The organism is Agrobacterium tumefaciens, from assembly GCA_025559845.1.
Taxonomy (GTDB): Bacteria; Pseudomonadota; Alphaproteobacteria; order Rhizobiales; family Rhizobiaceae; genus Agrobacterium.
Window position 1 is genome coordinate 1 of sequence record CP048471.1, and the last position, 57671, is coordinate 57671.

The window sequence follows — 57671 nt, forward strand, 5'->3', positions numbered from 1 at the left end:
TAACACCGTCACCGATGTCCTCCGAGGTGAGAAACCGAGTGAACGATGCGGTCGCCGACCTTTGTTGCCAAAAGCGGCACAGCGACGGCTCCGGGGGCTCCAAGCCTTAAACTGCTGAAGACCCGCCCCAGAACGAAGGTAGCGGCGGCAGTGGCGAATACCCGAAGCCATGGGTGGCGTTCCGGGGCAGGGGACGCTCGCCGCCGGACTGATATTGCTTCAACACGTCGTCGCAGCTCGTCGACGTCTCTCTGCAGCTCTTCGATTGCCAAGTGGAATTCGCTCTCGTCCTTCAGCGGTGGATGGTCCGCAGCAGAATCGTCATCAAGTTCGGCAAGACGCTCGCGAAGTTCGGCCGGGTCTTTGAAGCCGCGCGTTTTGATGTTGGTCATAAGATTACCTCGTAGGTGGACAGGGACGAATTCGCAGGCTTATTGGAAAATCATCTCTCGCTCAGAACGGACCGACTGGAGTCTGCTGACCAACTCACCGGTCTTTCTGATCGTCGCGCAATGGACAACGCTTCAGCATCTTTTCGATCGATTTCCTGTCGCCGCCGAACCGATCCAAAATCTCCGCGGCTTTCTGCAAGCTCAATGCATAAACAGACTGCAGTTTCTCGATCGTGTATGGCTCTGGATTTGCGGTTTTCACTTGAGCCTCCTTTCAAGGAGTAAAATGCACGGTCCCGATTTCGGGTTCCATTGCCGCAGATGATCCACGATGTTTTGTCGGAAGGGTCACAAGTGGCGATCTTGCCTCATCGCGACGCTTACTTAAAATAGGTCTGGGAGGATCGTCTGTGTCCAGACTGTTTGCGATCACGAAGACCATGCCGGAAATCGTCGAACACTTTTGTGTCGATGTTGCCTCCGCATTGAACGTGCCCAGTGAAACTGTGGAAGCTGCCGATGGCCTGATCGTATTCGAGAAGGATGGTCTGCGACATCTCAAGGCGATCCCCTGGGGGTTCCCACGCAAGACACGGGAGGGTCCGCCAAGCAGGCTCGGCCTTGTCGCGGACCTGACAAACCCGATGTGGGAGCGAATGGTTGTCGAACCTCGGTACCGTTGCCTGATCCCGCTTACCCATTTTGCCGAGCCCGACGGTGCGAAAGGGTCAAAAACGAGAACATGGTTCTCGCTCCATCGTCAGCCACTGATGGCCTGGGCAGGCTTCTGCCGGAACACTCCGGAGTTCGGGCCTGTCTTCGCCGGTATGACCGGAGAGGCAAACGACAAGGTGCGGCCGCTGAACGACCGCATGCCTGTCCTGTTGAGGCCTGAAGAGTACGATCGATGGCTCCATGGGGATATCACCGACGTGATATGGTTCCAGTTCCGCGATCCGCCGCCTTCAGAGGAGTTTGAAGCACTTTATACGCGCGATCGCTGGCAGAGCGGAACGCCGACTGACAAAGCCATGCTTCGGCGCGTTAGCGACACATAGTCTAGCAAGAAGTTGGGGAGGCCATGTATGTGTAACTTGTACACCGTCCGCAAATCTGCTGCCGAGGTTGCCGCACATTTTCGCGTGCCGAACCCGATGCAATCGAATGCGCCCGATGAGGTTTATCCGGGAACACCCGGGATGGTGGTTACGGAGGCTGATGGTGTCCGTGAGCTGCGGTCGATGACATGGGGCTTCCCTTTGAGGCTGAGAGGGATGAAACCTGAAGCGAAGCCAAAACCCGTCAACAACATTGCCGATCTGTCAAAACCGATGTGGGTTGGACTTGCTCGCAAACCGCAGTGGCGCTGCCTGATACCCGTTACCGCCTTTGCAGAGGCAGAAGGTCCAAAGGGTGCCAGGACACGCACCTGGTTCAGCCTGACCGATCAGCCGGTCTTTGCCTGGGCGGGGCTTTGGCGCGTCAGTGACGAGTGGGGTCCTGTCTACTCCGGGGTGATGACTGCTGCGAACGAATTCGTATCGCCCGTGCATGACCGAATGCCAGTCTTACTTCTACAGGAGGAACAAGAGCGTTGGTTGCACGGAAGTTACGACGAAGCATTATCGCTCCAGTCGCGTGTCTTTCCGAACCATTTAATGGCCGTTGCGCGTACGTCGGAGCTCTGGGTGAATCGGAAGGGATCGACGGACCTGGAAGAACCTCTTCTCATTTGATGCGCCCCGTAAATTCTCTGATCTTGCGTAGCTCTAGCCGCATAAAAGCAGCTGTCCTTTACCCGAGGCTCGATGCCAGCAATAAAAACTCGATGCCTATATCCCATCGACATATTCCTCTGCCTTATCCCTTTCTCAAGGGGCATTTGCAGAGACAAGAGAGGCAAGACGTAGAACAGGGCGCGCACGTGACTCCATGCAGGGAACGGCAAGCTGACGATTGAGCTTTCTCACCCAACCTCGCCGAGGTTTAGGCAACGTTCTCCGTATACGAGAACTCCAAACCGACAATTATCTGAGGACATCCGAGAAAAATGATGGCACGCGCTTCAGGGACGGACTGCCACTGCCTACATCTCTGATATGGATCTATCGTCGCGGATCTTATGCCAAACAGAAATCTCCCTCTCCTTTGAAAGAAGCTCGGGAAGTGCGGAATTCCATTCATGCCGATAAGGCCGTGCAAGCTGCACATTGAGGACATCGTCGTGGCTGACCCAGGTCTCGTGCAGCAGAAAGATGTTACTGTGTTCGGGATCAACATGCAGTGCACCGTCTATGAACATGGTCTCGTTTCGCATGGAGTCGAGTAAGGTGTTCAGCAAGGTGAGAAAGCGTGCGCTCTCATCGGGCTTTACATTGAACTTTATTAAATATGTTACGCTCATCGGGACGTATCCTTTTCAGGGTGCAGGAGGGCATCGCGGGTTTCTTGGTCGGCCGGATAAAAACACTCCATCGCCAGTTCCGAAACCGTGACGCTCGTCGCGGTACTGAAGACGGTGGTGGTGGAGATAAACCGCATCACCCTATCGCTTCCTGGCATCCGCAGTTCAAGAGGAACGGCAAGCATGGGATCCGTTGAGATATTGGGGTGTGGCCGTTGATTGTTCTTCGCAGAGAGTGCGATGAGTTCTGAACGGAGTTCAGACAGGAATGGATCACCCGATCCGTCAAACTGCTGTTGTAACCTCTCTAAAACGTGGTGACGCCATTCCACCAGGTTGACGATCCTTGGTGCGAGCCCCTGCGGATGAAAGCTTATCCGCAGCACATTGAGGGGAGGGGCGAGCAAGGCTGGATCAATCTCCTGGAAAAGTTGGGCCGCCGCCGCATTGGCCTGTACCAGTGTCCAGTGACGATCAATTGTAATCGCAGGAAAGGGCAGGTGGCCGTCGAGGACAGTTTGAACTGTCGTCCGGATGGTCGCCATTTCCGGCGCATCATAGGACGGTTCCTCGTAAGCTGGCGCGTAACCCGCAGACAACATCAACCGATTGGAGGCTCGAAGTGGCATGGCAAGTTGCTCGGCGAGCTTCGCCAGCAGATCGCGGCTTGGAGACGCGCGACCGCTCTCGACAAAGCTCAGATGCCTCGCCGAGATCTCCGCCAAAAGTGCAAGGTCAAGCTGGCTCATGCGGCGTCTCGAACGCCATTCGCGCAAAACATCCCCAACGTTCATTTCGTTTGCCTCTGATCGGTTCATGTCCCGAGAATAGCAAAGATAGAACGCGATGCGATTACCTCCGAGGTAATTGTCTCAAGTCTGATCGCGGCACAAATTGAGGCATTGCTAGCCGAAAGGAACACCACGATGCCTGATCATGACATCATCGCAAACGCGTATGTCGCTCTCTGGAATGAGGCCGATGAAGCGGCGCGTTTGCAAACTCTCAAGAAGGAATGGACGTCGGACGCTGTCTACACCGACCCCCTGATGCGTGCCGAAGGCTTGGAAAACGTTTCAAAGATGATAGGCGCTGTGCAAAGTCGTTTTCCCAAGCATCGCTTTCAACTGTTTGGGGTACCTGACGGATATGGCTCCGTTGTTCGTTTCTCCTGGAACCTTCTGACTGCGGACGATCAACACGTAGTCCGTGGGACGGATATTGCCCAGCTCGACGAAAACAGGCGTATTCGAGGCGTCATCGGGTTCATTGAAAATGTGATTTAACCAACTACAGCGGATCGGTGACGCGGTTGAAACCTAAGTACAAAGAAGACGGACATACATCTACTTCTTTGGAACTGAGCAGGTTTGGTCTCATTATGCGCGTCGCCTTTCCTTTACGGCCAAGCGCGTTCTGTTTTACGTTTGTTGTGGTCGGGGAGGATGGATATGACGATTGTTGCGTTGGTGACGGGAGCTAGTCGTGGAATTGGAAGGGGCGTCGCATTGGCGCTGCTCGGGGAGGGGGCGACCGTACACGTGAGTGCGAGGACGTTCACCGAGTCCGAAGCGCATGTGCATCCACAAGGTGGGGGGTCTCTCGAAAGTCTTGCCGAAGAGGCATCGGTTCTTCCTGGAAATCTCTTTATTCACCGCTGTGATCATTCTGATGACCAGGAGACTATTGCGCTGATCGGCGATGTTGTCCGGCAACATGGTGGTATAGATATCCTCGTCAACAACGCTTGGCCCGGCTACGAGCGCATGGTGGATGGAACGAAATTCACCTGGTGCCAGCCTTTCTGGGAACAGCCGCTCTGGCGCTGGAACGCCATGATCGATGTGGGGGTCCGCTCAGCTTTTATCGCGACGAGCGCAGCCGCACCCTCGATGATTGAAAGAAGGCAAGGCCTAATCGTCAACATCTCGTTCTGGGCTGCAGAGCTTTACGAGGGCAATGTGATATACGGTGTTGCGAAGGCTGCGGCGAACAAGCTTGCTGCAGATTTTGCGCACGATTTGAAGCCCTACGGTGTCTCAGCGGTGGCGCTCTACCCTAGCCTTGTCCGGACTGAAGCGGTCCTGCGTGCTGCTGAATTCCTGGACCTCTCGAATTCTGAATCGCCCCAGTTTATTGGGCGTGTCATTGCGGCACTATGGAAGGACAGCAACCTTGCTGAAAAGTCAGGCAACGTTCTAGTGGCAGCAGCATTGGCACAGGATTACGGCATTACCGACGTCGATGGGCAACGACCAATTCCGTTGATGCGAGAAAACTTCAGGAAATGAGAGCGTCAATTGAACATATTATCCGAACGCATGGTCGTCGAAATCGACCAATACGCAGCGTTTTCAGCAGCAACTTGGACACGCAAACCCGAGCAAATTTGTCCTTGAGTTTTCTGAAGGCTGCTGTCGATAGCGCGCAGTGTATGGAGCGCGGAAACTGCTCCCGCGTTCGTCAAAATGCTGGTCATTTTTGCTAGTCTTAAAGTTGTAATTATGTCCTCCATAGGCAACTAGAGTTGCGGTGCTAAAGCGGAAATGTGCTTCACTTACAGTTAACTCACGGAGGAGCTTGCGACACCGCTTACGTTGGGGTGGAAGCCTGCTTCACGGGCAGGCATCCAATATCAATATGAAGTTTCGGCTATGATAAAGACACCTCCAGGCTGATCGGCACTGCAGTCAGAGCCTTTGAGACCGGGCACCCCTCCTTTGCCTTGTTGGCGAGTTCAGTGAACACGGCTTGATCGGCATTCGGAACCTCACCGCGAAGGCTCAAGGCGATTGAAGTGATCTCAAAACCGTCGCCGACTTTGTCAAGGGACACCACGGCTGTTGTATCGAGACTGGTTGCAGTCAATCCGGCTTCTCCGAGTATTTTTGAAAGGGCCATGGTGAAGCACGCAGCGTGGGCTGCACCTATCAACTCTTCCGGGTTCGTTCCCTTTGAGCCTTCAAAACGAGTGTTGAAACCGTAAGGATGCGAGCTAAGAGCGCCGCTCTGCGTCGATATTTCGCCTTTTCCGTCTTTGATGCCGCCCGTCCAGTGGGCCGAACCGTTCTTTTGTATCGCCATGATAATAGTTCCTGAGTTTGAGTGGATAGTAATCGCCGGGTGGCGGGCGGGAAGGTTTGATAGCTTTTATTTTGAATATCGACCTAGAGACCCTAAGGCGGATGAGAGATGCCTACTCGTAAGCTCGCGACCTTGATCTCTGGCAATTTCAAGGGCGTTTTCGATGTAGAGCATCAAGGGGTCGGGAGGTTGATCTTTGCTGTCGACGTTAAGAATAACCGAGCCGCTGTAGTAAGAAGGTATGCCCTCTGCGTCGCGAAAACATGTCCCAATGCTGGTCAGGGACTTAATTGTCATGCTGACGCTTTTTATGCCGTAGTGTAACGGAGCTGGCTCATCACCCAGAAGAACAGGATGAATTTGTTCGGCCAGTGGGCCCCGGTCGTCGAGTAGAACGAGTTCCAGTATCCTTTCCACCGGAACGCCCTTGGCAATCTCTTCGGGTGCGATTTCATAGATCTGCGCGAACACACTGTCGCCAAACACCAAGTTCCTAGGGACGTCCCAAGTGAAAAACCCGACAGGTGACGGAACATCGTCTTGTGATGAGAACAATGACGTGGTGTGCATGTCTGAAACAACGCAAAACGTCATCTTAGGTTTCAACTTCATTCACCAAATTAGCGCTGAAATTGCCCATGCTCTACGGATCGTTCGTGAAAGCGGGCGCAACCGCACTGACGCTTACCCACCACTATTTTGCTTGATACCCTTCTTTGAAAGCGATCGCTTTGGGTCGTTTGAATGCTCGAGATCAGCTGTTTGCTCTCTACGGCGCGAAACCCTCTCCATTTTTTCTGCTGCCCTCTTGGCCGCATCAAATGCTTTCGATTTTCCGGGTGAATACTTCTCTTCTCCCAAGCTTTTCTGACCGCGGTATCGGATTTCGATGTTGCCAGGAACGCAGCCTAGCGACCGGTTGATTGGCGCGAGATTAGCAGGCTTGATTGCTGTTGGTTGCTTGCCTCGGCACTAGCTATCCTCGATCAATATCCACGCTTCAGGAACGAGCCAAGTATTTTGAGCGCTATTTGTCATGCTGAGTTCGTGTTGAGCGCTATTTTATTACGCACAACTCTTCGGGCGACCGAAGCGGATTTGCTCTGCGATTGAGAGTTATTCCAGAACAACAGTCGATGACGTTTACGTGATTTAACGTCTGCTCTGCGCGCGTTGCAAAAATACTACATCATTTTTTGCCGAAAGGAATATTAATGATCCCTCATGTAAGGGAGTTCTAGGACTATGAAAAAGTTCGTATCGACTATCGCATTCGTGCTGGCAGCATCCACCGCTATGGCGGCCGACGCTGTTTTGGACGTTCCCCCAGCACCGGTCGCGGACGTTGCTCCTGCGTTTAGCTGGACCGGCTTTACGGCTGGTGTTCAGGGTGGCTATGGCTGGAACAACAATGATGTTTCGGTTGGCGGTATTGCAGGTGAAACTTCTGCAGATTTTGACGGCGCGATTGCTGGCGGCTTCGTTGGCTTCAACTACGATCTCGGCAATAGCTGGGTAGTTGGTATTGAAGCTGACTTCGAAAAGAACTGGGGCGATGACTCCGCCACGCTCTTTGGAACGTCACTCGATTATGGTTTCGATTGGCAGGGTTCGGTTCGTGGCCGCGTCGGCTATGCGTTTGATCGCGCTCTTATCTACGGTACAGCTGGCTGGGCCTATGCCCGCGGTTATGCGGAAGTTCCTGGCGTGATCGAAGAGAAGGAAACCTTCAACGGTTACACACTCGGTGTTGGTCTTGATTACGCATTTACCGAGATGGTCTTCGGTCGTCTTGAGTACCGTTACACCGACTTTGGTGACAAGGACTTCAATCTTGGCGGTGCCACGCTCAACTCCGACGTTGACCAGCACGCCATTCGCGTTGGTCTCGGCGTGAAGTTCTAAAATTCAGGATTTTTGGACAAGCAGGAAGCCCGGTTTCAAAGCCGGGCTTTTTGTTTATTTGCCTCCGGGCAATGTGACATGCTGCGCTGGTTCGGCTGGACGCTGCTGCCAAAAAATATAGGCAAAAAGACGCCCGACAAACGCATTACCCACAGTCTGCACGTCGCCTCGATCTGAAATCAAGTGCCGCAAACTTGTCGTATACCGGACGGCCTGCCAAGTTCGCGCCATAAACTTCCTGAAGTTCTTTGTCGCCTATGCCGCCCGTATCAAAGGTCGTGGAGTTGCTGCAGGACGTCGACGCCAGTTTCCGGCCCGTTGCACATAGATCGGGATTAGTGGCTTCGGCGGCATTTCAGAATGCCGACTGCTACAGGGTGGAATTCTTGACATCTAACCGCGGCTCGGACGACTACATGGCGCGCGGGGCAGAAAGCGACCATAGTGCTGCTGAACGACATCGGGCGTTCGGGGAGGACCGTAAAATTCAACCATGCGTTTTTTGCTCACGGGGCCCGTCACAATTCTATTCCACTTGGTAACTAAGCCATTCTGCGACATTTCCTTCAAAGCGGATTTTGCTTGCTAATTTGTGGCTTATGATCTGAGAATCTGATGGCATCGAGGTAGGTGGACCTCCAGATCTATCCGACATGCGAAACGTTTAGCGTGAGGGGTAGTGCAAACGCAATTTGATTACTGCGGCACGGCAAGCCCCAATTGACTCACATTCGAGTTCACAATCATCGTATATTTTTGCTCACTCCAATGTCTTCAACACGATGTACGGGGAAAAGAGATGAACTCTAGTCCTGAGGCGGAAGTAGCAAGATATAGTCGGGCGGCTAGGATGCTACATTGGATCGTGGCGCTACTTGTTTTCGTGACGTGGCCAATGGGTCTGATGATCGAGTTCGCCAAAGATGAGGTGAAGCTCGATTTTTATCTCGTGCATGAAAGCGTTGGCTTTCTTGTATTCTGGTTCATGCTGCTCAGGATTGGAGCGAAGTTTTATCAGTCCGCTCCTGCTTTAGCCGGGACGACGTTGGAGCGCATGGCGGCGCACACGGTTCATGGGCTGATCTACATCTTTCTGATCATCATGCCCGTCTCCGGCTTTTTAGCCACCAACGCACACGGTTTTCCGTTGCAATGGTTCGGGGTGATCCCGATCTGGAGCCCGCTTGGGAAATCGCCGGAGATCGCACCAACATTTTCAATGATTCACGAGTGGAGCGCGTGGATCGTTTTGGGCCTGTTCGCGTTACATATGCTGGCAGTGATTTTCCATCATCTGATCCGCCGAGATGCCACGCTTTACCGAATTCTTTAGACAGGGACGCCAATGCGCAACCTCAATGTAACGGACAGGCTTTGGACGAGGCTCCTTTCGATCAGCGAAGGGAAAGACGCACTTCGGAGAAGGGAGGCCGATCCGGCATTCTCGCTTTATGGCCCAATCGCTTCGGCAAAGGACCGGTTTGTCCTTGCGCAGGTTGGCCAGTCTCTTGACGGCCGTGTCGCAACCCCAAGCGGGGATGCTCGCGACATTTCCGGACCAGACGGGCTTGTGCACCTTCACCGTTGCCGCGCCCTTGTTGATGCGGTCATTGTTGGTATCGGAACCGTGAGGAATGACAATCCACGACTTTCAGTGCGGGAAGTGAAAGGCCCAAGTCCTGTCAGGGTGGTTATCGACTGTCGAAGCGAACTGACCGGGACAGAGGGCATGTTTCATGATGGCGGAGCGCCGGTTATCATTTTTCAGGGCGACGACGCACTGAAGTTGGATTATCCCGCCGACGTCATCAGGCTGAAACGAGGTCCTTGTGGCTTGGCTCCTCAGGAGATCCTTGACTGTCTCGCCGAGCGAGGATTAAAGCGCGTCCTTGTCGAGGGTGGCGCAAAAACAATCGCCCGTTTCATCGACGCCAACCTCGTCGATCATCTCCACGTCGCCATTTCACCTTTGATCATCGGGTCCGGGCCGTGCGGCATATCCTTGACGCCGATTGCGAAACTCTGCAACGCGCACCGCCCTACGGCTGAAATATACGCGCTTGGGAGCGACGTGCTTTTCGACTGCAGCCTGAAAACGGACACTCCTTCAATTGCGGGGAAGAGCAAGAAAATCCGTGTGCCCGACGATGCAGAGGCTGCCATCCATGCCAATTTTTAAACCACGAAAGTCTAGCCAATCCTTGAACGAGGCCTCATCGACGTTGCCGATTTCCAAGATTGGCCGTTGAAGCCCCGCCAGAAATTCTCTCTGCAGTTCGGCTGATGATGGGCCAAGGCGCCAGGCGCTGTCGGCGGTAATGACTGTGAAACCAGATGTTTTGCATAGAGTGGAGAGATACGCTGTCGCATCTGGTCCAAGGGCCGGACCGAACCCCTTGTCTGATCGCTGATGCCGATTGAAGTCTTCAACCACCTGCTCGTCCAGCGGATGCGTGATTGACCATTTCATAACGCCATCATAGTTGAGAGCCGCATATAGTCCGATCTGTCTACTCGCCAGCCGCTCTAAGAAGAGTTCGCTAAAATCGGTCGAACAAAGGTCGAAAAGGGCCGATGCTGTGACGATCGTGACGCCATCCAGAAGGGTTTCGTCAAAACGATTCAGATCCTGGCAACGGAATTCAATATTCTCATTGCTTCCGATCCGGCGATGGGCCTCCTCCAGCAAGGCGGGTGCATAATCGACAAGCTTCCACCTGTAGGTCGGAAGGAGGGGTGAGAGCGTTCGATAGGTTGATCCCGTGCCGCATCCTATGTCCATGATCAGTCGCGGTTGTGGGCGTGCATTCAGATGCTGGCGTACTCTTTCAAGCAGAGGTTTTGCTCTAGCAGCACAGTCGGCCGGTTCTCGAAGTTCCAGCCAATTCTTGTCAAAGCCGCTCATGCTGACACTTTCAAAATTTGCGAGATGATTTCTGACGTGTCCGACCATTCAGGCAGCAATGCGCCGGCTTGGCGGGCGGCCTCTGAGCGGCGACGACGTGCCTGAGGTTCGCTCAACAATGTTCTTAATGCGGATGCGAATGCCTCAACATCGTCCACGGGAACCAGGATGCCGGCGTCGTCGGGGACAACGTCTGGCACCGCGCCTGCCTTGCAGGCAACGATAGGCAAGCCATAAGAAAGGGCTTCGGCAAAGACCATGCCGTAACCCTCGTAGCGGCTAGCAAGCGCAAAGATATCAGCATTTTCGTAAGCCGAGGCCAGATCATCGCGCTCGCCACCAAGGACAACCCGATCAGAAAGTTTTAGAGTTTTGATTTTCTCCGCCAGTGCATCCGCGACAGCATGATCCAATTGTGGACTTCCGATGATCGTGGTTTGCCATGACAGATCAGAGACCTTTGCTAGCGCAGCGATCAAAATCTCATGTCCCTTGCGTTTGGTCAGTGAGCCGACAGACAAAATTTGCGGGATGTCGTTTTGCGCCTTGCGCACGTCCGGTGGCCTTTCCGTTCCCGGGACGGCAACTGTTATCTTGTTGGGCGCAACGCCGAAACTTCCCGAAAGTTCGGCAGCAGTCATGGTCGAGGTTACGATAACATGCTGTGTTGCGGCCAGTGCAGCTCTTTCGCTTTCCCGCAGTCGTGCTTGACGCTCCTCATCCAAACCGGTTTCGAGTGCCAGCGGGTGGTGAACTAACGCGATGATCCTGAGACGTTCGGCCTCCCGCTCCGCCCACGCATCCATAATCCCGAAGGCGAGGCCGTCAATCAGGACGAGTGCACCGTCTTGGAGAGCGGAAAGCTGTTTTTCGGCTTCTCTCAACGTTCGAGGGGAGGGCGATGGGAAACCGTCTCCAAGTGCAAGCAGGTCGACATCCCAGCCGAGCTGTCGAAGGCCCTTCACCAGTTCCCGGTCATAGCCGTATCCCCCGGTCCTGAGTTGAAGGTTTCCAGGATATGCAAAGGTGAGACTTGCCTTCAAAGGTCTGCCTCATACCATCCACGTGCGGCATGAGATTCATGCAAAGTAACTTTGAGGCGGGTGATCCGATGGCTGCCGGGGCCAAGGCGCTTTGCGGCGACCGCTGCTGCGAGTGCGTCGAAAATAAACTTTGCAATAACCTCCGTGGTGCTGACCTTGCCCTTGAAAAGATCAAGCTCATCGAGGTTCTGATAGTTCAGAGGTTTCAGCACCTGCGCGAGAACATTGGTTGCCGCGCCGATATCGACTGCCAAGCCGTCCTCGTCTACATCGCTTGTGAAAAAAGCTGCATCCACAACGAATGTTGCACCGTGCATGCCCTGGGCTGGTCCGAAGACAGGGCGGGGGAGACTGTGGGCGATCATGATGTGATCACGGACTTCGACTGCGAACATGGTCTCTCTTTCGTTAGTAGCGGATGCGATGGCAAAGCGTATCCTGTGATGTCAGGATACGCGGGTAAGCTGCGGAAAGCTCATCGAAGGCCGTCTCGCCGGTAATCAAGTGATCGAGTCGGTCGTCCTGTAACAGTTCCAGAGCCTTTCTCAGCCGCCGCCCGAAGGTCCAGCGCGTTCTACGAGATGCAGGAATGCACCCGACCTGCGAACTGATGAGGGAAAGGCGGTTAGAATGGAAAGCGCCTCCAAGAGAAAGCGACACAGCCTTGTCACCGTACCAGCTCGCTTCCACAATGCGCGCTTCTATGCTTGCATGATCGATCGCTTCTGACAAAGCGGCGCTGGATGCGGAGGCGTTGATGAGCACGTCATACTCGCCGCCCAGCTTGCCCGCGTCAACAAAGGCGATTTGCATGGCTCGCGCGAGTTCGCTTCGAGAACGATTGGTATCAACCAAGACGGTTTCCGTTCCCGCAATTCGACCGGAAAGGCTGGCAGCTAGCGTTCCGACGACACCGCCACCGAAGACTGCGACACGGTCACCGGGCTGAATAAGAGCATCCCATACAATGTTGAGGGCGGTTTCCATGTTTGCTGCAAGAACTGCACGTTGCGGCGGAAGGCCTTTCGGCAGCGGTGAAACCATGTCCCTTGTCGTGACGAAGAAATCCTGATGAGGGTGAAGGCAGAAGACAATTTCGCCAAGCAGGTCCTCTGGCCCTGCTTCAACACGGCCGACGCAGGCGTACCCGTACTTCACAGGAAACGGGAAATTACCACCCATATGGGGCCCGCGCATGCGATCGAACTCGCTCTGCGGCACAGCACCATTAAAGATGAGAGATTCGGTTCCACGGCTTATCCCGCTGTAGAGGCTTCGAACAAGCACCTCATTTTCCACTAGCGTTTCAATGGATTCCTCCCTCATGCCGCACCGCCCCTTGCCCTCAATCCAGAGCGCTCGGGATGATAGTGGAGCAGGAAAATGTGTCTTGCCGTCAGCAGATGCCAAAAGAGTGATCCTGATTAATGCACGTCACATGGAGCGTATTACCGCGTTGCGCGTTTTGTTCCGTCGATAGATCCAGATAATTTTTCGACTCCACCGAAGCACGCATAAGATTTCGTTCGTAAAATACAAAAACGTTCAGGGAGAGTATTCAAGATGTCGAATTCTGCCGAGCCAAATTTTCGGTTCAATACTCCGGAAATCCGAATTGAGCGTGCCATCGCGGAGCTTCGATATGGTCGACCAATTGTAATGTGGTCCAACGAGAGGAAGTTGGCAATCCTGGCTCTGGATGCCGTCGCACCTTCGCTATATGATCAATTTGCGATAGCGACCGCCAATAGCCACTCGCTTCTACTGACGGCACCACGGGCCAGTCGTCTCGGTATCCACGGTAATCGGGATATACTCACGCCGCTCGCAGGCGCCAGCTTCGAAGATGCTTCGCAGTTATCCTATGGTCTTGCCGCCGGGCAGCCCTCAAAGTGGGTTGAGGCTGATGACTTGGCGTCGCAGACGGCAGAGCTGGCGCGCATTGCCCTTCTTCTTCCCGCCATGGTGCTTGCAGATGTTTCCGCAAAGAGCGCAAGTTTCTCGGGATGCTGCGAATTGTCGATAGCCGATTTGAAGGGCGCAGGCGTTGCGCGCCAGCGTTTCGAAAAAGTCGTTCGGACGCGTGTTCCTCTCAGGGAGCTTGGAGATTGCGAGTTCGTGATTTTCCGTGGCGGGCTCGCACAAAAAGATCAGGTGGCAATCGTCGTCGGCACGCCGGATGTATCGGGCACCGTCCCAATTCGCATTCATTCGTCCTGCATTACGGGCGATCTTTTTGGCTCTCTTAAATGCGACTGCGGCGATCAGCTTCACAACGGGCTCTCTCTGCTAAAGCAGGCCGGGGGTGGCGTTCTCCTCTATCTCGATCAGGAGGGACGCGGTACGGGTATCGGCGCGAAAATGCGTGCTTACGGATATCAGCATCTTGGACTCGATACGATCGACGCTGACGCAGAACTTGGCCTCGCCGCAGATCATCGCCGTTATGAGGCAGCAGTTGCAATGCTTCGGCACATGAACATCAGGAAAGTTGCAGTCTTCACGAACAATCCGACTAAGATCAGCGCGCTCAAGGCTGGTGATATAGAAGTGGACGCGCGAGCTCCGGTTACAGGAACCGTAACGGCTGAAAACCAGAAATATCTACGAACCAAGATGCTTCGCGCTGGACATCTCTTGGACCTGGAAGCGCTGATTGCGGCGGAATAACGTCTGGCGGGGAGGACTGAATGGCTTTTACCCGTGGTGATCGGCCGAACAGAGTGGATGATCGCAAGTCACTCATTCAAAACACGCTCGCGAATATGGCATGTCTTATGCTGGGCACGACTATTGTGGCCGTAATCGTACGCCGGGAGTTATCCTTGGGCTGGGACTACGTGGCTGCCGCGACGCTGTCCCTTTGCTTTATCTTCGGCTTCGTCGTTTATCTTCTGCCGCGACACCCTCACCGCAATTTTGGCTACGCGAATTTGGTCACGGCGTTCCGAGCGTCGCTTGTAAGCCTTACCGCGGCGACGGTCGTTTGTTTCGAGACGCTTCACCAGGCAGATACGATACTCTGGATATTGGTGGGGGTCGTTGTCTTTTCGCTCACCCTTGATGGTATTGATGGCTATCTCGCTCGCAAATATGGACAGGAATCGGAGCTTGGCGCACGCTTCGATATGGAAGTGGATGCATTTCTTATCCTCATCCTTTCTGTGGCGGCAGCCATGCTCCAGAAAGCAGGGGCTTGGGTGCTCTTGATTGGCCTTATGCGCTATGCTTTCATAGCCGCAAGCTGGTTCATCGCGGCGCTTCGCGCTGATTTGCCTCCGTCTTTCAGGCGCAAGGTCGTTTGTGTGATACAGGTATTGACGTTATGTCTGATCCTGGTTCCTTCCGTCGACGTTCCGATATCGCACTATCTTGCGGCCATCTCTCTCGTCATGCTGACCATGTCTTTCGCTATGGACATCGTGTTCCTCCTGCGTAAACGAGTGGGCCCATGACCGTGTTCGCCATTTTTTCGGCGCCGGTCGATGCCGCGCGGTCTCTAAGGGTTGAGCCGCCGTTCTGTCGCTCAAGCGATTAACGACGCACAGAATCTCTGCTGATTTTGAGGAAAGCGTGTCTGCGTCATGCCTTGCCAGCTCGTTTCATCACTGCGGCGAGGGTAAGGAAGACAATGCCAGGCGCTGCACCGGCGAGACAGAGCCAACCATATGTGACGCTTGCAGCGAGGCCCTCGACTGATGAAAGACCGAGCGCTGGCCATAGTGCCATGGCCGCAGCTTCGCGGGTACCCCAGCCGCCAAATCCGGTTGGTATCAGCATTGCCAGCAAACAGAAGGGAATGATCGAGATACCCGCCAACCACGGTAGATTCGAGCCTGTTGCGTGTGCTGCGATAAAGAACGTCGCGATATATGCGAAAAGAATGATAGCGCTCATAAATAACTGAAGTAGCCATGCGTTGTGCCGGATGAAGGTATTGACAAGGTCTTCACGAAAGGCGCTCTCCGTTACCTCCTGCGTTTTAAACCACACGATTATTAGCAGGATTAACGCGCTTACCACGGCCACGAGGACGACGTGACGCCGGGTATTGCTGCCAGGATCGGCGTTCGTGATGTAGGGCCAGACAGACAGGCCGATGACAGCGACGACCGCAAGGGCGACCTGGCCGGAAAGCCTTTCAAAGATAACCGCTTTTGCGGGCTTTTTCCATCCGCCTGGCTCGTCGCCGCGCATCCTCCAAGCTCTAAGAACATCGCCACCCATGCCCCCAGGCAGGACCTGGTTCAGCAAGGTGGCGACATAGTACTCGCCTATTGCTTTGAAAGGAGTGATATCCTGGCCAAGGCGCATAGAGGTAAACCGCCACCGCAGCGCCGACAGCACGATTTGCACTTGCACCAGCAAGAGACCGCATATGGTCGCGTTCCAAGAAATGCGGGAAAGAGCTTGTTTGAGCGCCGTCAAATCCGTTTGAAAGATGATGCCGGAAAGGATCGCCAGCGCAACGACGGACACCAGTATTCGCAGTTTTCTCAAGCGAGTAGGGACCTGTATTTTATCTGTTTTTCCGATAAATTCAATGCTGCGGTCGAAAGGAGCGGTTTGCGGTGGTAACAATAGGCCGTGCAGATTTCAGATATATTAACTTGAAAGCTGTGGCTGGAGCAGGGCTTTTCTCTGTCATCGCCTTTCTTGCTTTCATCCTGCCTGATCATCCTGACGCGCTTGTTCCAGGCGCATTTGCACGCTTGCCACTGGAATTGCCGATTGTTGGTGTTCTCGTGCTGATGACGCGCGGTTCGCTAAGGCGCAACGTCATCTTTCTTTGCGGTTTTCTGGTTTTTCTGGTTCTTTTCCTCAAGGTGGCGGATATTGGCGTACAGACAGCGTTCCAGCGGTCGTTCAATCCTTATCTTGATGTAAAGATGCTGGCTGATGGCTGGCATTTGATATCCGGCGCGATAGGAACAATCTCGGCCTTGATTGCTCTAGTCGGCGGCATTGTCCTCATCCTGCTGATCGTCGCAGTTTTTCTTATATCGCTTCGGCAGATGTCTGACGCCCGTGGAGGTGTACGGAGAATGCTTCTTGGGCTTTTTACAAGTTTAATTGCGGTGGGTGGAGGCATTATGCTCCTTGATAAGCCGCCTGTCGATTTGCGAACACCCAGCTATCTCGCGGGAAGGCTCAGTCTCGTCGCCCGTTCGGTTGCGGATATGAGAAGGTTCGAAAAGCAACTCAAGTCTGCCCTTGGCCCGCAGGATGGAAAAGATCTATTCAAAGCTGTAAAGGGCAAGGACGTGATACTTGTCTTCGTAGAGTCCTATGGCCACTCCGCCATTGAGGACCCGCGATACTCCGATATAACCTCATCCCGTCTCTCATCGATCCAGCGCCAGATCGACTCGACAGGGCTTCATGCAGCAAGCGGCTGGGTCGCTTCACCCACCGTCGGGGGGCTGAGCTGGCTGGCTCACGGCACATTGCTTTCCGGCCTTTGGGTTGACAGCCAGGCGCGCTACGACCGCCTTATGATCAGCCAGCAGCCGAGCTTGAACCGGCTGTTTTCGCAGGCTGGTTGGCACACGGTCGCTGTCATGCCTGCCATCACGATGGCTTGGCCTGAGGCAGGTTATTTCGGCTATGACCAGATTCTTGCAGCCTCGGATCTTGGATACCGCGGAGAACCATTCAACTGGGTGACCATGCCGGATCAGTATACTTTATCCGCGTTTGATCGACTGGCAGTGGAGCCCGCCCATGGCCGTGCACAGAACGTCATGGCGGAGATAGCCCTCATCTCCAGCCACGCACCATGGATGCCCGTACCAAGACTTATTGATTGGAAAGATATCGGCGATGGCACGACCTTCAATGTTCAGGCAACAAGCGGCGATCCTCCTTCCGTTGTCTGGGCGAAGCCTGAGCGGGTGCGTGACCAGTACATTCAAACAATCGATTATTCGCTGGCGACATTAGGAGAATTCATTGCACATCAGCGAAAGGGTGCAATCTACGTCATACTCGGTGATCACCAGCCTGCCTCTATCATTACCGGGCCGGGTGCCTCACGTGCAGTACCGGTTCATATCGTCACAGACGATTCTGAGCTCATTGCGCGGTTCATCAGACAAGGCTTTACTGCAGGGATGATACCTAGCGACACTACGCAACATTGGCTCATGAACGAACTTCGCAAGATATTGATTGATGCGTTCAGCAAGTAAGGCCATGCCGGCTTTGCGTCACAAACGTAGGGGAAGCTCCGATCGAGAGAAAATCAACACCCTTGGATTACCGTGGGCGTTCGGCATAGCCATTGCGTAGAGTATCAACCTCGTTTCGAAGTAGCGTAACGCATTTGCCTTTCAGGGCCCCGCATCTGCAATGGATTGCACCACGTTGACGGATTGGTCCTGCAGTATTCGCCCCTTTTTCGTCAGTTGTTGCAACAGCACGTGCCAAGCAAACGCCATGTTTATTCAGATTGTCGATAGAAAAGTCCTGCAGCCTCAGCCCGGGCAGACAGCAACTGGATGATTTCTTGATCTTGGGCTTGAGACTGCCTTCCATGCCATCGACGCGGCGAGCGGGGCCGGTGGGACAGTCTTCATCTCTCGCAGGCCCTTCTCTACAAACTACACTCAGATATCGCTGTTTATAGCATCGCGTTCTTATTGGGCGCGAAGTCTCTGCATGCGTCCATCGGGTTGCATACGAACGCGTGGCCAATGAAATCAATATCTCGCGAACCCGATCCCGAGACGAGTCGTTTATGTCGGGCTTCCATCGGATTCACCTCCCGTCGAACCAGCATGTCGGAAATCTCACGCCGTAGTGCTCTGGAACATTTAGGTCCTTGCGATGTGCTGCGGCGGAACCATCTGTGTAAGATCGTGCCGTCAATGGAGCGAGGCATTCGTTTCCTCCCGAAAGCAACGGTTGACTTATCCCTAGTGCGGTCTACTTGCTCTAAGTGCTGTACATCGCCCTTGCGGCTTGATCTCAATCCTTTCCCTACTGGCTGTCGTCAAACTCCAGCGTCATTCTTCACGAAAGGCTTTCATGACCTGGTCTGTGAATGGCTTCGTCAGGTAGGACCACGCGGAGCGCTCAGCCGTGTGAACGAAGACCTCGATTGGCATGCCAGGCATGAGTTTGAGGTCTCTAATGACCTCCTGTTGGTCGATCATGTCAACTGTCGCGAGATAGTAAGGTTGCCCAGTCGTCTTGTCGACAACGGTTGCTGCTGCAACGAACTCGACGATCCCATACACCTCGGGAGTGGTTGCACTATTAAACGCGGTCAACCTCATCCTGGCGGCCTGCCCAGGTGTGACGCGATCAACGTCCGCCGGCGGGACCCGGAATTCGACCTTCATGTCGTCAGTTTTGGGAACGACCGACATAATGGTCGCTCCTGATCCTATAACGCCGTTGATTGTATGGATTTGCAGATCATAGACAAAGCCATCAACAGGTGCACGGACTTCCATTCGCGACAGTCGGTCATGTGCTGCGATCTCTCGTTCTCCAAGTTCGGCGAGCTTGGATTCTATTGAAACAATCTCTTTCTGAGTTTCGGAGCGCGTCGTCTGGTCTATGGAGAGAAGCTTGATGCGTAATTCACTAATCTCTCCTTCAGCTTCCGCCACACGGGCTGCCACTTCGCCGCTGGTCCCATCGATGCGGGCTACCTGTTTCTGAAGGTCGCGAAATTCTGATAGCTTGATCAACCCGCCTTTGGCGAGCCTCTCGCTGACGCTGATCTCTTCGGTGATGATCTTCTTTTCAACTTCGTTCGCTTTTCTCTGCGAAATCAAACCGTCAATCTGGTCTTCGAGCTGGGAGATTTGCAGTTCCAACTGCTGTTTCTGATTGAGGATCATTCGGCGGTTTTCCTGAAACAGCTTCGTTTCGTTATGCGCCAGCTCAGGGACGATGGAACCGTCAGAAAATGCAATAGTGTCCTTCCCGTCGCGCTCGGCCTCTAGGCGGATTTTCATCGCCCTAAGCTGGGCGAGTTGGCTTCGGATGATCGTCAGTTCAACCCGGGTCTGTGTCTCGTCAAACCGGAGAAGTACATCACCAGCCTTTACTGTGTCTCCATTGGCGACAGGAATGTCAGCGACAATCCCGCCATCACGGTGCTGGATTGTCTTGACCTGATCAGGGACGACGAGCTGACCTTGCGCGACAACTGCACCAGCAAGCTTTGCCTGGACCGCCCAACCACCGACACCAAACACCAGGAATGCTGCCAGAACGCCCGAAACGATGACGCGTGGCGCGATGCCGAACGATATGGCTTCCGATCGCGCCTGATTGTCTGTGTTTTTGTTTTCATACATCATCTCAGCACACTCCCCGATATGGCTTTTCGCCTTTTTTGTTACGCCCGTGCGAATCCTGCGTCCTCAACACGAGCCGCAAGAATGAAATCATCTTCTGTCAATGTCTGATGGCTGTAGATCAGCAGCTCGAGATCGTCCTGTTCGCCTGCAAGATCAATGACGGCGCGAACAATGGCTGTGTCGCCATCTGCAAACTCGCTGTAAAGGCGGATGCGCCGCACATCCTGCTGATCATCGATCTCACCCATGATGCGGTCGAACATCAGGCCGCCGATTTCATCAGCGAGATCGGAAAGATCGATCCTATCGCCTATCTGGAAGTCTAATATCTTGTCAGTTCCTTGCCCACTGTTGGACACGGCTTCCACAGAGCGGAAAATGAAGACGTCGTTGCCCGCGCCACCCGTCAAAAAATTGATATCCGAATTGGCGACCAGAACGTCGTCGCCGAGCCCGGCAATGGCGACTTCGAAGCCCTCCAGTTGATCCGTCCCTATCTCAACCCCCGTTGCTGTGCCACCTTCAAGGTCAATGATGACTGCCGTAATTGTCGCGGAAGCGTCGTAGGTATCGATCCCTTCTCCGCCGGAATATTGATCATCGCCATCGCTTGATCCGTCGCTCGTGTAGAGAACGACTACCGTATCATCGCCAGCGCCACCATTGACGATATCGCTGCCGCTGCCTGCGGTTAGTCGATCGTCGCCGGTTCCTCCGATCAGGAGATTATTCCCGTCATCGCCGGTCAACGTGTCGTTTCCACTGCCGCCGATTGCAGCCTCGAATCCAACGACCTGATCTGTTCCAATCTCAGAACCCGATGCAGTCTCGGCGGCAAGGTCAACGACCACTGCTTCAGAAGCCGACGATGCGTCATACGTGTCGAAGCCATCGCCGCCAGAATATGTGTCGTTACCATCGCTAACGGCATTGAGCTGTACTGGTGCTCGCGCCTCCTCGTGTCCAGGGCCAACGACGATGGTGTCGTTGCCGGCTCCAGCGACTACCGCGTCGTTGCCGAGACCGCCCGACAGCATGTCGTTGCCGTCACCGCCATCGAGCAGGTCATCCCCAACATCTCCGGAAAGGCGGTCGTTGCCTGCGTCTCCGAAGATATGGTCATTGCCGGATCCCCCACTGACAATGTCATCGCCATCACCTCCGGACACGATGTCAGCGCCTTCTTCGCCATAAATCTCGTCGTTTCCTTCACCACCAAAAATGACGTCGTCACCCTCGCCACCGAAGATCCGGTCGTGGCCGCTCTCGCCATAGATGGTGTCGTTTCCAGTCCCTCCGATAAGCGTGTCATTCCCATCGCCGCCATAAATGACGTCGTTGTTCTCGCGCCCGTAGACAATGTCGTCCCCATCGAGGGCTGCAATTATGTCTTCCTCGGGGGTTCCCAGTAGGACATCATCGTCATTGGTACCTTCAACGGCGTGTGGCGCCGCTTTTACGAGGTCCAGCATCGCCGTCCCCAGCACAGCTCCGGTTCCATCGCTAATGCCATATGTGAAGGTGACTTCACCTGTGTAGCCACGCTCAGGTGTGTACAGCCATTTACCGTCGCCATAGCTCTGTATGACGCCAGACGAAACCTGCAGGTTTCGGATCGACAAGGTGTCGCCATCCGGGTCGGTCGCAGCCGATGCCAAATTATCAAGAAGGATCAGTGCAGAAAGGTTCATCAAGCCACTGCCTAGCAGCACCCGTCCCGCAACCACGGGCAATCTGTTCGGGCGTGTATTGCTTGTAGGAGGCGAACTGCCTCCAGTTGACGGCAGATCGTGGCCTTTCGGATTTTCATCTGAACGCGGTGCTTCAGTTGAAATGCCGCCACCTTCCCACCGGTCGCTTTCGTGCCAGACGATCGGGGTTTCGTTGCCCAAAGCGCCGAGTCGCGTCAAAGGCTCAAAGTAACCGCTGACCCGATGATTGTCGTTTGCGGAAAGCGATTGAAGGAACGAACGAAAGGTATGATTTTCGAGATTGAGGTCGACCCTTGCGTGGAACGTGGAGGGTAACTGGATGCCTTCCGCGAAATACCTTACCTTCCGTTCGGCACGGCCAGCTTCCTCTGCAACCTGGCGAAGATACGCGGCGACTTCCTCAATAATGTCGATGTTTGTCGAAGCATCGTTCGAACTCGCGACGGTTTCGGCAGTGGAGTCTTGAATTTGTCGTTCATCCGGCGAATCCGGCGCCTCGACGTGCGTTTCGGAATGAAGCTTTCCAAAAAAAGCGCCGATCGCGGCAAATGCGATTACCGGGCTCACAATGCTCCAGTAGCGCGGGGCTGGTTTTTCCTGAACCTCAAAGCGGTTCTTTGGCGCTATGGAGGCTGCTACGTCAGGCAGCCCAAGAACAAGTTTGTCTTCCATTGTCTGTTCTCCCTCCTGTTGCCTCTATGCGTTGCAACGGAACAAATTCATTCTGCCGGAGTATTGCCTGACGACGCCTGGACGCGTGTATGTTCTGAGCGAAGCAACTGTGGTTGTGGGCCTTTCACGACTTCGTCCTTTGGACCGAACGCTACGAGCTTGCCGTTCTGGACAACGCCGACCATGTCTGCAGATTGCAGTGCGCTTGGGCGGTGGGCGACGACCACCACAATCCCGCCGCGACAGCGCACTGCGGCAATCGCTTTCATCAGTGCTTCTTCACCTTCGGCATCGAGATTGGAGTTCGGTTCGTCGAGTACGACAAGAAACGGGCTGCCATACAACGCCCTTGCAAGCCCGATACGTTGGCGCTGACCGGCGGAAAGCGACATGCCATTCGGTCCGAGCTCCGTTTGATAGCCATTCGGCAGGCGAACGATCATGTCGTGGATGCCTGCTGCCCTTGCGGCCTGGAGGATCGTGCGCGCCTCCGGCGTTTCGGAAAACCGCGAAATATTCTCGGCGATGGTTCCATCCATCAGACAGACGTCCTGGGGCAGATAGCCGACATGTTCGCTGAAGAAGGTTGAAGGCCATTGCTTGAGATCCGCACCGTCAACGCGAACTGAGCCGCGAAGTGTCGGCCAGATGCCGAGGATGGATCGGGCAAGGGTCGTTTTCCCGCCACCGCTCGGGCCGATCAACGCAAGCGCCTGGCCAGCCTTCAGCTCAAAGCTAACATCACTCAACAGAACCGCACCGCTATGGGGCGCGACGGTTGTGATACCTTCAACGGTCAATGTTTCCTTTGGAGCGGGAAGGTTCAAAAGTGCTGTCTTGTCGTCGAGAACAGCCAGCGTTTCTTTCAGGCGCGCATGACTGCGCCTAGCCGAGACCATTCCCTTCCACTGCGCGATTGCTTGATCGACCGGTGCAAGTGCGCGTGCGGTCACTATCGAAGATGCGATGATCGAACCAGCCGACAATTCACCTTTGATTGTGAGATATGCGCCAAGCCCGAGAATTGCGGATTGCAGCATCATTCTCAGTACCTTCGACAGGCCTGAGAATGTCCCGGAGATATCGGATGTCTTGGTTTGCGTATCCAGATGACGCCGATTGGCGCGCTCAAAACGGCTGACGGCCCGATCAGCGATGCCCATTGAGTGCATGATATCGCTGTTTCGCGCATTGGAATCTATGACTGCATTTCGCAGGACCGTCGACTTCAGCATCTCTTTGGCGTGACGACGTGTCAGAAGTTCCGTGCACAGCGTCAAAAGGCCGAGGACCACGGCTCCCCCAACTGTCAGCATGCCGAGCATCGGGTGAAGAAGCCAAACGAATACGAGGTAGATTGGCATCCAGGGCAGATCGAACAGCGCAATTAGTCCGGGGCTCGCTAGAAAGCCGCGGATCGTATCGACGTCCCGCCCACGCTCTGTCGCTTCAGCCGTGGAGTAACCATAGCGCGGCATGTCAATGACGACTTTGTGGGCGAGTGGGGCCAGTTGAGTATCCAGTCTTGCCCCAAGCCTCACCAAGATCTGTGAGCGCAAAATATCAAAGAGACCCTGGAAAAGATAAAGGCCAATTGCTAGGCCAGACAATGCAACAAGCGTCGACACGCTTCCGCTGGTCAACGCACGGTCATAGATCTGGAGCATGTAAAAGGCGCCGGTCAGGGCCAGAATATTGATGATGCCGGACAGGCCGAAGACAAACATCATCAAGCCACCTAAGCCATTTATTTGGTTTTCTTTTTTGTTGCAGGTGCCACTCATCTGAAATTCCCCCTGGAAACTTTGCCGACATTCGGCGTTAAGTTCGCGGCATATCGTGGAGTGATTTGGTTGATCCAAGACATCCCATTTCAGTTGCAACGCCGGTGCCAGTCCTCACCGGCGTTGGGAAGTTAAAGCGAACGGGAGATATCCCCGTTCGCTCGCGGTTGGTCAGGAAACGCCTGTAAAGTCATTGTTGGTCAGATGGTGCTTTCCGGAAACCGCCAGTTCAAAGTCGGCGTTCCCATCTGCATCGGTGTGACCACGAATGACCGTAAAGTCCTCGCCGTCACGCACTTCGTGCGTAATCGCAATACCTCCGGTCGCAGTCAGCGAAGCTGGACTGTTGATTGTGAAGGTCTGCTTACCCGCTACACCTGTATTGGCGTCGATTGCTGAGAAGTCGATCTTGTCACCAGGCTGGAAGCCGTAAATGCTGTCGCCATTGGCTGCACTCGTCGTTGTGAAGCGGAAGGTGTCGTTGCCAAGACCACCATCCATCACGTTCGCAGCATTCGACGCAGTGATCACGTCATGACCAGAGCCACCCACGAAGTTCTCGAAACCGTAGAATGTATCGTTACCTGTCGTGGCGCTGACGGCAGTGCCGTGTCCCATAAGGCCTGTACCGAGATCTACGGTCAGGTTGGTCGTTGCGACGGAGTAATCAAGCGTATCCTTGCCTCCATCGCCCCAATACCTGTCATTTCCGTCGCTGGACGTGGCCAGAACGATATCGTCCCCATCGCCACCCCAAGCCTGGTCGTCACCGGAACCACCTTCGATGGTATCGTTGCCGGAATCTCCGAAGAGAAGATCGGCTCCACCGTTTCCGAAGAGTACATCGTGACCGGCGCCGCCGTGCAGCTCGTCATCGCCGACACCACCACTTGCAACATCGTTGCCTGCAGCCGCGACAATCACGTCGTCGCCGTCTTCGCCCCTCAGGATGTCAGAACCGGCATCCCCAGACAGCACGTCTGAGCCGCCACCTGCTAGTATCGTGTCATCGCCTGCTTGCCCGGCGAGTACTTCACCCGCAGCGGTACCGATTAGGGCAAGGGCTGCAATCGGGACAGAGACAACAGGGCCATCATCATCGTCGTCTTCGTGCGAGCAGGTGTCATCGTCATCCTCGCCGCTGCCACTTTCGTCGTCATCGTCGCTATCCTCATCGTCATCGTTGTCTTCTTCGCCTTCGTCGTCCTCTTCGTCCTGCTCATCATCATTGTCGTCATCGTCGCCGCCGTTGGCGCCGCCGTCATCATCGTCGTCATCATCGTCGTCATCGTCGTCGTTATTGTTGTCTTCCTCTTCCTCTTCCTCTTCTTCCTCGTTGTCTTGGACGTTCGGCGAGAAAATATCCTCGTCTAGATTGGTCAGGCCCGTGTTTCGAGCGATGATGTCGGCGAACTCCTGGCCGTCGATGAAGTTTTCGTAGAAATCGAAATCGTCGAAACGCTCCGTATAGTAGAAGCGGTCAGCTTCCTGAAGGCGGTCGAACTGTTCCTGCAGTACGACCCAGAATGTCTGACCGACCATGCCGCCGTTGATGTGTTTCTCGGCAAGGCCTCCAACCCAGAGATCAACGCGATCTATGCCTTTGACAATGCCGGTTCCGTTCGGTTGCATCGCAATCTCGATATCCGGGTTGATCGCGCGGAACGCATCGATTTCACCGGCCTCGAGCACGAGATCTGGATATGCCTGACGGAACTGGGCGATCACGGTATCAGAGAGACCGTTACGGCTCTGGAAATCTTCCCAGGACGTGTAGGCCGTCATTGTTCCTGCATATCCTAGAGCCTCTGCGACATAGGGGTCTGTGGATGCTGCGAGGTCCATGCGAACCTGGTTGAGCGTTCCAAGTCCGACGTCCCAGCCCCGTGCAACGTTGAAGGCGAACAGGTCGGCGTTGATACGCACGAGGTCGTTTCGTACGGCGTCGACAATGTTGAAGTCGACAGCTTCGGCAGGTTGTGTCGCGATCCCACCGAGGATAGCACTTACACCGAGCTGCTCATAGCCTTCCTGTGGCACATATCCGTATTGCGCCAGCGTGCTGAGCGGCAGCTTGAAGGCACTTGGATCGTTCGTGGGATTGAGGAAGGCATCGAACAATGCCACCTGGGTCGGGTTCCCATCTTCATCAAGGACCGTCATGGTTTGGCCGATCAGCGAATGACCAACCCGATAGACAGCAGCGGCGAATTCATGGCTGATCGCTGCCGTCGCGTTCGGATTGTATTCCGAAAAACCATGGTCGCCGTCTCCTCTAATGCCGCCGATCAGCTTGTCTGCAAACTCGGTGAAGACGACACGCTGGTATTCCGCTTCATTGAGCATCTTTGCAGCCTGGAACAGTTCCTCAGCCGTGCCGTCGAAGCCGGCTGCCTCAAGGCCTTCGACATGAAAATTATGGTTTCGGGCCCAGATGGTATGCATTGAGGTGAGGGCAATGTTCTCATTCGCCCGGCCATCGCCCGCTACATAGTGATCGAGCAGACTGATGTAGGGGTTGGTGTCGAGAAGCAGTGCGTGCGTGCTACCCATGAAGTCCGAAGCAAGCCCGGACACCATCGCCTCGTTGATCACTCCTCCCGTCACGAGGCCCGGGAAATAGGATCTAAAGCTAGCCTGACCTCCTGCAAGCGTCGGCGAGTGAAAAACCGTATCGTTTTGCCAGTGATGCAGGATAAGGTCACGCAATGTCGGCATCAACTTGAAGGTCGGGTTGGAGGGATCCGCACCGCCTTGAAGCAAATGTGCCCCCAGACCGCCCGATCCATCGCCTTCGCGCAGGAACTGTCCGACAAGATCATTGGAGCCGTAAGCCTGGTTCTGATCGACGAATGGCGATGTCTTGTTTATGTGCTGTGGAACGCCGTCGTCATAATAGGCTACGGTGGCGCGTGTCAGATCAGCCGGATTGCCAGAGCCAGGGGCACCGTTTCCGGGAGCGCCTATCTGGATAGTGCCGTTTCCGCCTTTGCCGAGAAAATCCAGGCCGTGGTCGAAATATTGTCCGAACGCCATGAAGAAGATGTTGGCATCGGCTTTAGGCAAGTTTGCTTCCTGCGCGCCCAGAATGTTGCTGATGTTTCGCGGATCGAGCCCGTCAAAGATCGGGTTGATCGCGGAATTTCCGAAGGCGTCCGGCTCGCCGTAGTGCGACTGGGTGATGCGGATAAATGGTGTATCCACAGCACCTGCGTCGGGATCTGCAGCATTGTTGCCATGGCCCGAAAGGGTGCGGACACCTGTTGGAACAGGATCATCACCATCGTTGGGAGAAAGACCATTCACGAGTGCTTTCAGACCAGCCAGATCACTTGGTGTGTATTCGAAGTGACCGGTAACATCATCGCCGTCCTCACCTGAAGTCGCTTCCTGGAACTTGGGCACGACACTACCTGTGAAAGTGATCGAATGTGTGCCATTTGAGAAAGACTTCGTTCCGTTGCCATTGTCTACAAGGGTGTAGCTGGAGAGTTGTTGTCCCGGCGCCAGTTCGACAACGTCCTGAGGACGAAGGGTCCCGACGATCGTATCGTCGCCACCATTGCTGCGGAAGAGAATACGATGTGCGGACATCAACCCGGAAATGTTGACAGTCTCGTCTTCCGCTTCACCATTGATTGTAATCGTGTTGAAGCTGAGATTGGTCGGAGAAAAGTCCCCGATAGCCACGACCGTATCGTTTCCCCCGCCAGTGTTGATCAGTATTTCCTCGATTTCGGTTAGTTCTGCGATAATCGAGCCGTTCGTAATGCCATTGCGAGTGATGACGATTTCTGTCGCTGCAGCAATTCCGGACATTCCGGCGCTGATTGCTGCTGCGCGTGTATAGACCCGATAGGTTTCGGCGACTGCAGATCCGTTTATAATAAAAGTATCTCCGTCAGCTCCTTCCGTTCCGCCGTTCACACTGTCGCGACCATCGGGTAGCAGCCCCAGAAGGCCGGCACTCCAGTTGATAACGTCGTCACCACCCAGGGCATTGATTGTGTCGTTGCCCCGGTTACCGGTGATGATGTCCGCGCCAGCCGTGCCGTTAAGTGTGTTGGCGGCGTTTGTGCCGTCTATGACATCGCCGACGACCTGGGTTGCAGCCGACACCACTTGCTCAGCGGAGCCAAACCCATCGATGAAGCTGACGACGACGCGCACCTGCCGACCAACATGTGCCTGCTGAGGCGTAAAGTTCGGCGAGTTGGTTCCAGCATTTGTCCAAGTCGTGCCGTTGGCCGATGTCTGCCACTGGAAGCTGAATGTCCCCAGACCATTCGCGTCGGCAATTCCAGAGGTATTTGCCGTCAACGTTTGCGTTTCGGTGGGTGATGTGTCGCTGATCACCGGCGCGCCGGTTGCTGCCCTGTTTACAAGGGCAACCTCGACACCGTCCGAAAACCGTGCGGCCTCAATGTTGCGTAGAGTATCGACACCGTCAGACACAAGATTGCGCTCGGTCAACGGATCCACGACATTGCTGACCGTGTTGTGGGTCACCGTGAAACTTCCATCACCATTTCTGACGATCGTGTAGTTCGCACGGATATCGTTGAACTCTGCGGTATCATCACCTGCAAGCGGCGTTGTTGACGAGACAATCTCCCTCACAATGTGCAGCTGGCTTGGCACGATGGTGCGAGAGATCATCAGCTCAAAGAGCGACTTTCCAGCCCAGGCCGGATTTTCGTCTTCGGTGAAGACGTGTTTCAGACTGTCGACCGTAGCAATCTGGTTGCCATCCGCATTTTCCGCGCCAGCAGGCGTGATACGGATACGAACGTTGAGCCACGCGTCACCATCGAGGAAGTCATCTCCACCATTGCCGCGCAGTGAGTCACTACCTGCGCCGCCGAGCAGAATGTTACCCCGATCGAAGGCGGTAATCGCCTCCAGGTTTCCGCTTGCCGGCGCCGCTGCGATTAGACTGCCGAGAATTTCGCGCAGGCCTTCAATTCGATTGACGCCTGCTTGCGTCAAACTATCGTTGAAGAAGATACCTTCAGTCGTTGCGACCGTGTCGCCGGGTGCCACGTCGCCGAAGACACGATCGTCACCAAGCAGTGTGTCGTTGTAGTTCCAGCCGGAAAGCGCTTCCGTCTTGTCGAAACGATTGCGAAGGATGTCCTCCTGTTCCGTGGTGAATATCGGGATACGCATATCGGCGTAGGCATCCATCTCCACGTCCTTGAAGATTGCCCAGTCAAAACCGAACATGCCTTCATTACGCATGACGCTTTCGCCTTGCACCATGATGTCGTCGCCTGATTCGGCATCGAAATCGTGTTCCTCATTGCCGGCAAACATGACGTCGTGACCAACGATCGACGAATTGAAGAAAAGTTCGGAGTTGTCGCCAGCCGTGGTGTCAAAACCGCCACCTGCCTCGATCCAGTCGTCGCCTTCATTGCCCATAAGCATATCAACGCCGTCACCACCGAGGATGAAGTCGTCACCATCGCCGCCGAACACTTCCGTATCGTCGACACCGACAAAGACGACATCTTTGCCAGTTCCGCCCATGACGATATCCATGCCGTTCGAATTGGCGATCACGTCGTCGCCTTCATCGCCCTTCACAAAGTCGCCGGTATCGCCCGAGTCCGTGATGATATCGTTGCCTGCACCGCCGTTAACGAGGTCGACCCCGGCACCGCTTTCGATGCGGTCGTCGCCGGCGTCGCCCCAGATACCGTCGTCGCCGAAATCAGTGATAATGGTATCGTTGCCTATGGTGCCGCCGACCACGACGTGTTCACCACCAGTGAAGCGAAGGTAATGTCCCGTGGTACCGCTTTGATCGGCGCTGGTGTCAGCGACACTTTCGTCAACGTCAGCAGTGGAGAGATCATCGCGCTGAACTTTACCGAGCCCAAGAGCGGCCATGATCGGATCGTCACCGACAGGATCGTCGCCGACCTGGTTCGCCTTGTTGATCTCTAGGACGAAATCGTAATCGGCGAAGACATCGACGCCAAGGTGGCGGGCAATCACGTCGTCAGCGGTGCCTCTGATACCGTCAGCGCCAGGCTGGGCGATATCGGTATTCGCCATGATCATCTTGGCGAATGAGTTCTGCTCCAGCATGTTGAGGAAATTCTGGCCCTGTGTACGGGTCAGATAATAGAACCTGTCGCCATCCTGCAGATTTTCGAGCTGCATTTCGAAGATGGCATTGAATGTCGAGCCGAGCATGCCACCGAAGGGCATCTTCTTTTCGGCAAGGCCGCCAATCCAGAGATCGATCAGGTTGAGGCCCGTTTCCACACCTGCCCATGTCCCTGTGCTGGTGAGATAGGAAACGCGGTCCGCAGGAGCACCAGCCCCGCCCATGACGAGTGCTGTCGCAGCCGCACGTTTTCCGGCCAGCGTGGATTCGCCGGTGATTGTTCCGTGCGTTCCATAGGCTGCAATGAAGTTGATCACGGATGCGGAGTTTTTCAGATTGGCGGCAAAATCAACCCAGTTGTCATAGGGCTTCAGGAATGTGGAGCCGCTTGCCGCGTACAATTGCGCACGGGCGTCGTTGAGTGAAGGCACGCCCGTATCGCGGCCGCGAGCAATGTTGATCGCGCCAAGATCGAGAGGCAGACCAAGCAGGTTATTGCGCAGCGAGCTGACGATGAATTCGTCGATTTCATTCCCATGTTCGACGACCATGCCGCGCACGATCGCGCCAGCGGCCTGATCTGCACTGATGGTGCTGTTGAGATCAAAGGCGACCGGATTGAGGAAAGCCTCGATGAGATCCAGTTCGGGTTCGGTCGCTGGCGTCTCCGTACCATCCGCATTCAGGAAAACGCGTGGCATACCGTCGGTGAGCATAGAATGCCCGAAGCGATAAACCGTATGGGCAAATTCCGCGAAGATCGACGGATTGACGTCCGTGACCGAGTTGAAAACAAAGACATCGATCGCGGGCTGAATCTTGCGTGCGAACTCTTCAAATACGAGGTGCTGGTATTGCATCTCGGTTGCGAACCGAGCTGCCTGGAACATACGCTCGCCGTCCCAGTTCAGGCCTTGTGCATAAGCAAGCTGATCGATCGCAGGACGATCTTCAAAGTCAGCCGGGAGGCCGCCGATATCTGTCGCCAGCCATTCGTTGATGAAAGCGATATTGCCGCTTTGCAGGATCGTCAGCATCTGGGAGTCGACCTGACGATTGTGCTCGGAATGGAAGATGTGATGGACTGCGGTCAGGCCGATGTTCTCGTTACCGCGGCCATCACCCGTGATGAAATGACGTGCAAGCAGCTCATCGTCATAAACACCGGATGCGAGGGGGCCACTGCTGACGACACCGTCGGCGTCCGCAGTTTTCAGAGCGCCGGTCTGGCTGTTAAATGGATTGGCGTTGTGCGCAATGTCGTCCAGGAAGGCATGGCCGGTACGTAGCGCCAGCGAGGCGAACGTGTTGACGGGTGTTGAGGGTGTGCCGGAGACGACAGCGTCGTCAGCGGTGTTTGGAATGCCGTCTGCACCGATACCCGTCACAACCTGCGCATAACCTGTTACCGGATGGGGGATAAAATTGCCGTATTGATCGGTGCGGATAAGAGGCAGGTTGACGACATCCGCATCACTCAACTGAATGCCGAGGTACTGAAGAGCGTTGGCCTTGATATCCGCCCATGTCGGCAGGCCACCGTGTGTTCCCGCGGGAGAACCTGCCGGGGGAGGGCCATCAAGCAAACGTCCGGTCGCGACGGTGACGCCTCCAACGGTTGCGTATTCACGCAGGAAAACCTGATGCGACGGATGCGAGGTGTAGGTTTGGTTCTGATCAACGAACGGAGTTGTCGTGTTACGGGCCTCGTGATGCGTATCGTCGGCCGTCCCCATAACCCCGTCTGCACCGGGACCATCGACAGGGTCTGCTCTGGTGATGACCATGAATCGCAGGCTAGGAGGCAGGTCGTCGGGCGTACCGGCAATGCCATCGGCGCCGAGGACCAGGGGATCGTCCGCCTCTAGTGGAATGAATACTGAGCCGTTGTTACCCTTGCTGATCAGGTCGAGGCCATGGTCGAAGAACTGGCCGAAGAATGTCATCCACGCATTGAACGGCGCCGAGAGGCCTTCGTCAGGTGCGATGTTCGGGATCGAAGCAAGATCGGCATTGGTGAGGTATACACCGTTCGTGCCTAGAGGTTCTCCGGGTGCCACGGGCACCATACCAGGGTTAGCCTCCTCCCATGCTGCGACCGCCAGAGGATTGTTGAACCAGGCCGATACCGCAGCCGGATTGTTGATGCTCATGTCGGAAATGAGGTTCGAGATGATGCGCGGATCTGCGTCGGCAACGTTTCCTGTATGACCGCCATTCGTTCCGGAAGGTGCGCCGACGACACTGTAGTCGGTGTTCGTTACGACGGCCGGGCCTCCAAGCGACATCGTGTCGCCATCGGCATCGTTGCGGAAATTCGGATCGAGCGCACGCGGCATGGCCTGGTCGGCAGCCCCCCAAAGTTCCCGGCCCGCCACGATATTGTTATAGGTGCCGTCGACGGTGCGAAGTCCAACTGGCACATGGGGATCGGGAATGGCGCGAGGCGTTGACGCGTTTCCAAGGTAGACGCCTGTAACAGCATCGTATTGTGTTCGGTCGGAGATCACTGTTCCATCAGGGTTGATCCGGATTTCAGTGAGCGGAACACCAGAAGCGTGAACTTCCGCGACCTTGATCTGATGAAGAACAAATGCCAGGTCAGCCTGGTTCAGTGTAAAAGCAGCCATTTTCCCCTCCGAAGCGCCAGCGCGCTAGAACGCGTTACATGGATGGAGGCTTTGAACGTTTCGATTGGCCATCCGGCACAATCCCAATCTCCTCCATTCGCCCGGAAGAAGATTCCCCTAGCCTTCATGATCTCAGGTTGCAGGAAAGTCTTGCTCAAGACCACTTCGCATAGTCCAGTTGTTTAAGGACCCTAGGTCGCAATAGTTCATCAGACTATGGTCTGATGGTGCTAAGCCAAAAGTTTGAGTGGTATTGCGGGTTTGGGGCAATCAAATTAAAGTTCTGAAATATTTATGTTTATTTCGGACGAATGGTTGCATCCGAAAGGGGCAAACATCCAATCCGGGGTGACTTTCTGTATTTGTTAAGATCGAATTCTAAGCGGTCCGTGATCTATCATCAGAAGGTTTGGACATGACGCATTCGCAGCCTGAAGACATTGCTGAACGAGTGAAATTGGATGGTGGATCACCTAACAAATGGAGACCATCGTGGCGGCGGTTAACAGACTGGTTCCGGGATCTGCATCTCTCGACACAATTCATGATCCTGATGTCGCCGATCGTCTTGGTGCTGATGTCGTGCCTCACATTCTGGGCTGCTGATCGGGTGGAGCGGGCGATGCTTGCCGGAGCAGGTGGGGTGGGCGCGCTTTATTTGGAGACCTTTGTTTCTCCGCTGATCGCGGAGGCCGATATCAGCAATGATGCGATCAACCCTGTTCTCGTCTCACGACTGGAGACTCTCCTCGGCACAGGACCAATCGGTCAGCATGTACGTACCATCAAGCTCTGGCGCGCAGATGGCAGTATATTATATTCAACGAACAACCAGAAAATTGAAAATCCGAGAGTCTTCGACGAACTGAAAGCTGCTCTGTCCGGTGAAATCGTCGTATCTCGCACAGAGGTCGACAAGCACGCGTACACAGGCGACGAAAAGCAAAGCCTTCTGATCGAAGTCTATGCGCCGCTACTACGTGATCGGAATGGGAAAATCATTCTCGTTGGCGAGTTTTACGAAGAACCGAACTACCTGATCGCCGAACTTCGCTCGGCCCAACGCGGAACTTTCCTCATCGTCGCAGCCGTCACTCTACCGATGTTGGTTCTGCTATATCTTATAGCTCTTGCCGCAAGCAGACTGATCGAGAGGCAGAAGCGTGCGATTGAGGCAAACCTCCTCAACGCGCTAGATTTATGGGAACAGAACGACAAGCTCAGAAAAGCGGCAGATTATGCGCGTCTTGAGGCGGGGAAGCTGAACGAAAAAATACTGGATCAGATTGGCAATGATTTGCACGATGGCCCCGTGCAGGTTCTGACCCTTATCAGTCTTCGTCTGAGCGATATGATTGCAGAGCAGCGCACTCGAGAAGCAAAGGTCAACCCTGATCTTGAAAAGCTGTTGAGTTTCGTCTCAGGCGTCCTGGCGGATCTGCGAAAAATTTCCGCCGGTCTATCATTGCCTGAACTGGATGAGCTCAGCCTGAGTGAAACGATAAAGCTCGCCGTTGCGCGATACAGGGATCTCACGGCGTTCCCCGTTGAGATTGACGGGGTGATCCCGCACGAGATGTACAAACCTCACCTGAATGTATGCGTTTACCGCTTTATTCAGGAAGGCTTGATGAACGCGTTTCGACACGCAGGCAATAATAAGCAGAAGGTCAGGTATCGCATCCACGATGAAAAACTCATTATCGTGGTGGCTGATGTGGGGGATCGTGTTGTACGTCCAAATCAGAATGCGGCAGCGCGCGTGAAACTTGGTTTGACCAGTCAAAAGCGGCGTGTGAGGTCATTTGGCGGAAAAATGCGGATATTCAGGCGGGCGTCCGGCACAATTATTGTCGCAGTTTTGCCCATCAATCAGCTCTCGTCAGATGAGATGATCTAGCACCCGTCTAGAGCTTGAGTTACAGCGAATTTTTGGCGTCATTTTAGTTGAAGAGATCGCGCGGCCCACCAATTTTTTGCGCAGCGAGAACAGCTTCGACACGATTTCGTACGTCGAGTTTCTGCATCAGGATCGTCATATAGTGTTTGACGGTTTTTTCGCTGATATCGAGACTTCTGGCGATTTCCCGATTTGTGTGTCCTCTCACAAGGAAGGAGACAATCTGTTCTTCGCGGACGCTTAAGCGCCTGTGCTGTATTGCTTTCCTTCTGGCTTCATCAGCCTTCATTGACATTATGACCTTAGTCGCAAAGCCTGGCGTCATATAAGTCTCACCGTTTCGCGCAGCAATAATTGCATCGTGAAGGTCGGTCGAACTGCTTCCTTTGAGAACGTAACCGGAAACGCCGCAATTGAGAGCCTTGATTGCAGTCTCGATGCTAGAGGTCGCCGTGAATATTACCACCTTGGTTCCCGGCATTGTCTGGATAATAACTTCTATCGCAGCCATAGAGTCACCGGGCATGCTGAGATCCACGACAATCACGTCAGGCGCAAGCTGTTCTGTGAGCTTGATCGCGTCTACAGCATTGTGGCCCTGGCCGACGATCCTCAAATCTTTCTTGTTCGAGTAAAGGCTAACAAGCCCTTCAAGAAGGATAGGGTGATCGTCAACAAACGCGACGGAAACAGGTGCGCTAACAACTGATGACATTGATTCAGCCTCACAGTTACTTGGGCTGGAAAAATACCACAATAGAATCTCTCTAAACAACTCGCTATAAATGAAGATGTTGGACGGTTTATAGGCACTAAAGTATTAGTGATGGATAATCATTTGTTATTATATACATAGCCCAGATTAACTGCCGCCTTTGTAAGTTCCTATGATCGCTCATTATTTATCGATTAAAATGCTCAACATTCACTCCTAAAAATAATCAAGTAAAATTGAATAACCACTAGATTTAAGGGGGTCTTCAACTAGAATTGCCTTGGAAAGGAGGGGCAATGCCGGTTGACGTCTCACAGTTTTATCGTTCGCTTGATCAGTTTCAGGATGCCGCTGTCGAGCCTGAGCGCTGGCCATTGCTGATGGAAAGTATTTCTGTGGCCAGCGGCGCTGCCGGGGTGAACATCATGTCGCCTGCTGAGCGTAGCTCTGTCTGTGGCATACTTTTCACCGATAGCCTTGCAAGAATCATGGAGGCGTACCTCCGTGACGAGTGGTACACTCGCGATCACAGGGCACGGTTTATTCCTCTGATGAAGCGCAGAGGCGTCGTTCTTGAGGCAGACATCGCAAGCAGCGAAGATATTCAGTCTCTCGAATATTATAGGTTCATGGCAAGTCACGGCTTCCAACAGACTGCTGTGATTAATTTCACATCAGGCACCGATGACTTTTTCCTGGTCCTTCAGCGTAGGTATGGCGATGGGGGATTTGAGGATAGGGATCGTGCTCACTTCGTGGCTCTGCAATCGCAACTTCAGACTTCATCCCGCATCATGTCGCTGTTTTCAAATAGTGAAATGATTGGACGGTTGGCGGCATTTGAACGCGCGAACGTCCCATGCGTATTTTTTGACCGACAGGGTAGGGTGGTTGCCTCAAATGAGCGTGCCGAACGTCTGCAATCGGACGGCATTAGAATACTGAATAAAAAACTTGTCGCGTCGTCTCCAAAGGAAACTTCAAATTTCGAAGCCTTGTTGCGCAAGGTTATTCACGCACCAGAGCAAGCTTCCGGGGAAGTCCTAGTATTTTCCCGCCCTGCAAATAGACCCATCCTCGCACGGATCGAGCGTGTGCAATCCAATCTCAAGGATGTTTTTTCCCGCGCGCATATTATGGCGTTGTTCGAAGATTTAGCGGCACCTAATGGTACTGACCCCGATGTTCTGCATCGGCTTTTTGGTCTGACACGTTCGGAATGCAGAATTGCAGCCCTGCTTCTGCAAGGCTCTGATTTAAAGGCCATCTCGGATGATCTAGGCATTCAATATGAAACAGCGCGCGCGCACTTGAAATCTATCTTCAGGAAAACCGAGACTGAACGTCAGGCTGAGCTCTGCCTGTTGCTCACACGCGTCCGGTTAGGGTAACGCCTAGCGGTTAACGATTAAGAGGAAAATAGAGTGCTTTCCCCCATATGGGGTATGACGCGGTTTACCTTATCTGGTTTCGTTTGCGAAGTTGTAAGCACAACGACACTGCCGATACGGCTTTGCTAGGTGAGGAGATATCTGATGAACTCGTTCGTATTCCTTTCAAGCCGTTTTCTTTCACCTCTCGACAATGATCACACGCTTGATCCTTCAGTCAAAGGGTCTAATACGCATCCGGTAGCCCCGCAGTTCTCAAACCTCGACCCACAGCCATTTCCGCCAGACGCTCATCCCGGCCTTAAGGACGAGATCGACACTGTGTCTGTAATGAAGTGAAGCGCAGTATGCCCACTGCGTTTTTTCAACCCTTTTAAACAATAGCGTTGCGTCAAGCTGGGGGTCACAAACACATTTGCCAGAGGCACTGGGAGTCCGCACAATTCGCGGGATACGGATTTCGAATATGTCCTTCCTAGTCGATCGGTCTGCCACCAAAAGATCGAGGCGATTCTAGCCTCGAAAGGCAATTGGCAAAGTGCGGCGCTGGCAGCAATTTCTTGGCTTTGTGACCTTTAGATTGTCGAGAAAGTTCGCTCGCCGACAATGGCCGTGCGCCGGCTTGATGTGACCGTTCTTTTCGCTGTTGGTCTTTACAGCTGGCTTTGCCTGCTGATCCTTGCTGCGTCCGGTTCATGCGCTCGATACGCATGTTGGCTTGGCTCGAATTTGCACATAGAATCTCGACCCCCACGTATGGTGCGCGAGCGCAAGGAGATTTCTCCGCCTGTCAGGATACATCCTTTCAAAGCGCACCTCGTCGTTCATCGCATCATGGAGAACGGAAGCATACTCGTAATCCGTATCAGGCATGGCCATGAGGATTGGGGAGGCGATCCCCTATGATTAATACCTTCGTCACCCTCATTACGTGTCTGTCGTCGGTTCACGCTTCATCCAGAGCTCAAAAGAGCCATCCGCAGATAATGGCGGCGCAAATTTTACCTAGAAAGCGTCATTCAATTGCATTGCTATCCGGTTGAATCTGGAGATAGCCATGGCCGCCAACGCACTCGTCCAAACACGTATTGATGCCGAGGTTCGGGATCGTGCTTCTGCCGTGCTTGAAAGCATGGGCCTCACGGTATCTGATGCGGTTCGTATCCTGCTCACCCGGACTGCTAATGAGGGGGCTTTGCCCCTTGAACTTCTTTCGAGCAGTGAAGCGCATGACGCCTGGTTTCGGACCAAGGTGCTCGAAGCATTGAACGATACTCGGCTCGATTTATCAGACGAGGAAGTTGAGGCTCATTTTTCCGAACGTCGAGCAGCAGCACGTCTTAAAGCTGGTGTGCCCAAATCGTGAAACTTATTTGGTCTGCATTTGCGTTATCGGATCGCGACGCCATCTTTACGTACATTGAGGCAGATCATCCCGCCGCCGCCGTTCTGATCGATGAGCGGATTGTCGCTGCTACCCGTCGTTTACTCGATTTTCCTGCCAGTGGGCGCGTGGGCAGAATTGCTGGCACACGCGAACTCGTCATCAACGGTACGCCCTACTCGCTGCATATACCATTACTGAAACGACAGTTCGAATTCTTCGTGTGCTTCATGGCTCGCAAGAATGGCCAGAACATATGCCGCCAAAATAATCGACCCACTCTCTCGGAGCCGGTGGTTCGATTCCTATCAAGAGCTTAATGGGAACGATGATTCAGGCGTACAGATTTCACGTATATTGATTATCGCAGTATCTCGCTATATGACTATATATGGTCATTGTTCTGGAGGTCAGATGTCAAGCATTAGTGTTGCCGAGGCAAAAGCCAGATTTGCTGGCCTCGTGGATGAAGCGGCGAAGGGTGAGTTTGTTACGATCACGAGGCACGGAAAACCCGCTGCTGTGATCGTGAGTGTGGAAGCTGCAGAGGTCGCTAAGAAAGCACTGAAGAGGCCTCGTGCAAACTTTGGTGATTTCTTGTTGACCTTTCCGGGTGGAGCAGATTTCGAGCGTGATCATTCCGAAATGCGCGATGTAGATCTGTGAACGGTTATCTGCTCAATACGAATATCATCAGCAAATTTGCGCCTGATAAGGTCTCTCCCTCAGCTGAAGTTCGCGAGTGGTTTCACCAACAAGGCATGGCGGACGCGCTGTTCTTGTCCGCAATGACAGTTGCTGAGATTGAAAGGGGTCTAAGATCGCTTCATCGCCGTGGTGGTTTTGAAAGAGCGAAACGCCTTTCTCTCTGGCTGGATTTTATTACTAGCACCTTTGATGATCGTATCTTGCCGATGGATACTGTTGTCGCTCGCATCGCTGGATCTATGGAGAATGAAGCCAAAGGAAGAGGCCAGAACCCGGGCCTTGGCGATATCATCATTGCTGCGACAGCTCGAGCATACGATCTGACGGTAATTAGCGAGAATATGCGGCACTTCGAACCTTTGAACGTCGCTGTAGATTTCCCGGTTTTCTTCAAGACGGATCAATCGAGCTAGAGAAATCTCTGAAACTGCGGTTCGGAGGTTCGATCCAGCTTAAGAGAGTTTCTAAGGAATATGCGTCACCATGAGACCGTTCACGTAGACCAGCCTGTATTCCTTGGAAAGTGGCAATTTGGATGGGAGTGGGTCGGGGTTGACGCTAAGCCAGTGGAAATGCTCGCCGACCGGCTATATCTACAGGGAGAGCCAGGTATGAGGCGGAAATGAGTGTCGTTGCTGCAAGTTTTGGTGGTCGTATTGCATCTCCCGGCGGGTATCCGGAGTTGGAGACGCTGCTTGCCCGTATCAGAGCGGCATATAACCCGATCGACGTGATCCTATATGGCAGCCGCGCCCGCGGAGAGGCGACAAGCCAGAGCGACTGGGATTTGAAAGTGATCGTTTCCGACGAAGCTCCAGAGCGCTTTTTTCGCCAATGTCTGGTTGGCGACTTCAGGAAGGTTCTGGCGTTTATGCCGATGTCTCCTGTATCAGGCTTTCGGATTTCCAGGCTGATCTAAGCGTGGCAAACTCGGCATCTAACCATATTGTGGCAGACGGCATCGTGATTGATGTGCGCTGATCTCCACATCGCAAATTCTCTTCGGCTAGCGCATGAAGATTTGGTGGCTGCGCAGGCCCTATCGGCAATCGACAACCGAAACGACGTCTTCCATCTACAGCAGGCTGCTGAGGAAAATTCTTCTCGCGCTCCTCAATTCGAAAACATCAAGGCAGAGCGTAGAGATTCGCATCGCCTTGACGTCCTGCGAGACCTCTTGCCGGAAGACAATACTTTCAAGGTGAAATTTTCACCAATCACGTTCCTTGCCGTCTATGCAACGACCTACCGTTACCGAAAGGATGCTGGTCGTTTGCCTCAGAGAGGCGAGAAGGATGAAATCGAAGTTGCCGCGAAGATACTGCAGGTAATTTTGGCGGACGCAGCCGCTCACTTCGGCGTAGCGTTGACCGATTCTGATCGAATTCCAGCAAAACGAATTACACCACATTTCATATCCTCAAGCCGGCGTTCCGATGTCGGATAGTGTCCGCGCGGGCAGACGCGTAGCTGGCGAAGGTTCTTTTGTCTGAGCCCAAGGTGCAGGCCAAGCCGAAGCAACAGGAATGCTCTGACGGCTTCGGCGGCAGGTCGTGGGTATCTGTTCTCGTCCGGCATACGTTTCACGATCTCGTCCGTGATTTTGCGATATTCCGCTAATGGACTGTCCGCTTCAAGTACATACATGATCGGTTCAAATGGATCGCGATGCACACGCATCACTCGCTGGATCTCCTTGGAACGGTTCGCGGCATGTCGGTGAAACGCATCACAGGCACCATGCCAGTCGCGAGCCGCGAAGTCGATTTCTTCCTGCTCAATCAAGCCCACGATGGGCCTGACGTTCTTAAGCAGTTCCGGGTGTTGCCGGATCCAGCCGACATCCGCGCGAGATAGGGCTTGGGCGACCATCAGCATGTCTTCTTCCCATTTGGTGTAAAAGCCACGTCGTTGTTCCCGCCACTGCAGATACCAGTCCCAGACGCCAGGGAAGATGAGGAGGCCAAAGCTTAACTGGCTAAGCGGTACGCCACAGTCCTTCACGACGCTGCTTGGGAAAGCTGCTAGTGCGCGCCCTGGCCCCAGGATAGCAGCGTCTTGTTGTCAAAGGTCTCATTCAGATGAACGACGGCGCGATAGAGCTGCCAGTAGGTGTCGCCGAACCGCCGCATATGATAGATCAATGCGTCCTGAAAGCTCACCGGATCTTCAGTCGCTTCAAATAGTGTGTCTGGGAACGGGCTGATCGGTTTTGGCGCAGGGCCGCGCTGTGTCGATGCGGACCGGGCAAAGGTGCCGTCGGTCGCCGCGCGTTGCGGCTTTCCGGTCGAGGATGCGGAAGCCGCTTTCTTGGCGGGAACGATTTTGGTCGGGCGGGCCTTTGACTTTGGTGGCCGTCGCTCTTCGGCTGCCGGTGGTGCGCCGAGCCATCGGATGATGGCATCCAGAGCAGGCCGGAGCTGCTTTTTCAGTCCTACCGTCAACTCGGCTTCGATCCCACACGCCTGACCGATAGTCGTCCAGTCGATATGGCCGTTCAGAAGCGGTGGCGATTTTCGGTAGACAATCAAACTGGCCAGATAAGGCCGTATATTTTCCAACACTCGCCTGGATGCGATCGGAGCGATACGAAGCTCGCAGAATTCCGAAATTTTTCGCTGAAAATGACGTGATGAAAGGTCGTGTTTGGTCATGCTCATTCCGTTTCTCTCGACACCGATGCCGAGGGCGAGCGGAAATAGGGGGCGCCCGTTAACAAAATATGTTTAGGGCAAGACGTTTAACGTCGATCGCTGCGTCTTGAATGGAGAGCCGCAGCCTGTGGTGCTGAGCGATAGACGGACTTGCAATAGCTCATATATGGCAATAATTATGAGTTATAGAGATGGATCCTATAACTCATGAAATGGAACTGGCAAAACACGGATTGGCCAAACTTCAGGTACGACACCGCAAGGATGGTACCGTTGGAGCAGAGATTCTTGCAGTCCGCCGGCGAGGTTATCGGTGCTATCCGGCATTTCAACGAGGACGACAGCAACCAACTTCGTATTGAGTTGCTGAGCGACGAAGCGGTCAAGACCTCAGAGATTGAGGGGGAATATCTCGACCGCGTGAGCGTCCAGTCGTCACTCCGCCGACAGTTCGGGCTAAACACTGATGACAGACAGATCCGCCCCCAGGAGCGGGGGATCGCCGAGATGATGGCGGATGTCTATCGAAGTTGGCATAGGCCACTGCGTCATGAGGGCCTGTTGCACTGGCATTCAATGCTGATGGCCGGAAACCGATATATTGAAACGGTTGGTGCTTACCGCACACATGAAGACGCCATGCAGATCGTGTCAGGTCGACTGGATAAGCCGACAATCCACTTTGAGGCTCCCCCGTCTCGCCAGGTTACCGATGAGATGGAGACTTTCATCGCATGGTTCAATCAATCCGGGCCAAGTGGTCAAGCGTCGCTTCAAGCTTTAACGCGCGCAGCCGTAGGCCATCTTTATTTTGAAAGCATACATCCATTTGAGGATGGCAACGGCCGAATTGGGCGCGCGCTGGCTGAGAAATCCCTGTCGCAAAACATAGGGCAGCCAAGTCTCATTTCACTCGCTTTCACAATCGAGAAGAGCCGGAAGGCCTACTACTCCGAGCTTGAGCGGCACCAGCGCACGCTTGATATCACCGACTGGATCATTTTCTTTTCAGAAACGATCCTGGATGCTCAACGGGCGACGCTTGAGCGCATAGATTTCTTTATTCAGAAAGCAAAGTTCTATGATCGCTTTCGAGGCCAGTTGAACAAGCGGCAGGAAAAGGTAGTTGCGCGTATCTTCAAGGAAGGCACGGCAGGCTTCAAGGGGGGGCTAAGTGCCGAAAACTACATTTCAATCACAGATACATCTCGCGCTACAGCAACACGCGACCTTCAGCAGCTTGTGGAGATTGGTGCACTGACGCGTACGGGCGAACGTCGGCATACCCGGTACTCTCTGTCACTACAGAAATAAATTGCTGCGATGCAAATGAACTAGGTGAAGGGCTGTTCGATTCCGCTCAACAGCAAGACGATTGCTCTCCGCTGATCTGCAAGATGACGCTAAAAGCAACCATTCCCTTGGTGTTTCGCTTCAAGCCACCGCAGCGTGATTTGATCATTCGCCACAAAGGAATACGCCATAGTCCGAAGCGCCATGCAGGAAGTGGATAATGACCACTTTGGCGGCTTCAACGCGATAGAAGATCAGGTAGTTGCCGTGAACGTGTCGACGGATTCTATGATGTTCATAGCGAGGCACCAGGGCGAAACCGTTTGGGTTTTGGATAAGATCTTCACACCGGCTCCGCAGCTCTCTGATAAATGAGAGAGCGCGCCGTGGATTGTGCTCGGCAATGTAATCGGCGATCTGCTCAAGATCGCCCTCGGCCTCTGGTAAAATCAAGAATCATGCGGAATTTTCGGCTTTGTCAGCTATCGCCTGATATTTTGCTTCGAGACGGTTGAACACATCATTGGCCGACTTAGTCCGACCGGAGTCCGCATCAGAGATGCCGCGCGTGATTGAAGCATCCAGAGCGGCCAGTCGCGTTTCACGATCCTGAACCAGTCCCACGCCCTCGCGCAGGACTTCGCTTTTGGAGCCGTAGCGACCTTTATCCACGAGCTGCTGGATGTAGCTTTCAAGCTGCTTGCCCAAATCGGCGCTGATCACGCGTATCTCCTTCGTGGATCACGGAAAGAATATAGTCGTTTATCAACTATTATCAAACGGCGAGTGAGCGCTCTTGCTGTTCAGCGCTATCCTTCTCGAATAGGCGGCCCGTAGAGACTTCGGCAACCATTTGGTCGGTGCGAACTAGTTGAAATTGCAATTAGCAGGTCACCTTTTCATGTCTGTTCAAGAGCTTAATCACGACGCATTGTAGATTTGACAAACTTTGCCATCGGGATGTATTTTTACTTACATCTAGGAGGCTCAAATGGCGACGATGAATGTATCCCTACCAGACCCCATGAAAGACTGGGTTGAAGCGCAAGCCAAGACCGGCAGATACTCCAATGCGAGCGATTACGTTAGAGATTTGATACGCAGAGACCAGGCTCGTACGGACAAGATTGCCGAGATGCAGCGCTTTGTGGACGACGGTATTGAAAGCGGCGTTGGAAACCAATCGTCGGATGAGCTGTTTGCTGCAGCCAAAGCGCGAGCAAAGATCAGCAGCGATCGCGACTGATGCCGTTTAACCTCTCGGTACAAGCGGAAGAGGATATCGTTTCCATCGCGGAAGAAGGCATCCGCGTTTTCGGAGCACTTGTTGCCAAACGATATCACGATGAGCTCTTTGCCTTGTTCGAACTCATTGCCGCCAACCCACGAATGGCGCGCGAGCGCAATGAGATTTCTCCGCCTGTCAGGATACATCCTTTCAAAGCTCACCTCATCGTTTACCGCACCATCGAGAACGGAAGCATACTTGTAATCCGTATCCGGCATGGCCATGAGGATTGGGGAGGAGATCCCTTCTAAATTAGTTCCTTCGTCGGCCTCAGTACGTGTCGGTCGTCGGTTCAAGCTTCATCAAGAGCTTAAAAGGACGGCAGCCACGCGATGCCAGAAAGGGATTGCGCGATGAAAATGAAGGCGCTATATGTAGGTACGTTCCTACATGAGGTGCCTATGGCTACGACTAGCTTGACCAGCCGCGAACTGAATCATGATGTTGGCAGAGCGAAAAAAGCTGCTGAGGCAGGGCCTGTCGTCATCACCGATCGAGGCAGACCTTCGCATGTGTTGATGACGTACGGTGAGTTTGAGCGTCTGACAGGTAAGCGTCACAATCTTGTCGATGCGCTTTCAATGCCAGGATTGTCGAATATCGATTTCGATCCGTCTCGGTCGGTCATTGCAACTCGCGAAGTTGATCTCTCTTGAAATACTTGCTCGACACAAACGTTGTCTGCGAACTCCGTAAAGTGGGTGACGGTAAAGCTGATCTGAACGTGACGACCTGGTTAGGTGCGCAGGATTCTCGTGATCTGTATATTTCTGCCATAACAATTTTAGAGCTCGAGCGTGGCATACTCAGCATCCAGCGCCGTGACATCGAGCAGGGTTCTCGCTTACGAACGTGGATGGATAGGCGAGTTCGCCCGGAGTTCGCTGAGCGCATCATCTCTATCGATGAAGCAATTGCGACGCGATGTGCTCACTTGCATATTCCGGATCGCCGCAATGAAGCAGATGCACTCATCGCGGCGTCAGCTGTCGTGCATGGGCTAGTGGTTGTCACACGCAACATTCAAGATTTCCAAGGTACAGGCGTTGTTCTCGTAGACCCATGGCGTGCCTAAGGACCGGCATGCAGGGCGCCTCGAAGTCGAAATTGTTTCTGCGAGCCCGGTAGAAACCTCGTTGAGTTTTTCGAAATCCAGAGGTCTCCCGTCCAGATCTTATCAAGACCCGGACTCTAACGGGTCAGCGACCCTGATCTCTTCAAGAGCTTAAAATAGCCGTGATGAGAGACGACCTTGTGATCCTTCGATTGGCCACGTTTGGTCGTCGTGGCTGACAGAAGAGAGGGCTGGCTGCACGCCCATTTCATCATGGAGCCATTGCCACTTGCCGATGCCATGCGGCCAGCACTCACGAGCAACTTTGGATATGCCGCGGTTCGCGGCGGAGAGTGCTGGCATACCGGCTGCAAGACTTAAGCCGAGGCAAATTTGCGATTGGTTAGGGTTCTGGCCTTGTATTATAGTCATTTCACTGATGCGCAAGATCGCGAACCGGCATAGGAACCGGTAAAATATGCTCATCTACACACTCATAAAGTCTTGTTTTTGATTGCTTTACAAGCAGAATATGAACCGGCATTAAAGGCGGTATGGATATCGCATTTATGGAACCTATGGTGCCCTTTGACGATAAGGCCGCTCTTGGAGATAAAGGTTTGACGCTGGTTGGCGAAGGCACTGATCCCCTGCCTCTCAATTCATGACAAATCGATGGGCCGAACGTTCGAATTTCATCAAGAGCTTAATTCGCCCTATGCTATCAAGGAGTATAAAACTTTTCTCCTTCTACATAGTCGGTAACACGACGGACTTCACGAACGATGGTATCGGCCAGATGCCGCGCGGCTGGTGACAGTTCGCGGTTCTTCAGCCGGATCAGCGACATGGCCCGTCGGATATGTGGTTCCGTTAGGGTCATCACCCGCGCGGTCTGTGGCGGGTGTTTGGCAAGCCTCGTGCTGGGCTGGACGGCGATGCCTAGTCCCGCTTCTGCCATGGCGATAATCGTCTCGGCCTGAATGAACTGGTATCGGTTTGTCTCGACCAATCCGTTGTCGTGCAGGACATGATCGACGATCCGCCGCATTGCCGTTTGCGGCGCAGGCAGAAGGATCGGGAAATGAGCGATCTCTCGCCAGGTCACGGTCTTCTTCGTTGGATCCAAGAAGCGCGGGTGAACTACCGCATGCAGCGGCTCGACCAGTATGGGACTGAAGTCGAACGCTTGGTCCGTTCCATGTGGACCGATCGCGAAATCGACTTCATGTTTACGTAGCGCGGCGTAGAGATCGGTCGAGGTCAGCTCCCGGATTGTTACCGCCACTTCCGGAAACTCGCTGACGAACTGCGTCAAGACAGGAGGCAGATGGACGGATGCGACATGGGAGGAGCTGGCGAGTGATAGCTGCCCGCGCTTCAGGTCTGCGGCCTCGCGTATCTCGCGAAGCCCATGCAGGATCTCGTAATGGGCCTTTCGCAGACTTTCTTGCAGTTTGGTGCCTTCTTCCGTCAATTTGACGCTGCGTGTCGTACGCTCGAAAAGCTTCACTTGAAGCTGCTCCTCCAATTGACGGATCTGGACACTGACGGCTGAATGGGCGCGGTTGAGCTTCTCGCCAGCCAGTCGAAAGCTTCCTTCGCTGGCCACGACCAGAAAGGTCTGGAATAGTCGCAGATTGATGTCATTGATCGTATCCACAGGCCCCTCCGCATTGGTCATCTAATGATACCAATCGGTATCATTATTATACTTGCTTTGCCACCGCCTACGGGTTCAATCTTGCCAAACCGCAATTCGGGAAGGGATTGCCGGTATCGGCTGGAGGGCCGGTTTTCAAATCGGGAGGAAGTATCTTGGACAATTTTGAAATCCGTAAGGGGATGAAACGCCGTACGCTTCTCGGGTGCGGCGCGGCCTTTGTCGCGGCACAGCCGTTTGCCTTCGGCACGGCGAGAGCCAATGCCTATCCGAGCGAGACTATCAATTATATCGTCGCCTTCGGCGTCGGCGGCGGCAGCGATATCGTCGCGCGCACCATGGCCAAGGTGATCGACGAGAAGAAGCTCATTCCGGTCAAGATGCTGGTGGAAAACCGGCCGGGCGGCTCGGGCGCTGTCGGCTATTCCTACATCAGTTCCCGTAAGGGCAATCCCTATTATCTCGGCGGTGTCGGCGTCAGCTTCTTCACCACGCCGCTGCTCGGCAAGATGCCGCTGAGCTACAAGGACTTCACCCCGCTCGCCGCGATCGCGCGCTCGCCCTACATCCTGGCTGTGCTCGCCGATTCCAAGATCAAGTCGATCGATGACCTCAAGAGCGCCAAGGGGCTGACCATCGGTTCGGCCGGTGCGGTCTCCGACCCGGCACTTCTATCGCATCTCCTCAACAAGCAGCTCGGCAGCTCGATCAAGGTCGTGCCCTATGACGGCGAGGGCGAGGTGATGGCGGCGGTGCTCGGCAAGCATCTCGATCTTCTGTTCGGAAATCCCAACGAGATCCTCGAACAGGTCAATGCCGGCAAGATGCGGGCGCTGGCGGTGACATCGGCGGAACGGATGGGCTCTCTTCCGGAGGTTCCAAGTTTCAAGGAACTCGGTCATGATATCATCCATACCCAGCTCCGCGGCATCATCATGCCCAAGGACGTTCCGGCGGAAGCGGTCTCCTATTGGGAAGGTGTGATGAAAACCGTGGCGGAAAGCCCGGAATGGCGCAGCCAGTACGTCGACCGGTTCAACGAAATACCGCTCTTCCTCGACAGCAAGCAGTTCGGCGAGGAAATCGTCGCAACCTCGCAGCGTTACGAGACGCTTATGCGCGAGCTCGGCCTAATCAAGTGAGGCCGATCAAGTGAGATTGGCGGCCTCCGGTCAGTTCGGGGGCCGATAGTCCCCGAAAATTTCAAATGCTCTACGCTTGGGAGGCGCGGCAGATGATACCCTTACGTTCATTCGATCTTGGTCTTTCAGCGATCTTCGGCCTGCTCGGCCTCTACATGATCTGGCAGGGAAGCGGTTATGGCTACCAGGAGGGTTCCGTGCCCTCTGCCGGCTTCTTCCCCGTCTGGATCGGGGCGGGGCTGGCGCTCTTTTCCGCGCTCAATTTCCTCAAGGTCATCAGGCAGTCGGATCTTCTCGGCAGCGTCGAGCGGATGGAGGTGGTCCGGGTCGGGCTGGTCAGTCTGGCACTGGTCGCTTTCGTCCTGCTCTCCCAGTTTATCGGCATGCTGGTCGCCTCTATGCCGCTGATGATCGCCATCGGCTGTATCTTCGGCGCCCGCGACGCCCGCTCGATTGCGGCCGCCAGCGCTATCGCCGTCGGAATGGCCTTCATACTCTATCTCGTGTTCGGCGTGGTTCTCGCCATCCCGCTGCTCTGATCCCTCAAGAAGAGACGATATCATGCTAGAATCATGGCACTTGCTTGCCGAGGGATTGGTCGCAGCATCGCAACCCTCCGTTCTCGCCGCCATCATGGTCGGCGCCATCATCGGGCTTTTCATTGGCGCCCTGCCGGGGCTCGGGCCAACCGCCGGCGTGGCAATCCTGCTGCCGGTCGCCGTCAGCTTTGACGGTACGGCGGCGATTGCGGCACTCGGAGCCGTCTATTACGGCGCCCAATATGGCGGCGCGGTCACCGCAATCCTGCTCGGCATTCCGGGCGATGCTTCCGCGACCATGACCGTCATCGATGGCCACAAGCTGGCACGAAACGGCAAGGCCGGCGCGGCACTCGGCTTGAGTATTGCCGCCTCCTTCATCGGCGGCCTGATCGGCCTCATCTTGCTTACCGCTTTTGCCACGACCATTGCCCAGGCCGCGATCGCCTTCGGGCCGATAGAGATGACCGCGCTGATGATCTTCTCGCTGTCGCTCGTCAGCGTGCTCGGCGGCCGCGACCTCAACAAGGCGATGATGTCGCTGTTTGCCGGCCTCTTCATCGGCACGATCGGGCTCGATCCGATGGTTGGCCTGCCGCGTTTCGATTTCGGCGAGGTCCGGCTGTTCGACGGTATCGAATTTTCCATCATCGCTGTCGGCCTGTTCGGTCTGGCGGAAATGTATGCGACGCCGCCTTCGATCGGAAAGCCGCAGGAGAACAACCGGTTCCGCTTCCGTGAACTTCTGCCCGATGTGCGCGGCACGCTGCAATGCTGGCGTGAACTGGGCTCCGGCTCGCTGATCGGCTTCTTCATCGGCATCCTGCCCGGCGCCGGCGCGACCGCGGCCACGATGATCTCCTACGCCTTCGCCAAGCGCACCTCGAAACATCCCGAACGCTTCGGCAATGGCGCTATGGAAGGTGTTGCGGCTCCCGAAGCCGCCAATAACAGCGCCGCCTATGGCAACATGATCCCGATGTTCGCGCTCGGCATTCCGGGGTCCGGCACGACGGCGGTGCTGATGGGCGGCCTGTTGATGATCGGCCTGCAGCCCGGCCCGATGCTGTTCCAGACACAGTCGGAATTCGTCTGGACCATTTTCGGCAGCTTCTACATCGGCAATCTGGCGCTGGTCGCAATCACTATCGTCCTGACCCCGGTGCTCGCCACCTGTGCCTTCGTACGTCCGAGCTACCTGTTCCCGGCCGTCATCGCCATCATCGCCTTCGGCATTTTCGGCATCAACAATTCGATGTTCGAGGTGGCTCTGGTGATCGGCTTCGGCGTCCTGGGCTACCTGATGATGAAGCTGGACTACCCGCCGGTACCGCTCGTCCTCGGCATGATCCTCGGCCCGATCCTCGAGCGTGGCATTCGCCGCACCCTGGTCGCTTCGGATGGAGATGTCTCCGTCTTCTTCAAGAGTCCGATCGCGCTCGTCGTTCTGCTGATCACAGTCGTGCTCCTGGTTTCACCTTGGCTGTTCAAAAACCGCGCGAGCAAGGAACACCATTTGGACGAGCCGCAGGCCAAGAAAATCGGCTGAGGCAGCAAGGGGCGATCCTGCCTCACGGATCGCCCGGCTGCCTGACCACATCGCATGTTCATTCCGGATGCAGGCAATTGCCGCGCGTCGCTATCCAACGCGGCCTTGCGGCAGGTCCTGCAACCTCCAGAGCGTCACCGGGCGCGCATGAAAAGGATATTTTAAACAATGGTTTATCACCATCTTTACGCAAACTTCGCCAAGGCTTCCGAAGTGCGGGTCGGCATTATCGGCGCGGGCAATTACGGCACGGCCATCGTCACCCAGGCGCCCGTTACGCCGCGGTTGAATGTCGTTGCCGTCGCCGACATTTCGATCGATGCGGCGCGCGGCGCCTATGAGAAGGCGGGCTTCGACATGGCCAAGGTTGCCTATGCCGGAACGGCAGATGAGGCCAAATGCGAAATTGCGCGCGGCAATTCCATCTTTACCGACAAGCCGGAACTCATCGGTGCCATCGGTGCCGTCGATATCGTCTGCGAGTGCAGCGGCGTGCCGGAGGCGAGCGTCAGATATGCCGTGCAGGCGATCGAGGCCGGCAAGCATGTGGCGATGGTGACGAAGGATTGCGACGTTGCCGTCGGCCCGATGCTGAAGCGGATCGCCAAGGAAGCGGGCGTCATCTACACGCCGGTCGATGGCGACCAGCACGGGCTGCTGATCCAGTTCTACGAATGGGCGAAATCGGTCGGCCTGACGGTGATTTCCGGCGGCAAGGCGACCGATGGCGAATTCGTCTATGACGAGGCGGCCGGCACGGTCTCGATCAAGACCGACAAGAAGATCCATGAGCCCTATGTCGAGACGGTTGCCGTCTCCGATGAGGATCGCAAGTGGCTCGCCATGATCCCCGAAGGACAGGCCGCCGAATACGTCGCCAAGCGCAAGGACATTCTGGCACGCCTGCCGCAACCTGGCGCCTATGATCTCTGCGAAATCACCGTCGCGGCCAATTATACCGGCATGAAGCCTGCGGTCGACACGCTCGTCCATGCGGCCCTTCGCATCACCGAAATCCCGGTCGCCTATGCGGAAATCGCCAATGGTGGGCTCTTCGGACAGGTCGATACGATCGACCTCGCCACCTGCCTCAGGCGCCCGGATGAATCCGGGCTCGGCGGCGGCGTCTTTCTCGTCGTCCGGTGCGACAATGCCTATTCCAACCATGTCCTTGTGACCAAGGGCCAGATCCCGAACTATGACGAGACGACGGCAGTCATCTACCGCCCCTATCACCTTTGCGGCGTGGAGACTTCGACCTCGCTGCTCATGGCGGGCCTGCTCGGCATCGATACGGGCTCGGAGGACTACCGGCCCCGCTACGATCTCGTCAAAGTCGCGGCGCGCGACATCAAGGCGGGCGAAGTCTTCGGCAATGACCATAGCCCGATGTTGAAGGCACGAATCGTCCCGGCGGTACCCGTCGCGCTTGAGAACCCCGCCTGCGCCCATCTTCTGACCGGCAATCGCGCCAAGGTGGATATCCCGGCCGGCACGTTGATTACCTATGACATGGTGGAGGAGCCGCAGGCTTCGTCGCTTTGGGAGATGCGCAGGCTTCAGGACCGCACCTTCCTGGCCGCGCAGTGAGATCGCCATGACGTTCAAGCCACGCATATTCTTCTTCCATGCGACGCCGGTTGCCATGGCGCCCGTGACCGATGCCATGCGGCGGCTCTGGCCGGAGGCCGAGGCCGTCAACATTCTCGACGAGAGCCTGTCACTGGACCGGGCGCGGGAGGTCGGGCCACTCTCGCCGGAACTCAGCGAGCGTTTCGTCGCTCTCGGCCGGCAAGCCGTTTCCGGCGCGGCAGATGGCATATTGATCACCTGCTCGGCCTTCGGCCCGGCCATCCGGCGGCTTTCCTCGGAGATCGGCATCCCGGTCCTCATGCCCAATGAGGCGATGTTTCGTGCGGCGATCATGGCCGGCTCGGACATCGGCATGGTTGCAACCTTCGCACCCGCCGTCGCCACGATGGAAGAGGAGTTCCGCGAGTTCGCGGCAGAAGTCGGCAGTTCTGCGACGCTTCGCACCATCATTGCGGACGGCGCGATCGAGAAGCTCCGGCAGGGCGATGCGGCCGAGCATGATGCAAGGGTCGCCGACGCCGCTCAGGATTTGGCCGGTTGCGACGCGATCATGCTCGCTCATTTTTCCACCGCGCGCGCGGCCGGCCCGGTCGGCGAGCGGGTGGATTGCGCCGTGCTGACCGCGCCGGGCAGCGCGGTGACACGAATGAAACAGTTGATGGACAGGCAGGAGCACTAGACGATGCTGCTCGGAGTTATCGCCGACGATTTTACCGGTGCGGGAGACATAGCGAACACGCTTGCAAAAGGCCTGCCGGGGCAGGGTGGGCTTGCGGTCACGCAATATCTCGGCGTTCCCAAGGTGAAGGCCGACCGATCCGTCGAGGCGGGAGTGATCTCGCTCAAGACCCGGTCCTCGCCGGTCGAGGATGCGGTCCAGCAATCGCTTGCAGCACTCGAATGGCTGCGCAACCAGGGCTGCGAGCAATTCGTTTTTAAATATTGCTCGACATTCGATTCCACGCCGGAAGGCAATATCGGGCCGGTGGCTGAGGCGCTTGCAACGGCCCTTGGGGTCAAGGGCGTGATTGCCTGCCCGGCCTTCCCGACGGTCGGGCGCACCGTCCATCAGGGCCATCTCTTCGTGCAGGATCGGCTGCTCAGCGAATCCAGCATGCGCCATCATCCGCTGACGCCGATGACGGATTCCGACATCCGGCGCTGGCTGGCGCAGCAGACGCGCGATCCGGTCGGGCTGGTGAGTACGGCGATTGTCCGTTCCGGAAGCGAGGCCGTGAGGACGGCGCTGGAGGCGGCCGCCGCCGACGGGACGACGATGGTCATCTGCGACGCCTCGCTTGATGACGACCTCGTCACGCTCGGCAGGGCGGCCGCGGGGGAGCGGCTTGTTACCGGCGGTTCCGGCATCGCGATCGGCCTTCCGGCAAACTTCCTGCGCAGCGGCAAGGCGAAGGGTGCGGTCACCGCCTTTTCCGGCGTCGACGGCCCCGAGGCGATCCTGGCCGGCAGTTGCTCGGCCGCGACCCGCCGGCAGATCGCCATCCATGCCGCAGGGCATCCGACCATGGCGCTCGATATCGATGCGGCCATGGCGGGCAGGCTCGATGTCGGCGACCTACTCGAATTCGCAGCCGCCCACCGCGGCAAGGCGCCGCTGATCTATTCCTCGGACGATCCGCTGGAAGTCGAGCGCTTGCAAAAACGCTACGGCCGGGAAAAGGTGGCCGAGACGCTCGACGGCCTGTTTGCAAGGACGGCGCGCTCGCTGGTCGAGAGCGGCGTCAGCAGGCTGGTGGTCGCCGGAGGAGAGACATCCGGCGCGGTCGCCCAGGCGCTCGATCTCGAAGCGCTTTCGATCGGGCCGGAAATCGATCCGGGCGTGCCGATCCTGATCGGCGGCAAAGGCAGGATTGCGCTGGCGCTTAAATCCGGCAATTTCGGCGCGCCGGACTTTTTCGCCAAGGCGTTGAAGCAGTTGCAACAGGGGGCCGTTGAAACAGGGGGCAATGGGTGAAAGAGGATGAACTGCGTGCCGAGATCGTGAGGTTCGGCGCCCTCCTTTACGGGCGAGGACTTGCGCATGGCAGTGCCGGAAACCTTTCGGTGAAGCTGGAGGATGGCACGATCCTCGTCACGCCGACCAATTCATCGCTGGGCTTTCTGTCTCCCGGGCAGATATCGAAGGTCTCGGCCGAGGGCATCCATCTTGCCGGCGATCCGCCGTCGAAGGAGGCCTTCTTCCATCTGGCGGTCTATCACGAACGGCCGGAGGCAAGCGCAATCGTCCACCTTCATTCCACCAACGCGGTTGCCCTGTCCTGCCTTTGCCATGAGGACACTTCCGATGTACTCCCGCCGCTCACCGCCTATCAGATCATGCGGATCGGGCGATTGCCGCTTCTTCCCTATTTTCGGCCGGGGGACCGCAAGCTTGCGGATGCCGTTCGCCAGATCGCCGGTGGTCACAAGGCAATGCTGCTTGCCAATCACGGCCCGATCGTTTCCGGTAAGTCGCTGCAGGACGCGGTTCACGCCTATGAGGAACTGGAGGAAACGGCCAAGCTGTTCTTCCTCATCGGTGACCGGCCCGTTTCGCGCCTCACCTGCGAGGCGATCGTCGATTTGAATGAAGCCTTCCCGAATTGATGCCGGGCCATGCCGTGTGAGGACCGATCTTGGAACAGTGGATCTTGCTGCTTGTCGCGGCACTCGGCGCCGGCGCGCTGAGCGGTGTGATCGGAACCGGTGCGAGCCTGCTGCTTCTGCCATTGCTAGTGCCGATGTTCGGTGCCGTCGAGGCGATCCCGATCATGGCCGTGGCCGGCTTCATGGCCAACCTGTCGCGGGCGCTTGCGTGGTGGGGTTCGATCGCCTGGAAGGCGGTGATGGCCTATGCCCTGCCGGGCGTTCCGGCCGCAGCACTCGGCGCCTATACGCTGGTTCACATGCCGCGCGGATGGCCGGAAATGCTGCTTGGCCTCTTCATCATGGCTCTGGTGCCGCTGCGCCAGCTGGTGATGAAGGCCGTCGTCTCGATCAATCTGGTGCAGATGGCCGTCGTGGGTGCGGTGATCGGCTTTCTGACGGGACTGTTTCTCTCAACCGGACCGCTCAGCGTGCCGGCCTTTCTGGCGCTCGGCCTCGTGCGCAGTGCCTTCATCGACCAGGGCGGTGAGCCGTCCGGGCGAAATATGTTGGGCGACATGGCGGCGACCGGTCTTGGCGTGCGTTCCCGCCTGCTCAATGCCGCAAGGATTGCCGCCTCCGTGCTTTTGACCTGCGCCTGCGCATCCGTGGTGGGCACGCTGGGTTTTGTCGGGCTTGTCGCACCCCATCTGGCCCCGCTTTTCTTCGGCTCGGCGCAGATGCCGTTTCTGTTTGGCAGTGCAGCTTTAGGCAGCCTTCTCGTGCTTCTGGCAGACACAGTCGGCCGAACGATCTTCGCCCCGGTCCAGATCCCCGCCGGCATCCTGATGGCCGTGCTCGGACTGCCGTTTTTCTGTTCCTGATGTGGCAGAGAAAGGACACGCTTTGAAGAGACCCGGTTTTGGAAACCTCGTACTGGCAGCCTGCCTGATGCTCGGCATGCCGTTTTTCAGCCCGGCAGCCTTGGCCCGGGAAATCATCGATGACGCCGGACGACGCGTCGAGATTGTTGACCGGCCGCAACGAGTCGTCTCGCTCGACGATGCGGACCTCACCGTGCCGTTGCTCGAACTCGGCGTCCTGCCAATCGCAAGCCAGGGCCGGCGGGGACGCGGCGGCCATCACTTTCTCCGCTCCGGCATGACGCTGACAGGCCAGGACTTCGACAATACCCGCTTGATCTTCCTCGGCATGCAGCCGGTCGATGTCGAGGCCGTTGCGGCGTTGAAGCCTGATCTGATCCTGGTCTTCAAGGGCCGACCGACGCCGCCGGAACAATTGCAGGCAATCGCGCCGACCGTGGTCATCGACGATATCGCGCGTGGACCTGACGCTATCTACGATTTCCTCGCCGAGCTGACCGGGCGGCAGGCGGCACTCGATCTTCTCAAACGCCGCTACGGCACGCAGATCGCCCAGCCGCGGCTGATTGCCGGCGACAAGCCCCCGGTGATCTCCGTCATTTCCGCGACCGGCGATCGCAAGCTCAGCATCGAGCGGAGCTATGGCAGTATCGGCTTCGTTGCACGGGATGCGGGTTTTGACACTCCCCCCGCTGACAAAGACGATTGCGGAAAATTCAGGCGCGCTCTTCAGCCCTGAAGCGCTGCCCGAATTCGATGCGGATATCGTCTTCGACACCTATCGCAACGACCGTAACGAGACCGCCAAGGATGCGAAGAAGAGGTTGGAAAACATGCTGCCCGGCTATTGCCGCTTCCTCAGGGCCTGCCGCGAAGGGCGCTATTATTTTCTGCCGAGGGACGAGGCCAAGTCGACGACCTATGCAGCGCGCATGATGGCGATCGCCTTGCTGACGGGAGTTGTTTCGTCTTTGCAGTTGGACGACGAGACAAGCCGTTGAGATATTTACGGGTTGACGGTTCATATCCCATCAAGAGCAAAGCGAAAGGGTCGGCTCAGACGGAGACTGTTTTCACTATCTGAGCCGAGCATCTCATTCGCTCTTACGCAGCTTCCCAAACCTGATTGAGAATCTTGGCAGCCAGTGCGGCTTTGTCTTGCGGCAGGAAGCGACCGTAGTGCTGTTGCACTACATCGGGCGTATCCTGAATTGCGTAGCTCGCCTGCTCGTAGGATCCGGTCTGCTTCAGAATATGCGTCGCGAGAATGTCCCGTAGGTTATGGGGTCCATGTGGCAACAGGCCCTTGATCGCACCTCGCCTGGTATAAGGGTTATAAATTCCATAGCGTTGAATGACGGTCCTCCAAGCCTCGTAGAATGTGGTGGAGGCCTGCTGCCATCTTGATCACGATCAGCGCCAGAATGGTGCCGCCGGCCACGGCGACGGCTCCTCCCGTGATGTGAAGAAGCCGCATCAAGAGAGCGACGGGTTTTTGCTAGAGCTGAGGTAGGTTGTGGAATAGGCGTCTACGAAAAAGCACATCCCTCCAACCAACCGCCGATCAAGGTTCGACGGTGGTCACATACCCACATATGTGTTAATGTGGCTTTTCTCAATTCAGGAGTACGCTAGATGAGCAGGTTGACGATCGACATAACGGACCAACAACATCAAAGCCTGAAGGCGTTGGCCGCTTTGCAAGGGAAGACAATCAAGCAGTATGCAATTGAACGCCTCTTTCCCGGAGATACAGACGCAGAACGAGCCTGGCAGGAGTTGAAGAAGTTTATAAACACACGCGTCGATGAGGGGCTAGCAGGAAGACTGTCGACCAAAACCGTAGGTGAGATTCTCGATGAAGAGATTGCCGAGGGTCGTGCTTGACTACCTACATTCTTACTGCAGAGGCGGAATCAGATCTACGTTCGGTAATCCGCTACACCCGTGCGCAATGGGGTACTCCGCAGGTACGCCGCTACGTTTCGGATTTGGAGCGAGGTATCGCACTACTCGCCGAGGGCAAAGGTTCTTTCAAGGATATGAGTGGGCTTTATCCGGCCTTACGAATGGCGCGATGCCAACACCACTACGTCTTTTGTCTGCCGCGAGAGGCAACACCGGCTCTCATCGTGGCAATTCTCCATGAGCGAATGGATATTATGAACCGTTTGGTTGATCGTCTGAACGAGTGATGTTTGAATGGAGGCGAGATTGCAGGAGCGCAAGAACCGACAAATCGATATCATAAGGTAGCCAAAACGATGGGCACCAGTTCTGATCCCTTCAAGAGCTTGCTTGGAGGCTCTTGTTCCTTCCCCACAGTACGACTTGAAGAGTGATATCATTTTGTTTATATTG

The 57671-nt window shown here is 55.3% G+C and carries 55 protein-coding genes and 5 pseudogenes; 38 read left to right on the forward strand and 22 right to left on the reverse strand.

The genetic code is table 11. The features are described from left to right. Positions 1-8 precede the first annotated feature (8 nt). Positions 9-392, reverse strand: a complete 384-nt coding sequence (locus tag FY156_27260; protein ID UXS05277.1) for a hypothetical protein — start codon at positions 390-392, stop codon at positions 9-11. A gap of 440 nt (positions 393-832) precedes the next feature. On the opposite strand from FY156_27260, the gene FY156_27265 reads away from it, so the two are divergent. Together FY156_27265 and FY156_27270 are read left to right on the forward strand one after the other, a co-directional pair. Further along, the gene (locus FY156_27265) at positions 833-1450 is read left to right on the forward strand and encodes a DUF159 family protein (GenBank protein ID UXS05603.1); all 618 of its coding nucleotides are present in this window, start codon (positions 833-835) and stop codon (positions 1448-1450) included. A 27-nt stretch (positions 1451-1477) separates the two neighbouring features. Next, on the forward strand, positions 1478-2128 hold the full coding sequence (locus FY156_27270; GenBank protein ID UXS05278.1) for a DUF159 family protein: 651 nt from the start codon (positions 1478-1480) through the stop codon (positions 2126-2128). Between the two features lie 350 nt (positions 2129-2478). On the opposite strand, the gene FY156_27275 is transcribed toward FY156_27270, so the two are convergent. Together FY156_27275 and FY156_27280 are read right to left on the reverse strand one after the other, a co-directional pair. After that, positions 2479-2796, reverse strand: coding sequence for an antibiotic biosynthesis monooxygenase (locus FY156_27275; GenBank protein UXS05279.1), 318 nt, complete (start codon positions 2794-2796; stop codon positions 2479-2481). Continuing rightward, positions 2793-3590 (reverse strand): helix-turn-helix transcriptional regulator, encoded by a 798-nt coding sequence (locus FY156_27280; GenBank protein UXS05280.1) that lies wholly within the window; start codon positions 3588-3590, stop codon positions 2793-2795. Before FY156_27280 ends, FY156_27275 begins: the two co-directional genes overlap by 4 nt. A 132-nt stretch (positions 3591-3722) precedes the next feature. On the opposite strand from FY156_27280, the gene FY156_27285 reads away from it, so the two are divergent. After that, positions 3723-4082, forward strand: coding sequence for a nuclear transport factor 2 family protein (locus tag FY156_27285; protein ID UXS05281.1), 360 nt, complete (start codon positions 3723-3725; stop codon positions 4080-4082). 165 nt (positions 4083-4247) lie between these two features. Beyond that, positions 4248-5087, forward strand: a complete 840-nt coding sequence (locus FY156_27290; protein ID UXS05282.1) for an SDR family NAD(P)-dependent oxidoreductase — start codon at positions 4248-4250, stop codon at positions 5085-5087. 5 nt (positions 5088-5092) lie between these two features. Here the strand turns inward: FY156_27290 and FY156_27295 are convergent, their stop codons facing one another. The 3 genes from FY156_27295 to FY156_27305 form a co-directional block, all read right to left on the reverse strand. Beyond that, positions 5093-5275 carry a hypothetical protein gene (locus FY156_27295; GenBank protein UXS05283.1) on the reverse strand — a complete coding sequence of 61 codons (183 nt, stop codon included), beginning with the start codon at positions 5273-5275 and terminating at the stop codon, positions 5093-5095. 173 nt (positions 5276-5448) lie between these two features. Then, on the reverse strand, positions 5449-5880 hold the full coding sequence (locus FY156_27300; protein UXS05284.1) for an OsmC family protein: 432 nt from the start codon (positions 5878-5880) through the stop codon (positions 5449-5451). Positions 5881-5946: 66 nt separating this feature from the next. Beyond that, positions 5947-6351 carry a hypothetical protein gene (locus tag FY156_27305; GenBank protein UXS05285.1) on the reverse strand — a complete coding sequence of 135 codons (405 nt, stop codon included), beginning with the start codon at positions 6349-6351 and terminating at the stop codon, positions 5947-5949. A gap of 37 nt (positions 6352-6388) precedes the next feature. Here FY156_27305 and FY156_27310 point away from each other — a divergent pair, with 37 nt between their 5' ends. The 5 genes and pseudogenes from FY156_27310 to FY156_27330 all read left to right on the forward strand — a co-directional run bounded on the left by FY156_27310 (position 6389) and on the right by FY156_27330 (position 9964). Then, positions 6389-6751, forward strand: a complete 363-nt coding sequence (locus FY156_27310) for a hypothetical protein (protein UXS05286.1) — start codon at positions 6389-6391, stop codon at positions 6749-6751. A 374-nt stretch (positions 6752-7125) separates the two neighbouring features. Continuing rightward, positions 7126-7785, forward strand: a complete 660-nt coding sequence (locus FY156_27315) for a porin family protein (protein ID UXS05287.1) — start codon at positions 7126-7128, stop codon at positions 7783-7785. A 257-nt stretch (positions 7786-8042) separates the two neighbouring features. Then, positions 8043-8216: pseudogene (locus FY156_27320) on the forward strand (hypothetical protein). A 368-nt stretch (positions 8217-8584) separates the two neighbouring features. Beyond that, the gene (locus FY156_27325; GenBank protein UXS05288.1) at positions 8585-9118 is read left to right on the forward strand and encodes a cytochrome b; all 534 of its coding nucleotides are present in this window, start codon (positions 8585-8587) and stop codon (positions 9116-9118) included. A 12-nt stretch (positions 9119-9130) separates the two neighbouring features. After that, the gene (locus FY156_27330; GenBank protein UXS05289.1) at positions 9131-9964 is read left to right on the forward strand and encodes a RibD family protein; all 834 of its coding nucleotides are present in this window, start codon (positions 9131-9133) and stop codon (positions 9962-9964) included. Here FY156_27330 and FY156_27335 read toward each other — a convergent pair. Genes FY156_27335 through FY156_27350 form a run of 4 tightly spaced genes read right to left on the reverse strand, consistent with a single transcriptional unit; the run spans position 9893 to position 13143 of the window. Then, entirely contained in the window at positions 9893-10690 is a 798-nt protein-coding gene (locus FY156_27335; protein UXS05290.1) for a class I SAM-dependent methyltransferase, read from the reverse strand. The genes FY156_27330 and FY156_27335 overlap by 72 nt on opposite strands. Continuing rightward, positions 10687-11733: a glycosyltransferase family 4 protein gene (locus FY156_27340; GenBank protein ID UXS05291.1), complete on the reverse strand. Its 1047-nt coding sequence runs from the start codon at positions 11731-11733 to the stop codon at positions 10687-10689. The genes FY156_27335 and FY156_27340 overlap by 4 nt, the downstream gene beginning before the upstream one ends. Continuing rightward, positions 11730-12128, reverse strand: coding sequence for a 6-carboxytetrahydropterin synthase (locus FY156_27345; GenBank protein UXS05292.1), 399 nt, complete (start codon positions 12126-12128; stop codon positions 11730-11732). The genes FY156_27340 and FY156_27345 overlap by 4 nt, the downstream gene beginning before the upstream one ends. 13 nt (positions 12129-12141) lie before the next feature. Then, positions 12142-13143: a zinc-binding alcohol dehydrogenase gene (locus FY156_27350; GenBank protein UXS05293.1), complete on the reverse strand. Its 1002-nt coding sequence runs from the start codon at positions 13141-13143 to the stop codon at positions 12142-12144. A 153-nt stretch (positions 13144-13296) separates the two neighbouring features. Between FY156_27350 and ribA the strand changes: the two genes are divergently transcribed. Both ribA and FY156_27360 read left to right on the forward strand, forming a co-directional pair. Further along, positions 13297-14403 carry a GTP cyclohydrolase II RibA gene (gene ribA / locus FY156_27355; protein ID UXS05294.1) on the forward strand — a complete coding sequence of 369 codons (1107 nt, stop codon included), beginning with the start codon at positions 13297-13299 and terminating at the stop codon, positions 14401-14403. Between the two features lie 20 nt (positions 14404-14423). Next, positions 14424-15188: a CDP-alcohol phosphatidyltransferase family protein gene (locus FY156_27360; protein ID UXS05295.1), complete on the forward strand. Its 765-nt coding sequence runs from the start codon at positions 14424-14426 to the stop codon at positions 15186-15188. Between the two features lie 127 nt (positions 15189-15315). On the opposite strand, the gene FY156_27365 is transcribed toward FY156_27360, so the two are convergent. After that, positions 15316-16233 carry a flippase-like domain-containing protein gene (locus tag FY156_27365; protein ID UXS05604.1) on the reverse strand — a complete coding sequence of 306 codons (918 nt, stop codon included), beginning with the start codon at positions 16231-16233 and terminating at the stop codon, positions 15316-15318. A gap of 104 nt (positions 16234-16337) precedes the next feature. On the opposite strand from FY156_27365, the gene FY156_27370 reads away from it, so the two are divergent. Beyond that, positions 16338-17924, forward strand: a complete 1587-nt coding sequence (locus FY156_27370; GenBank protein UXS05605.1) for a sulfatase — start codon at positions 16338-16340, stop codon at positions 17922-17924. 816 nt (positions 17925-18740) lie between these two features. Here the strand turns inward: FY156_27370 and FY156_27375 are convergent. The 4 genes from FY156_27375 to FY156_27390 form a co-directional block, all read right to left on the reverse strand. Next, positions 18741-20051, reverse strand: a complete 1311-nt coding sequence (locus tag FY156_27375) for an HlyD family type I secretion periplasmic adaptor subunit (GenBank protein UXS05296.1) — start codon at positions 20049-20051, stop codon at positions 18741-18743. A 38-nt stretch (positions 20052-20089) separates the two neighbouring features. Beyond that, entirely contained in the window at positions 20090-22435 is a 2346-nt protein-coding gene (locus FY156_27380; protein ID UXS05297.1) for a calcium-binding protein, read from the reverse strand. Positions 22436-22482: 47 nt separating this feature from the next. Next, positions 22483-24219: a type I secretion system permease/ATPase gene (locus FY156_27385; GenBank protein UXS05298.1), complete on the reverse strand. Its 1737-nt coding sequence runs from the start codon at positions 24217-24219 to the stop codon at positions 22483-22485. A gap of 171 nt (positions 24220-24390) precedes the next feature. Then, positions 24391-32967 carry a calcium-binding protein gene (locus tag FY156_27390; protein ID UXS05299.1) on the reverse strand — a complete coding sequence of 2859 codons (8577 nt, stop codon included), beginning with the start codon at positions 32965-32967 and terminating at the stop codon, positions 24391-24393. 415 nt (positions 32968-33382) lie between these two features. On the opposite strand from FY156_27390, the gene FY156_27395 reads away from it, so the two are divergent. Continuing rightward, complete coding sequence (locus FY156_27395) at positions 33383-34867, forward strand: ATP-binding protein (protein ID UXS05300.1); 1485 nt, start codon at positions 33383-33385, stop codon at positions 34865-34867. A 43-nt stretch (positions 34868-34910) separates the two neighbouring features. On the opposite strand, the gene FY156_27400 is transcribed toward FY156_27395, so the two are convergent. After that, positions 34911-35582: a response regulator transcription factor gene (locus FY156_27400; protein ID UXS05301.1), complete on the reverse strand. Its 672-nt coding sequence runs from the start codon at positions 35580-35582 to the stop codon at positions 34911-34913. Between the two features lie 296 nt (positions 35583-35878). Between FY156_27400 and FY156_27405 the strand changes: the two genes are divergently transcribed. The 8 genes and pseudogenes from FY156_27405 to FY156_27440 all read left to right on the forward strand — a co-directional run bounded on the left by FY156_27405 (position 35879) and on the right by FY156_27440 (position 39984). Beyond that, positions 35879-36973 carry a helix-turn-helix transcriptional regulator gene (locus FY156_27405; protein UXS05302.1) on the forward strand — a complete coding sequence of 365 codons (1095 nt, stop codon included), beginning with the start codon at positions 35879-35881 and terminating at the stop codon, positions 36971-36973. Positions 36974-37117: 144 nt separating this feature from the next. Continuing rightward, on the forward strand, positions 37118-37312 hold the full coding sequence (locus tag FY156_27410; GenBank protein ID UXS05303.1) for a hypothetical protein: 195 nt from the start codon (positions 37118-37120) through the stop codon (positions 37310-37312). Between the two features lie 267 nt (positions 37313-37579). Further along, the gene (locus FY156_27415) at positions 37580-37879 is read left to right on the forward strand and encodes a type II toxin-antitoxin system RelE/ParE family toxin (GenBank protein UXS05304.1); all 300 of its coding nucleotides are present in this window, start codon (positions 37580-37582) and stop codon (positions 37877-37879) included. A 151-nt stretch (positions 37880-38030) separates the two neighbouring features. Further along, the gene (locus FY156_27420) at positions 38031-38339 is read left to right on the forward strand and encodes a type II toxin-antitoxin system RelB/DinJ family antitoxin (GenBank protein UXS05305.1); all 309 of its coding nucleotides are present in this window, start codon (positions 38031-38033) and stop codon (positions 38337-38339) included. Further along, a pseudogene (locus tag FY156_27425) lies at positions 38336-38628 on the forward strand (type II toxin-antitoxin system RelE/ParE family toxin). Before FY156_27420 ends, FY156_27425 begins: the two are co-directional and overlap by 4 nt. A 143-nt stretch (positions 38629-38771) precedes the next feature. Further along, positions 38772-39023, forward strand: coding sequence for a type II toxin-antitoxin system Phd/YefM family antitoxin (locus tag FY156_27430; protein UXS05306.1), 252 nt, complete (start codon positions 38772-38774; stop codon positions 39021-39023). Further along, complete coding sequence (locus FY156_27435; protein UXS05307.1) at positions 39020-39478, forward strand: type II toxin-antitoxin system VapC family toxin; 459 nt, start codon at positions 39020-39022, stop codon at positions 39476-39478. The genes FY156_27430 and FY156_27435 overlap by 4 nt, the downstream gene beginning before the upstream one ends. A 209-nt stretch (positions 39479-39687) precedes the next feature. Further along, on the forward strand, positions 39688-39984 hold the full coding sequence (locus FY156_27440) for a nucleotidyltransferase domain-containing protein (protein ID UXS05308.1): 297 nt from the start codon (positions 39688-39690) through the stop codon (positions 39982-39984). A 473-nt stretch (positions 39985-40457) separates the two neighbouring features. Here FY156_27440 and FY156_27445 read toward each other — a convergent pair. Beyond that, a pseudogene (locus tag FY156_27445) lies at positions 40458-41725 on the reverse strand (hypothetical protein). Positions 41726-41926: 201 nt separating this feature from the next. Here FY156_27445 and FY156_27450 point away from each other — a divergent pair. Then, positions 41927-43033 carry a Fic family protein gene (locus FY156_27450; protein ID UXS05309.1) on the forward strand — a complete coding sequence of 369 codons (1107 nt, stop codon included), beginning with the start codon at positions 41927-41929 and terminating at the stop codon, positions 43031-43033. A 144-nt stretch (positions 43034-43177) separates the two neighbouring features. Here the strand turns inward: FY156_27450 and FY156_27455 are convergent, their stop codons facing one another. Together FY156_27455 and FY156_27460 are read right to left on the reverse strand one after the other, a co-directional pair. After that, positions 43178-43465 (reverse strand): type II toxin-antitoxin system RelE/ParE family toxin, encoded by a 288-nt coding sequence (locus FY156_27455; protein ID UXS05310.1) that lies wholly within the window; start codon positions 43463-43465, stop codon positions 43178-43180. Positions 43466-43468: 3 nt separating this feature from the next. Beyond that, the gene (locus FY156_27460; GenBank protein UXS05311.1) at positions 43469-43735 is read right to left on the reverse strand and encodes a type II toxin-antitoxin system ParD family antitoxin; all 267 of its coding nucleotides are present in this window, start codon (positions 43733-43735) and stop codon (positions 43469-43471) included. 268 nt (positions 43736-44003) lie between these two features. Between FY156_27460 and FY156_27465 the strand changes: the two genes are divergently transcribed. From FY156_27465 to FY156_27480, 4 genes are all read left to right on the forward strand, one after another. After that, positions 44004-44258 carry a type II toxin-antitoxin system ParD family antitoxin gene (locus FY156_27465; protein UXS05312.1) on the forward strand — a complete coding sequence of 85 codons (255 nt, stop codon included), beginning with the start codon at positions 44004-44006 and terminating at the stop codon, positions 44256-44258. Next, positions 44258-44551 (forward strand): type II toxin-antitoxin system RelE/ParE family toxin, encoded by a 294-nt coding sequence (locus tag FY156_27470; GenBank protein UXS05313.1) that lies wholly within the window; start codon positions 44258-44260, stop codon positions 44549-44551. Before FY156_27465 ends, FY156_27470 begins: the two co-directional genes overlap by 1 nt. 150 nt (positions 44552-44701) lie before the next feature. Then, positions 44702-44956 carry a type II toxin-antitoxin system Phd/YefM family antitoxin gene (locus tag FY156_27475; protein UXS05606.1) on the forward strand — a complete coding sequence of 85 codons (255 nt, stop codon included), beginning with the start codon at positions 44702-44704 and terminating at the stop codon, positions 44954-44956. Then, positions 44953-45375 (forward strand): type II toxin-antitoxin system VapC family toxin, encoded by a 423-nt coding sequence (locus FY156_27480; protein ID UXS05314.1) that lies wholly within the window; start codon positions 44953-44955, stop codon positions 45373-45375. The genes FY156_27475 and FY156_27480 overlap by 4 nt, the downstream gene beginning before the upstream one ends. Positions 45376-46078: 703 nt before the next feature. Here the strand turns inward: FY156_27480 and FY156_27485 are convergent. After that, entirely contained in the window at positions 46079-47017 is a 939-nt protein-coding gene (locus tag FY156_27485) for a LysR family transcriptional regulator (GenBank protein ID UXS05315.1), read from the reverse strand. Positions 47018-47199: 182 nt separating this feature from the next. On the opposite strand from FY156_27485, the gene FY156_27490 reads away from it, so the two are divergent. The 10 genes from FY156_27490 (at position 47200) to FY156_27535 (ending at position 56311) form a co-directional block, all read left to right on the forward strand. Beyond that, the gene (locus FY156_27490; GenBank protein ID UXS05607.1) at positions 47200-48159 is read left to right on the forward strand and encodes a tripartite tricarboxylate transporter substrate binding protein; all 960 of its coding nucleotides are present in this window, start codon (positions 47200-47202) and stop codon (positions 48157-48159) included. A 92-nt stretch (positions 48160-48251) separates the two neighbouring features. Next, the gene (locus FY156_27495) at positions 48252-48698 is read left to right on the forward strand and encodes a tripartite tricarboxylate transporter TctB family protein (GenBank protein UXS05316.1); all 447 of its coding nucleotides are present in this window, start codon (positions 48252-48254) and stop codon (positions 48696-48698) included. A gap of 22 nt (positions 48699-48720) precedes the next feature. Further along, positions 48721-50247, forward strand: coding sequence for a TctA subunit of the tripartite Tricarboxylate transport(TTT) family protein (locus tag FY156_27500; protein UXS05317.1), 1527 nt, complete (start codon positions 48721-48723; stop codon positions 50245-50247). A gap of 168 nt (positions 50248-50415) precedes the next feature. After that, positions 50416-51837: a flagellar biosynthesis protein FlgA gene (locus tag FY156_27505; protein UXS05318.1), complete on the forward strand. Its 1422-nt coding sequence runs from the start codon at positions 50416-50418 to the stop codon at positions 51835-51837. A gap of 7 nt (positions 51838-51844) precedes the next feature. Continuing rightward, the gene (locus FY156_27510; GenBank protein UXS05319.1) at positions 51845-52519 is read left to right on the forward strand and encodes an arylsulfatase; all 675 of its coding nucleotides are present in this window, start codon (positions 51845-51847) and stop codon (positions 52517-52519) included. 3 nt (positions 52520-52522) lie between these two features. Then, a complete protein-coding gene (locus FY156_27515; GenBank protein UXS05320.1) occupies positions 52523-53815 on the forward strand; it encodes a four-carbon acid sugar kinase family protein in 1293 nt (430 codons plus the stop codon). Then, the gene (locus FY156_27520; protein UXS05321.1) at positions 53812-54447 is read left to right on the forward strand and encodes an aldolase; all 636 of its coding nucleotides are present in this window, start codon (positions 53812-53814) and stop codon (positions 54445-54447) included. Before FY156_27515 ends, FY156_27520 begins: the two co-directional genes overlap by 4 nt. 29 nt (positions 54448-54476) lie before the next feature. Then, positions 54477-55310 carry an iron chelate uptake ABC transporter family permease subunit gene (locus tag FY156_27525; GenBank protein ID UXS05322.1) on the forward strand — a complete coding sequence of 278 codons (834 nt, stop codon included), beginning with the start codon at positions 54477-54479 and terminating at the stop codon, positions 55308-55310. A 22-nt stretch (positions 55311-55332) separates the two neighbouring features. Then, on the forward strand, positions 55333-56049 hold the full coding sequence (locus tag FY156_27530) for an ABC transporter substrate-binding protein (GenBank protein UXS05323.1): 717 nt from the start codon (positions 55333-55335) through the stop codon (positions 56047-56049). Then, complete coding sequence (locus FY156_27535; GenBank protein ID UXS05324.1) at positions 55988-56311, forward strand: hypothetical protein; 324 nt, start codon at positions 55988-55990, stop codon at positions 56309-56311. The genes FY156_27530 and FY156_27535 overlap by 62 nt, the downstream gene beginning before the upstream one ends. 103 nt (positions 56312-56414) lie before the next feature. Here FY156_27535 and FY156_27540 read toward each other — a convergent pair. Together FY156_27540 and FY156_27545 are read right to left on the reverse strand one after the other, a co-directional pair. Continuing rightward, a pseudogene (locus FY156_27540) lies at positions 56415-56699 on the reverse strand (hypothetical protein). Between the two features lies 1 nt (position 56700). Beyond that, positions 56701-56796 (reverse strand): annotated as a pseudogene (locus tag FY156_27545) (MarC family protein). A 149-nt stretch (positions 56797-56945) separates the two neighbouring features. Between FY156_27545 and FY156_27550 the strand changes: the two are divergent. Together FY156_27550 and FY156_27555 are read left to right on the forward strand one after the other, a co-directional pair. Then, positions 56946-57197, forward strand: coding sequence for an antitoxin (locus tag FY156_27550; protein ID UXS05325.1), 252 nt, complete (start codon positions 56946-56948; stop codon positions 57195-57197). Next, a complete protein-coding gene (locus tag FY156_27555) occupies positions 57194-57505 on the forward strand; it encodes a type II toxin-antitoxin system RelE/ParE family toxin (protein ID UXS05326.1) in 312 nt (103 codons plus the stop codon). The genes FY156_27550 and FY156_27555 overlap by 4 nt, the downstream gene beginning before the upstream one ends. Positions 57506-57671 lie beyond the last annotated feature (166 nt).

Bases quoted from the DNA above. Each gene is read 5' to 3' on its own strand.
- FY156_27260 (UXS05277.1), bottom strand. From the start codon at position 392: ATGACCAACATCAAAACGCGCGGCTTCAAAGACCCGGCCGAACTTCGC.
- FY156_27265 (UXS05603.1), top strand. From the start codon at position 833: ATGCCGGAAATCGTCGAACACTTTTGTGTCGATGTTGCCTCCGCATTG.
- FY156_27270 (UXS05278.1), top strand. From the start codon at position 1,478: ATGTGTAACTTGTACACCGTCCGCAAATCTGCTGCCGAGGTTGCCGCA.
- FY156_27275 (UXS05279.1), bottom strand. From the start codon at position 2,796: ATGAGCGTAACATATTTAATAAAGTTCAATGTAAAGCCCGATGAGAGC.
- FY156_27280 (UXS05280.1), bottom strand. From the start codon at position 3,590: ATGAACGTTGGGGATGTTTTGCGCGAATGGCGTTCGAGACGCCGCATG.
- FY156_27285 (UXS05281.1), top strand. From the start codon at position 3,723: ATGCCTGATCATGACATCATCGCAAACGCGTATGTCGCTCTCTGGAAT.
- FY156_27290 (UXS05282.1), top strand. From the start codon at position 4,248: ATGACGATTGTTGCGTTGGTGACGGGAGCTAGTCGTGGAATTGGAAGG.
- FY156_27295 (UXS05283.1), bottom strand. From the start codon at position 5,275: ATGACCAGCATTTTGACGAACGCGGGAGCAGTTTCCGCGCTCCATACA.
- FY156_27300 (UXS05284.1), bottom strand. From the start codon at position 5,880: ATGGCGATACAAAAGAACGGTTCGGCCCACTGGACGGGCGGCATCAAA.
- FY156_27315 (UXS05287.1), top strand. From the start codon at position 7,126: ATGAAAAAGTTCGTATCGACTATCGCATTCGTGCTGGCAGCATCCACC.
- FY156_27325 (UXS05288.1), top strand. From the start codon at position 8,585: ATGAACTCTAGTCCTGAGGCGGAAGTAGCAAGATATAGTCGGGCGGCT.
- FY156_27330 (UXS05289.1), top strand. From the start codon at position 9,131: ATGCGCAACCTCAATGTAACGGACAGGCTTTGGACGAGGCTCCTTTCG.
- FY156_27335 (UXS05290.1), bottom strand. From the start codon at position 10,690: ATGAGCGGCTTTGACAAGAATTGGCTGGAACTTCGAGAACCGGCCGAC.
- FY156_27345 (UXS05292.1), bottom strand. From the start codon at position 12,128: ATGTTCGCAGTCGAAGTCCGTGATCACATCATGATCGCCCACAGTCTC.
- ribA (UXS05294.1), top strand. From the start codon at position 13,297: ATGTCGAATTCTGCCGAGCCAAATTTTCGGTTCAATACTCCGGAAATC.
- FY156_27360 (UXS05295.1), top strand. From the start codon at position 14,424: ATGGCTTTTACCCGTGGTGATCGGCCGAACAGAGTGGATGATCGCAAG.
- FY156_27375 (UXS05296.1), bottom strand. From the start codon at position 20,051: ATGATGTATGAAAACAAAAACACAGACAATCAGGCGCGATCGGAAGCC.
- FY156_27380 (UXS05297.1), bottom strand. From the start codon at position 22,435: ATGGAAGACAAACTTGTTCTTGGGCTGCCTGACGTAGCAGCCTCCATA.
- FY156_27385 (UXS05298.1), bottom strand. From the start codon at position 24,219: ATGAGTGGCACCTGCAACAAAAAAGAAAACCAAATAAATGGCTTAGGT.
- FY156_27390 (UXS05299.1), bottom strand. From the start codon at position 32,967: ATGGCTGCTTTTACACTGAACCAGGCTGACCTGGCATTTGTTCTTCAT.
- FY156_27395 (UXS05300.1), top strand. From the start codon at position 33,383: ATGACGCATTCGCAGCCTGAAGACATTGCTGAACGAGTGAAATTGGAT.
- FY156_27400 (UXS05301.1), bottom strand. From the start codon at position 35,582: ATGTCATCAGTTGTTAGCGCACCTGTTTCCGTCGCGTTTGTTGACGAT.
- FY156_27405 (UXS05302.1), top strand. From the start codon at position 35,879: ATGCCGGTTGACGTCTCACAGTTTTATCGTTCGCTTGATCAGTTTCAG.
- FY156_27410 (UXS05303.1), top strand. From the start codon at position 37,118: ATGAACTCGTTCGTATTCCTTTCAAGCCGTTTTCTTTCACCTCTCGAC.
- FY156_27415 (UXS05304.1), top strand. From the start codon at position 37,580: ATGGCCGTGCGCCGGCTTGATGTGACCGTTCTTTTCGCTGTTGGTCTT.
- FY156_27420 (UXS05305.1), top strand. From the start codon at position 38,031: ATGGCCGCCAACGCACTCGTCCAAACACGTATTGATGCCGAGGTTCGG.
- FY156_27430 (UXS05306.1), top strand. From the start codon at position 38,772: ATGTCAAGCATTAGTGTTGCCGAGGCAAAAGCCAGATTTGCTGGCCTC.
- FY156_27440 (UXS05308.1), top strand. From the start codon at position 39,688: ATGAGTGTCGTTGCTGCAAGTTTTGGTGGTCGTATTGCATCTCCCGGC.
- FY156_27450 (UXS05309.1), top strand. From the start codon at position 41,927: ATGAAATGGAACTGGCAAAACACGGATTGGCCAAACTTCAGGTACGAC.
- FY156_27465 (UXS05312.1), top strand. From the start codon at position 44,004: ATGGCGACGATGAATGTATCCCTACCAGACCCCATGAAAGACTGGGTT.
- FY156_27470 (UXS05313.1), top strand. From the start codon at position 44,258: ATGCCGTTTAACCTCTCGGTACAAGCGGAAGAGGATATCGTTTCCATC.
- FY156_27475 (UXS05606.1), top strand. From the start codon at position 44,702: ATGGCTACGACTAGCTTGACCAGCCGCGAACTGAATCATGATGTTGGC.
- FY156_27490 (UXS05607.1), top strand. From the start codon at position 47,200: ATGAAACGCCGTACGCTTCTCGGGTGCGGCGCGGCCTTTGTCGCGGCA.
- FY156_27495 (UXS05316.1), top strand. From the start codon at position 48,252: ATGATACCCTTACGTTCATTCGATCTTGGTCTTTCAGCGATCTTCGGC.
- FY156_27500 (UXS05317.1), top strand. From the start codon at position 48,721: ATGCTAGAATCATGGCACTTGCTTGCCGAGGGATTGGTCGCAGCATCG.
- FY156_27505 (UXS05318.1), top strand. From the start codon at position 50,416: ATGGTTTATCACCATCTTTACGCAAACTTCGCCAAGGCTTCCGAAGTG.
- FY156_27510 (UXS05319.1), top strand. From the start codon at position 51,845: ATGACGTTCAAGCCACGCATATTCTTCTTCCATGCGACGCCGGTTGCC.
- FY156_27515 (UXS05320.1), top strand. From the start codon at position 52,523: ATGCTGCTCGGAGTTATCGCCGACGATTTTACCGGTGCGGGAGACATA.
- FY156_27550 (UXS05325.1), top strand. From the start codon at position 56,946: ATGAGCAGGTTGACGATCGACATAACGGACCAACAACATCAAAGCCTG.